This window comes from Psychroflexus salis, from assembly GCF_014640175.1.
Classification (GTDB): domain Bacteria; phylum Bacteroidota; class Bacteroidia; order Flavobacteriales; family Flavobacteriaceae; genus Psychroflexus; species Psychroflexus salis.
Genome location: NZ_BMGL01000004.1, coordinates 115,343 through 173,013, shown reverse-complemented (window position 1 = coordinate 173,013; position 57,671 = coordinate 115,343). Strand labels below are relative to the sequence as shown.

The window sequence follows — 57,671 nt, the reverse complement described above, 5'->3', positions numbered from 1 at the left end:
ATTGATATAGAAGAATTACAAAAGAGTTTAAGCCTATCTGAGTTTACCAAAAGTGCAAATTTCGTTTCTAAGGAAGAAGCAGCCGAAATGACCAAAAAAGATTTAGGCGAAGACTTTATGGATTTCCTTGGTTATAATCCCTTAAAAAACAGCATCGACGTGTATTTTAATGCAGATTATGTTACCGAAGTCCAATTGGCTGAAATTAAAAGAGATTTAATGGAGTACGATTACGTAGATAAAGTAGTTTACGACAAACCTTTAATTGCCCTATTAAATGATAATATTAAAAAATTAAGCTTCTGGATTTTAGTAATTTGTGGTGTATTTACCTTTATAGCGGTGTTGCTTATTAATAGTTCCATACGTTTATCGGTATATTCAAAACGCTTCATCATCAAAACCATGCAAATGGTTGGTGCTACAAAAGGTTTTATTCGAAGACCTTTTATTTGGAAAAGCATAAAACTTGGTATAGTAGGTTCTATTTTATCGTTAGCTGGAATGGCTGTGTTAATGTACTACTTAAATGAAGCTTTTCCTAATTTAAACCTTTTAAAAGATCCTATAATTGTAGGTTCGGTTTTTGCGGGCATCTTTATACTCGGAATTATAATAACTTGGATAAGTACCTTTTTTGCTACCCAACGTTTCTTAAATTTAAAAACAGATGAGCTCTACTACTAAGAATAAAAAAAACAAAACTTTGAAAAATCAAAATAATAACAAGGTTCAAAATGAATTTATTTTTGAGAAAAAAAACTATATTTTTATGCTCATAGGAGCTGCTATTATTAGCTTGGGTTTTATTTTAATGACTGGCGGCGGTAGCGAAGACCCCAATGTTTTTAATCCTGAGATTTTTAGTTGGCGAAGAATTCGTCTAGCACCTACTTTAGTCATCATCGGTTTTGCTGTTGAAGTTTACGCCATTTTATTAAATCCCCATAAAAACTAATTCATGAAGCTCGCTTCAACTTTAGAAGATTTTCAAAAAGGACAGGTTTTGCTTTTTGATAAACCACTGCATTGGACATCTTTTCAATTAGTAAATAAAGTACGATGGCTTATTAAAAAAAAATTTCAAATAAAAAAACTAAAAGTAGGGCATGCTGGAACTTTAGACCCGTTAGCAACTGGTTTAGTAATTATTTGCACAGGAAAAATGACCAAGCAAATTGAAAGTTTCATGGGTCAAACAAAAGTATATACCGGAGAGTTTACACTTGGTGCTACTACTCCATCCTACGATTTAGAAACGGAAATTGACCAATCTTTCGATATCGAACATATTAATGAAGCCTTAATCCAACAAACTACACAGCAATTTATTGGAAAAATAAATCAAAAGCCCCCTATATTCTCAGCCCTTAAAAAAGAAGGAAAACGATTATATGAATATGCTAGAAGTGGTGAAGAAGTAGAAATACCAAGCCGTAAAGTTTTTATTAAAAACTTTCAAATTACTAAGATTGATTTTCCGAAAGTTGAATTTGAAGTAACTTGTAGTAAAGGTACTTACATTAGAAGCTTGGCACACGATTTTGGAAAGGCTTTACATGCAGGTGCTCATCTTTCTGCCTTAAAAAGAACTAAAATTGGAGAATTTAAAGTTGAAAATGCTTTACATTTAGAAGATTTTGAAAATAAATTGACAAATTAATTTTAGTCTTTTTTTATACTTGGTATTAGGATTGCATAGAATGGTGTAAGCACTAAAAAAAATATTCGACTAGTTTAAAAATATGCATTTTGAATCAAGAACACATTGTTATTATTGGTAATGGAATTGCTGGTGTAACTCTAGCTCGCCACATCCGAAAAAATTCAAATAAACGCATTACGCTAATTTCTGCTGAAAGTGAACACTTTTTTTCGAGAACAGCTTTAATGTATGTATACATGGGCCATATGAAGTGGAATCACTTAAAGCCATATGAAGATCATTTTTGGAAGAAAAACCGAATCGAATTAAAAAAAGCATATGTTGAAGAAGTTCAGACTCAAAATAATCAACTTTTACTAAACTCTGGCGAAACCTTCCAGTACGACAAATTGGTAATTGCTACTGGTTCAAAACCCAATAAATTTGGTTGGCCAGGGCAGGATTTACCACAAGTGCAAGGTTTATATTCCAAACAAGATTTAGAAAAATTAGAAAAAAATGCACCCAACAACCAAATCTGTAAACGCGCAGTTATTGTAGGTGGCGGATTAATTGGAATTGAATTAGCCGAAATGCTGCGTACTCGAAATATTCCTGTAACATTTTTAGTTCGTGAAAAAAGCTTCTGGAGCAATGTGTTACCTTTAGAAGAATCCGAAATGCTTAACAAACATATTCTCGAACATGGCATCGACTTACGATTAAACACCAATTTAAAATCCATTGAAGCCGATAAACATGGAAATGTAAAATCAATTATTATTGAAGAGACAGGAGAACAAATAGACTGTAACGTAGTTGGTTTAACTGCAGGAGTTTCACCAAATATCGATTTCTTAAAAAATTCATCGATAGAAACTAATCATGGTGTTTTAGTAAATCAAAACCTACAAACCAACATCCAACATATTTATGCTATTGGCGATTGTGCAGAACAACGAAATCCGACAGGAAACCGACCACCTATTGAAGCAGTTTGGTACACGGGGCGTATGATGGGCGAAACTCTGGCCCAAAGCTTAACTGGAAATCCAAGCAATTACAAACCCGGAAATTGGTTTAACTCTGCCAAATTTTTTGATGTAGAATACCAAACTTATGGCTGGGTTTTTCCAAAACCCAAAAAAGGGCATTCTGATTTTTATTGGAAAGCTACTATCGAAAATAAATGCATTCATATGCATTTTGAAACTGAAAGCAGAAAATTTACAGGGATTAATACCTTTGGTATTCGAATGCGGCATGAGAAATTTGATGCATGGTTAAATCAAGAAAAAAGTATTGATTATGTAATTGAACATTTAAAAGAAGCTAATTTTGATCCTGAATTTTTCAAAAAATATGAAAATGAGATATTTGATGTTTATAAAAAGAAATTGTTGAATTAAAAAACTAGACCAAACCTCATAGGTTTTGTAAACCTGTGAGGCCTAAAATAAAAATTAGATCAATATGAGTACAGCCCACAATATTTCGGTAACCGGACAAGCAGCTGAGAACTTAGGCCCGCAGCAAAAACTTTCAATTGCTTTAGGCATGCTTGGTCTACTCATTTTAGTCTTAGCTTTTTTAAATGTGTCTTTTCAACCTAAAATAGTATGGCTAAGTGTTTCATTAACACTTATTTTTACAGGAATAGTTTGGTACACCAAAGCAAGCTATGCTAACAAATTTGCAGGCATAAAAAACAATCATATTTTTTTTAATTCACTTACCAATCGTGGTATTTGGGCATATGCACTTGGAATACTTATTACTGGATTTTATGTTGTTTTGTATTTTTATCCATCCTATTTAGGCTTAGTAAATAATGGTGAAAACACTGGAATTGTTGCTTTATTCGATCCATTTAGTAAATTATTGAGTGGAAACCCAGCAAGCCAATGGTTTGTGTACGGAACCTTATATACAATTGCCATCTTGGGCTTTGGCATTAAGTTTTTATGGAAATACAGAAACAATAATTATCAACGTTTACGTACTTTTTCAGTGATGTTTTTTCAATTGGGTTTTGCGTTTTTAATTCCTGAATTCATGGCGAGATTAAACGGTGAAAAATTCAGTCTTCCGTATTATAATTTAGTAAACATCTGGCCATTAAATTACTACAATTTTGAACAATACCGAGTTGACGATTTTATAAGTGCTGGAACAATAGGAGTTAGCTTACTTATTTTTGGAATTGCTTCTATTTTTATCATCACGCCGATTCTAACCTACAAATATGGAAAACGCTGGTACTGCTCTTGGGTTTGTGGCTGTGGCGGTTTAGCTGAAACCGCTGGAGACTCCTTTCGGCATTTAAGCAACAAATCTACCTCTGCATGGAAACTAGAACGATGGATGATTCATTTAGTAACAGTTTTTGTGGTAATCATGACAACAGCGGTAATTTCTACTTACTTGGGCTACGATGCTGAAAAATATTGGCTTACAAAAGATGTATTTTTAATTGGCGTTGGGCTTGTTTTAACCATAGTTGTTGGGTTGACGTTTATTTTTAAACGACATGAGTTTAAAAAAGATGCGAAATATGCAGGCATTGGATTTTTTCTTATCATTTTAGCTTTAATCGGCTTACATTTTTCAGGAAATACGCAGCAGTTTGCTTTTGTTGAAGCAGAAACCCTACGTTCAAGCTACGGATTTTTAATCGGGAGTATTTTTTCTGGTGTTGTTGGAACAGGCTTTTATCCTATTTTTGGAAATCGGGTTTGGTGTAGATTTGGTTGCCCAATGGCAGCTATTCTTGGTTTTCAACAGCGGCTTTTTTCTAAATTTAGAATAACAACCAATGGCGGCCAATGCATCTCATGCGGAAATTGCTCCACATATTGCGAAATGGGAATTGATGTCCGCGCCTATGCACAAAAAGGCGAAAATATTGTTCGTTCATCTTGTGTTGGTTGTGGAATTTGCGCTTCGGTTTGTCCGCGTGGAGTTTTAAAATTAGAAAACGATTCCCCACAAGGAAGAATTAACAGCAAAGAAATTTTACTTGGCAATGATGTTGATTTAATGAATTATGTAAACAAAAACTAATATTAAATCGAACTAAAACTAAGCCTTTCATTGAATAAGTCTAAAAACAAAAAACCGTTTCAGGAGCATTTGAAACGGTTTTTTTGGTTTATTGAAATAATCTAAGTCTATTTTAATCTCTTCCTAAGTATATCATAATAAAATACATTAATGTAGCTAGTGAGCCTACTGCAGCCACTACATAAGTTCGAGCTGCCCATTTTAAGGCGTCTTCAGAATCTTTGTATTCGTTAGGTGTAACCATATTATGGTTTTTTAACCAAGCCAGAGCACGATTACTCGCATCGTATTCAACCGGAAGCGTTACAAAACTAAATAAAGTTCCTAAGCCAAACATAATAATTCCAGCTAGCAAGACCATTTGTCCAACACCTGCGCTAACCATTCCGTATAAAATTAAACCACCAAAAATAACCCATTGGCTATAATTGGCTGCAACTTGAACAATTGGCACTAATTGACTACGCATTTCTAGCCAAGAATACGCTTTGGCATGTTGTACGGCATGACCTACCTCGTGAGCTGCAACTGCAGCTGCAGCTGCATTTCGTTGATTGTAAACGGCTTCACTTAAGTTAACAGTTTTCTTTCGTGGGTCGTAATGGTCGGTTAGTTGGCCTGGCGTTGAAATTACTTTCACATCGTAAATTCCATTATCTGCCAACATTTGTTTGGCAATTTCTGCGCCCGACATTCCGTTTTGCAAATTTTGTTTCGAATATTTTTTAAATTTCTTTTTTAAGGTACTGCTTACGTACCAACTTATAAGCATTATTGCGCCAATAAGTATATAATATCCCATCATAGTTCTTCGTATTTTATAATTTATGATAGCAAAAAATCAGCCAAATTGTTTGCTGCTGACATTTTAGCAAAACTTTAATTTATCCAACAATATTTACAATCTTTCCAGGTACTACAATTACTTTTTTAGGTGTTCTCCCTTCCAATTGCTTTTGTGTACGTTCGTCTTGCATTACTGCGTTTTCAATTTCATCTTTACTTAAATCTAAAGATAAATCTAAGGTAAAGCGCATTTTTCCGTTAAACGAAATCGGATACGTCTTGTTGTCTTCCTTTAAGTATTTCTCTTCGTAAACAGGGTAATTTGCTTCAGAAATTCCGTTTTCATTCCCCAACTTCTCCCATAATTCTTCTGCAATATGTGGTGCATAAGGCGAAATTAAAACTGCCAATGGTCCTAGTATTTCTTTTGAATTGCATTTTTGTTGGGTCAATTCATTTACACAAATCATGAACGTAGAAACCGAAGTATTAAAGCTGAAATTTTCGATATCTTCCGTTACTTTTTTGATGGTTTTATGCAAAGTTTTAAGCGATTCTTTAGAAGCTGACTGCCCTGAAACTTCAAATTTATCTCCATTGTGATACAACTTCCAAAGTTTCTTTAAGAAGTTATGCACTCCTGTAATTCCTGCTGTATTCCATGGCTTTGCTTGCTCCAACGGACCAAGAAACATTTCGTACATGCGTAAAGTATCTGCTCCAAAATCTTCACAAATATCGTCTGGATTTACTACATTGTATTTGGATTTCGACATTTTTTCGACTTCACGACTTACAATGTATTTCCCATTTTCATCGGTGATAAATTTTGCGTCTTGAAATTCGGGTCGCCAGTTTTTAAAGCCTTCAATATCAAGTTCGTTTGAAAAATTGACAAGCGAAACATCTGTGTGAATTGGCTGAGTTTCTTTTCCTTCAATAAGATCAGCAGTTATAAATGTATTTGAATCTTTTAATCGATGTACAAATGCACTTTCGCCTAAAATCATTCCTTGGTTGATGAGTTTTTTGAAAGGTTCTTCAACTGGAAGAACATCTAAGTCATTTAAAAACTTGGTCCAAAAGCGAGAATATAACAAATGACCAGTGGCATGCTCGCTTCCGCCAATGTATAAATCGACATTTTTCCAATACTGCAAAGCTTCACTTAAAGCAATGCCGCTGTTATTATGCGCGTCCATATATCGAAACATATACCACGAACTCCCTGCCCAACCTGGCATGGTATTTAATTCTAATGGAAATATAGTTTTGTGGTCGATTAATTTGTTGTCAACCACTTTATTATTTTTGGTATCCCAAGCCCAAAAATCTGCTCTTCCTAAAGGTGGTGCTCCATCTTCGGTTGGAAGATATTCATTGATTTCTGGTAATTGTAAAGGTAAATGCTTTTCATTGATCATTTTAGGCAATCCATCTACATAATATACGGGAAATGGTTCGCCCCAATAGCGTTGACGTGAAAAAACTGCATCGCGCAATCGGTAATTAGTTTTTCCAGTTCCAGCACTAATTTTCTCAAGTTTTTCAATGGCCTTAGCAATAGCTTCCTTAGCATTTAAACCATTTAAAAAATCTGAATTCGCAATAATTGTATGGTCTTTATCAGCATGCGCTTTTTCAGAAATATCAACATCTTTAAACACATTAGGAATCGGAATATTAAAGTATTTTGCAAAATCGTAATCCCGTTGGTCGCCACATGGTACGGCCATAACCGCTCCAGTTCCATAACCTGCTAATACGTAATCGCCAATCCAAATCGGAATGGGTTCTTTGGTAAACGGATGTTCTGCATACGCACCTGTAAAAACACCAGTGATGCTCTTTACATCAGCCATGCGATCGCGTTCGCTTTTTAGTGAAGCTGCTTTTATGTAAGCTTCCACTTGTTCTTTTTGTTCTGGAGTAGTTATTTTAGCAACCAATTCGTGTTCAGGAGCTAAAGTCATAAACGAAACTCCAAAAATAGTATCTGGGCGAGTTGTAAACACTTCGATAAAAGATTCAAAATTTTCAATTTTGAATCTTAATTGAGCACCAACTGATTTTCCAATCCAATTGCGCTGACTTTCTTTAAGGCTTTCAGTCCAGTCTAAATTTTCTAAACCTTGTAATAAACGCTCTGCGTAAGCGGAAATACGCATACTCCATTGCTTCATTTTTTTCCGAACAACAGGATGTCCTCCACGTTCGGAAATTCCGTTTACAATTTCGTCATTCGCTAAAACTGTCCCTAAGGCAGGACACCAATTCACTTCGGTTTCTGCTAAGTAAGTGAGCCTATATTGTAAGAGAATTGCTTCTTTTTTATGGTCTGAAAACGCACTCCAAACTTCAGCAGAGAAAGTTTCAACATCTTCATCGGAAGCTGCATTTACTTGTATATTCCCATGTTTTTCAAAAAGTTGAATTAGGTTTGAAATCGGTTCTGCTTTATCTGTTTCTTGATTATACCAACTTTCAAACAATTGAATAAAAATCCACTGTGTCCAACGGTAATAATCGGGATTGCTAGTGCGAACTTCACGACTCCAATCGAACGAAAAACCAATTTTATCTAATTGTTCACGATAGCGTTTAATATTTACTTCGGTGGTTTTAGCTGGATGTTGACCTGTTTGAATGGCGTATTGTTCTGCTGGCAAGCCAAACGAATCGTAACCTTGTGGATGCAACACATTAAAGCCTTTATGGCGTTTGTAACGCGCATAAATATCGCTAGCAATATAACCGAGTGGATGCCCAACATGCAAACCCGCTCCCGATGGATAAGGAAACATGTCTAGCACATAAAAAGGCGGTTTTTGCTCAGTTAATTCGGCTGGTTGTTTAGCTTGAAATGGTTTTTGTTTTGCCCATTTTTTTTGCCATTTGGCTTCAATTGCATTGAAGTTGTATTGCATAATTATACGTATGAATCGTTTGTACTTAAGAAGTTGCAAAAGTAGCATTATTCAATTTAGGATAAAAAGAAATTTTAATAATGTGGCACTTCACTTTTATTGAAGATTTGTAAAAATCAAAAACTTCAACAAAACTAAAAACAAGGCCTGTTTATTTGTTGTTTCTGAAGAAATACTCCAGCGTAATTGAAATAAAAATCACCAAAGCACTACCAAAAATATTCAGCCATAAATACGGCATTAAGTCGATATACCAAACATATAAAACAATAACTTGCGTAATTAAAGCACCGATAAAAACCGATTTAGCTTTTACATATTTAATAAAAAAAGCTAATAAAAAAATACCCAACACATTGCCATAGAAAATCGAACCAATGATGTTTACCAATTGAATTAAGTTATCTGACAAATAAGCAATACAAGCAAAAGCAATGGCAAAAATACCCCAACCTAAAGTGAATAATTTTGATGCATTTAAAAAATATTTATCCGATTTTTTTGTTTTTACATTGCGCTTAAACAAATCCATGGTAGTTGTACTTGCCAATGCATTCAATTCTGAAGCTGTAGATGACATGGCTGCACTTAAAATAACAGCCAAAAGCAAACCTACTAAACCTTTGGGTAGAAAATCTAAAATAAAACTGATAAAAATATAATCTTTATCGTTGGTTTCTATGGTTGAATCGGCTTGTTTAATAAGCAATTTTGCTTCATCGCGAATAGCAAACTCTTTTGTATTTAAGGCAGCTACTTGAGTTTGTAATATTTGTTGGGATGCTTCATCTTCAGCAGCAATCGATCCAAATTGAGTGGCAATTTCCTTTTTTTGTAATTGAATTTCGTGTAACCGAGCTTCTAAATTTTCGTAATCTGCTTTATATTCTGATTCGTATACTGCATTTTGTGCTGCTGGATTAAAGTTTAGTGGAGCAGTTTCAAATTGGTAAAAAACAAAAACCATAACACCAACCAATAAAATGAAAAATTGCATAGGCACTTTTAAAAACCCATTGAATAATAAACCCATTTGGCTTTCGCGTAAGGACTTAGCTGATAGGTAACGCTGCACCTGACTTTGATCGGTTCCAAAATAGGATAAAGCTAAAAAAGTTCCGCCTAAAATACCACTCCAAAAGGTGTATCGATTTTCGAAATCGAATGAAAAATCCAAGACCTCTAACTTTCCGCTAGAACCAGCAATTTTTAAGGCTTGATTGAAGCTAATATCGTCTGGCAAATGATTCAAAATAAAGAAGAAAGCGATAAACATGCCTGCAAAAATAACTGCCATTTGTTGTTTTTGGGTTACGTTTACGGCTTTCGTTCCACCTGAAACGGTGTAGATAATTACTAAAACACCAATAATAATATTCAGCGTAAATAAGTCCCAGCCAACAACGGCAGATAATACAATGGCTGGAGCAAAAATGGTAATTCCTGCTGCTAGACCACGTTGAATTAAAAACAACAAAGCAGTTAAAGTCCGCGTTTTTTGATCGAATCTAGACTCTAAATATTCATAAGCGGTGTATACTTTTAACTTATGGTAGATGGGTAAAAAAACCATACAGATTACTACCATAGCAATGGGAACACCAAAGTAAAATTGCACAAAACCCATTCCATCGTTAAAAGCTTGCCCAGGAGTTGATAAAAAAGTAATTGCACTGGCTTGAGTTGCCATTACAGACAATCCAACCGTCCACCATTTGGCTTCGTTTCCTCCTTTTATAAAATCGCTTACGTTTTTGCTTCCCCGCGATTTATAGCTTCCATAAATAACAATAAAAGCGAGTGTAGAAATTAAAACAATTGCATCGACTAACTCCATTCGCTAATAATTTTTCATAAACCAGTAGAAAAAAACAATATATACTGCATTAAGAATTAACAATAAAGTATAGGTTTTATGCCAAGTAAATTTTTTATTTTTCATTTCCTAAGGATAATAGGTTAGCTAATAATCGGTAAGCACCTTTTACCCCTGCGGGAAGTTGCCTAAAAAAGCTTAAGCCTGTGTAAGTAAAATGTCCATCGCCATATGTTGTGGTTAATAAACTTCCTTTTAAAATTGGCTCGTTTGGATCTTGCATACCTAAGATGGCTATAAACTTATCGCTCCATTGATCTGAAAAATATAAACCACGTTCTTGCACCCAATTTTCAAAATCTGTTGGAGTAATTTTGTTTGGGAAATTTAAAATGGGATGATTTGGAGCTAAAAATTGAACTTCTGCATATTCGTCTGTTACTCTATTTCTTGAAAGTTGAAGCGGTAGCGGGCTAATTTCTGTTTTTAAACCACGGCTTGTGTTGTATTGCACAATTAGATTTCCGCCATTTTTTACATAGTTGAATAAAGTTTGTTTTTTAAACGCAAAAGCATCATAAATGTTGAAGGCACGAATTCCGACCACGACTGCATCAAAAGATTGTAATTTTTCTGAAGAAATATCTTCAACTGAAAAAACTTCTACTTGATAACCTAATTCCAAAATCGCTTCGGCTACATCATCTCCAGCACCTTGAATGTAGGCAACTTTTTCTCCTTTAGTTTGTACATCTAATTTAATTAATTGAAGCTGGCTGGGCTGGATAAAACTTTGTTTTGGAATATGGGTGTAGTCTAATACTTCTACTTTTGAGTTGTAAACTATTCCGTTTAAATTTGTTGCCTTTGGCATTAAGTTTAATTCTGAAGCATCTTTTGGTGGAGTAACTTTCAATTTAACTTTTTGAGTTTCATTCAAATTATTGAATTTTACTTTTAACTGTTCAGGTTCAACTTTCCAAGCAGAAGTTGGATTAAAATTAATTTGAAGCGCTTCAGTACTTCCATAATTGGTTAGGTTTAACTGCACTTCTTTTGCTTCTTCACCAGAAAAAACCATAATATTTTTCTGAAATGAGAGTGAAACTGGCGGGAGTATTAAAAAGTTCTCGTACACTTCACCATCAACTGGATCGTTATATTTGTACACTAAATTTCTTGTAATGTTGAAGCTTTGACCATTGATTTCTAATTGAAAAGCGATAGGTAAAGTATTTGAAATTTCAGGAAGATTACGTTTCCAAATTTCATCGACCTTGTACAAAGCTTTTCCCGGTTGTTGGTTGAGCCAAAACGGATTGCTCGAAACTTGGTTTAAAGGGATTTCAATTTGTGTTTCCCATTCATTTTTTTGATTGGGCAATAAATTAATGTTGTTAATTTCGTTAGATTTACTCCCTAAAACTCGAACTGATTTGAGCTTAATTTCAGTATTAGATTGATTTGTTACTTCTACAAAAACTTGAACTTTTTTACCGGGATTGGTATAAGTCTCTGTTGTTCTAGCTTCTAAAAATAAACCAGAGCATGCTACAATAAGTTCTTTTAATTCCTTTATTTTTCTGTCTTTCCAAAACGAATTTTTAGCTTGCTGAAGCAAAGTATAGGCTTCAACTAATGCAGGAATACTCTGATGTGGGTTTTGATAATCGAAGTTTGCTTCAACCTGTAATAAATGCTGTTGAATTTTTTTGTATTGTTTATCTTGAAGGCGTTTCCATGAAGTTTCAATGTTTTCAAATAGATTTTCAGCTGAAGGAAGTTCGCCCTTCAACAACTCCAAATATTCAATTTGATCACCTCGGGTTCCCGTGTTTCCGAAACCTTGCGATTTGTGCATGCTTCGGCTCAAAGCTGCGATTTCGTTATTATGAAGACCAATATCTGGATAAAACTCCCCCATATTTATGGCTAAATGCTGCTCGTGATTTGCATTTTGAAAAGCTTCTCTATTTATGTAAAAAAACCATGAATCGTTAAAGTAAATGGCTTGGGGCTGCCAAGGTTCAACAAGTTTTAGTTGTTCTGGAAAAGCGTTTTTATTAGCAGACAAATCGAAAGCTTGCATTGCCAGAATTGCCGAAGCCGTATGATGACCATGGGTAGTTCCTGGGGTTCGGTGATCGAACCGATTTACGATAATATCAGGTTTGTTTTTTCGAATAGCAAAAACTAAGTCGGCTAAAACTTCATTTTTATTCCACGTTGAAAGTGCTTCATCTGGGTTTTTTGAATAGCCAAAATCGATAGCTCGTGTAAAAAGTTGATGTCCGCCGTCAATTTTTCTAGCTGCTAATAATTCTTGTGTTCTAATTATGCCCAATTTTTCATTTAAATCTGCACCCAATAAATTTTGGCCACCATCGCCTCTTGTTAAGGAAATATAGGTAGTGTGTGCATGATAATGTTTTGAAAAGTATGCTATTAATCTAGTATTTTCATCGTCAGGATGAGCTGCTACATACATTACATTTCCAAAGAAATTTAGTTTTTTTATAGTTTCAAAAATTTCAACAGCGCTGGGTTTTGGTGGTTGTTGAGCAAAACTCAACTGAACTAAACAAATAAAAAAGACTAAGCAAATTCGCTTCATAGATTTTTGTTTCAAATGTAGTAGTATTGGCAAATTTCTACTTTTAAAGTGAATCGATTTAATATTTTGACTTAAAATTTAACCAAGCGTTGTATGGATTATTATATTTATTAAAGATATAAGGTTTTTTTCATGCTTTAGTGTACTTTTAATGGCTCAATTAATGTGAATATGCATTGGATCGCCAAATTTATTTTTAAAAGTCTTTTAGGTTGGAAAATTATTGGAGAAATGGATCCAAATATTAAAAAATCTATATTAATAGTTGCTCCGCATACCAGCTGGCATGATTTTTATATCGGTGTTTTAGTTAGGAAAATTATTAACTTGGATATGCATTTTGTAGGCAAAAAAGAATTGTTTGATTCGTTTTTAGGCGGGTATTTTAAATGGATGGGTGGTGCTCCAGTAGATCGATCTAAATCTTTAAAGATGGTAGATCAAATAGTAGCGATTTTCAATTCGAGAACTGAATTTAGGTTAGCGATTGCCCCGGAAGGAACACGAAAAAAAGTGAAGCAATGGAAAACAGGGTTTTATTATATTGCCGAAAAAGCAAAAGTTCCAATTATTCCTATTGTATTCAATTACAAGTTAAAACAAGTTGAAATAAAAAAACCGTTTAGAGTTAATGGGAATATTTTGCAAGAATTGCCAATTTTAAAATCAAATTTTGATGGAATTATAGGTAAAATTCCTGAGAATTCGTAATTATTTATCGGCTGCCAATTGATATGCTGGATTAGATTTGGTTTTCTTTTGTTTGGGAAATCTAATTTTGATTCGATACGACTTTATTGCTTCGTCGTCTGGTGTATTGCAACTAAAAATCAATAAAAATACATTTACAAAAACCAGTGTTCCTAAAATAAATAAAATGGATAACAGCATATTTTTTGAATTGTTTCTACTTTATAGATTGTAAGTTTTTAAAAAGGTTGCGTATTATTTTTAATTTTTCAGAAAAAATTTTCACCCCCATTAATTTCTACTAAATCAAGGCTTTCAAGTTCGTGTAAGGTGGTTTTTATTTCAGTACTAGAAATTTGTGCTTGGCTCCAACGTGTCTGGCTTAGCCATTTTTGCACATCTATTAGTTTTAAACGGTAAGCTTCTGAAATTTCTTGTGCTAAATTTTTATTATTGGCATTAGCTTGAGTTTGTTTATTAATTGTGTTAAGAATATTTTTAATTGCAGAAGTATTTTTTTTAATAAATTTATTTTCTGCAACAATTACAAAACAAGGCCAAGGTGTAGGACAATCGTTTATATGTTTAAATATTTTATTGTCAACCAAAGGTTTTGTAGTAAAATGTTCCCACATAAAATAATCAGCTTCATTTTGTTGAATTGCTTCAACTGCACCATCAAGATGATGAGCAATTTGAAAATTTAAATTTTGAGTATCCCAATTTTCATTTTTAGCATTTACATAAGCCATTAAATGTGAACCAGAACCTTCGCGGCTAATAGCAGCTGTTTTATTTTCAAGTTCTTCAATTGTTTCAATTTCAGAATTGTATTTAACATAAATACCCCATAATAACGGAGAATCTACATATTTTTGAACAATACGCAAATCTAGGCCATCACATATTTTTTTAACGCTTCCTTCGGTTAGCATAATGGCTAAATCGATTTCTTGCTTGGCTAGCGCATCGCTCATTTCTCCTGTTCCGCCAGGAAAATCTTGCCACTGCAAATCGATTCCTACGGCTTTAAAAGCCCCTTTTTTTATAGCTTGATGCCATGGGTAATTAAAATGTTCTGGAACACCACCTATTTTTATGGTCTGCATACGTTTAGTCTTCTGTAAGTATTTGTAATACAAACTGAATTAAATTATCTACTAAGTCTTTTGGTTGTTTACTAAAAGTCCCCATTGCTCTATTAGCAATAATTGCATTTACAGAAAGAGCTTGGTGGCCTAACATTTTAGCTAAAGCATAAATGGCGCTTGTTTCCATCTCTAAATTTGTAATTTTCTGCTTTTCAAATTCAAAACTTGCTAAACTATCTATAAAGTTGGGCTTGGAAAGGGGCAAACGCAAAACACGACCTTGTGGACCATAAAACCCTACGTTAGTACCAGTTAAGCCAAAATTTAATAATTTTTCGTTAGAAAGTTTAAATTTTTGGAGTAGACTAGAATTGGCATCTACCACATAGGGTTCTGCTTTTTTGGGTGAATCTTGCAAATGCTGAATTAAAGCTTGGGTTGTTGCTTGATTAACTACATCTGCCTTATGAGCATAATAATGTAGTAACCCATCAAAACCAACTCCACTTGTTGAAGCCACATAATTATCTACCGGTACATCTTTTTGCAAACTACCTGATGTACCAATTCGGACAATTTGAAGCTGCTTAATTTTCTTTTTTATAGTTCGGGTTTTAAAATCGATATTGGCTAGAGCATCAAGTTCATTTAATACAATATCAATATTATCAGTTCCTATTCCTGATGAGATAACCGTTAATTTTTTCCCCTTATAAAAACCTGTTTTGGTTTTAAATTCGCGTTTTTGGGTTTCAAAAATAACATCATCGAAAAAATGAGCTACTCGGTCTACCCTATTTTGGTCGCCAACTGTAATAATGGTGTCAGCAATATGTTCTGGCTTTAAATTTAAGTGGTAAACGCTTCCATCTGGATTAATAATTAATTCTGATTCTTTTATAGCCATGTTTATGCTTTTTTTACAAATTGAGTTTTTAAAACCAATCCTTTAATTTTTTTGTTTCTACACTCAATTTCTCCTTCGGTATTGGTTAGTTGAATGTTTTTAAAACTCATGCCTCTTTTTAATGTGGTAGAAGTTCCCTTCACTTTTAAATCTTTAATTAAAACAACTGTGTCGCCATCTGCAAGCAAATTGCCATTTGCATCTTTTGTATTCATAGAACTATTTGAAATGAAGATTTAGCCGCCTACACGTTTGGTTTTAAAACCCAATTCTTCTAAAATCTGAATAATTTGTTTGCGGTAATCTCCTTGAATAATAATTTCGTTATTTTTACTACTACCACCGACTCCAAGTTCTTTTTTAAGGGTTTTTGCTAATTTCTTGAAATCTTCATCGGCTCCGTTATAGCCTTTAATAATAGTATTTGCTTTGCCTTTTCTTTTTACAAAATGGCATTCTAAGGCTTCATCTTGAAGCCAAATTCCATTATTCACAGATGAATTTTCTTCGTTTGCATTTTCATCGGGTGTATGGTCTGGAAATAAATTTTTCAACTGGTCTTGTAAATCCATTGAAGCTGGTCTTACTTTTTATCTTTAATCAAGCCAATTTCAACCAAACGCTGATGTAAAAACTCGCCAGCAGTAATGTCTTCATATTGCTTCGGATTTTCTTCCGAAATGCATTCTTCTAAACAATCCAATTTCATTTCGCTTCTTGGATGCATAAAAAATGGTATGGAATAACGCGGTTTGTCCCATTCTTCCTTTGGTGGATTTACCACACGATGTATAGTTGAACGCAATTTGTTATTGGTGTGTCGCTCTAACATATCGCCTACGTTAATGACCAATTCATCTTCATTAGGAATGGCATCAATCCATTCTCCGTCTTTGCGCTGAACTTGCAAACCACCAGTTGATGCACCCATTAACAAGGTAATTAAATTGATGTCTCCGTGCGCGCCGGCACGAACAGCACCCTTAGGCTCTTCTGTTATGGGCGGATAATGGATGGGACGCAAAATTGAATTTCCATTGCTTGCCCAATGGTCAAAATAATGCTCGTTTATACCGATGTGTAGCGCCAAAGCACGCAAAACATAAATACCTGTTTTCTCTAACATTTTGTAGGCTTCCATTCCTACAGCATTGAACTGCGGTAATTCTTTTACTACCACATTTTCTGGATATTCTTCGGTTAAGTTTGCATTTTTATCGGGTTCTTGACCAAAGTGCCAAAATTCTTTTAAATCGCCTTCTTTTTTTCCTTTTGCATGTTCTTTACCGAAGGAAACATAGCCGCGTTGACCACCAATATCTTCTCTTTCGTATTTTCTTTTCGTATCTTCAGGTAAAGCAAAAAAGGATTTTACTTCTTTGTATAACTTCTCTACAAGCTCATCATCTAAAAAATGATTCTTAAGTGCCACAAAACCAATTTCTTCGTAAGCACTTCCTATTTCGTTTACAAATTTTTGTTTTCGTTTGGGGTCGTCCGATAAAAAATCAGCTAAGTCTACACTTGGTATATTGGTCATTGACATGAATAAATACTTTAAAAAGTTAGGAAAGCAAAAATAAGGAATTATTTAGACATCGGATATGATTTCCAAAGCAGCTTATCCAGTTTGAATTTTGAAATATTCAAATTGATTCTATAAAGCCTTAAAATACACCTTACAGATACACAAGATATTTTGGATATAAAATATTAGGTATATTGTGAATCATCAATATACGTCTTTATAATTGTTAATTTCAATCATTAAGATTGTATTTCTCAAATTTTAAATTACTGAAAATGAATGAATAGGTTTCAGTGTACAATTCGTCTAATTTACCATTTTCGAAATTATGACCTACATTTTGAAATACTTTTAAATATGCTTGATTTCCAAATTCTTGCAACCCGTTAACAAATTTATAAGAATTGAAAGGTGAAACCCTAAGATCTTTATCACCTGTAATGAAAAGAATTTTAAGATTTTCATTTTCTATTTTTTTTAAATTATGAAGTGGAGAATAACTTTTGAGATACTCTTTAACTTTTTCATTTTGAGGATTACCAAACTCATTATACCATTTAGGCTGATTGTATTTTGTATAATTTAACATATCTGCCAAACCAAACATACTTATAGCAACCGAGAATTTTTCGCTAAATTTTAATATTGCATTATTTACAATTAAGCCACCATTTGATGCACCAAAAATTGCAATTTGATCAGAAGTTGAAATCTTGTTTTCTATTATGTAATCTAAACATTTTTCAAAATCATAGAAACTGTTTTTTTTATTTAGCAAAGTAGCTGAAGTATGCCAATTTATTCCATTCTCACCACCACCACGAACTCCCGCAATTACAAAAACACCACCTTTCTCTACAAATGAATTAATATATTTAGAATAACTTGGCTGTATTGATTTATTAAAGCCACCATACACATTAACAATTGTTGGCGAAAAACTATTTACCAATGAATTTTTATAATAAAAAATAAGAGGTATACTATCATTATCATTTTTCACCCACTTTTGTACAGTTTTGAAATCTACTAAATCTTGATTAATATTTTTATATTTTAAAGTCAAATCATTTTCAGGTGAAAACTCATATTTTTTTACAGGAATCTTAAAAGATTTGTAAGTAACTAAAATTGAATTATCTCTATGTTTTTCAAATTCGATTTTTGCCAACTCATCTGATAATATAGGGTTACAACTTTGTTTTTTATAATTAAGGGAATATAAATTATTTCTACCCCTTTCTATAAATGAATAATAAATAATATCCTTATGATATATACATTTCTCAATATTAACTTTCCGATTTAACTGGTATATTTCATGGAATTCTTTTTTTTTGATATTATAACTATAAAAACTAGTAATATTTACAAGATTATTATAGAAATACATTGAAGTATTATTCTTACCAATATATTTTAAGTTACCAGGAAGTTTAATAACTTCAGGTTTATTTTGCTTAAAATGTTCAGAATAAATATATACTTCATTTTTTAATTTTGTCAAAACAGAAGTAGAGTCGATGACTTTAAATGAATATTTACTTTTTAAATTGGCTTTTTTAATGTATCGATCTTCAAAATTAAATTTCTTAAGTTCTTTTTTAGTTTTCTTATCATTTTTTAAAAAATAAAGATGTGTTGAAGTTGCTTGCGCTTGTGGTCGGTCATAAATTTGTAATTCAGTAATTAAAACTTTCTTGTCCAAATCCCAAACTTGAAGAGTGACATTATCATTTAAAAAGCGAGAGCCTTTAATTATTAAATAATTACTGTAGTTGGTTTCAACTATTTTAGGATAGAATTTAAGTTCATCTATACTTAGAAATAATTTTTGTTGATCTATTTGATCAGTTTTTTGATAATAAATACCATCTTTAGTCTGATAAACATAATAAGCTCCAACACGCTTTTTATTTAAAAAAATTAATGAATCAGATTTGTCATGACTAATTTTCTGCTTAAACAACAACTTTTCTTGAATGTAGTTATCACTTAAACACTTGTAAATTGAATCTTGATGGTGAAGCCATACATCTAGTTTCTCACTGTCTTTTTCCATCCACATATAAACATCATCGCTTGATGTTAAAAACGAGCAGGATTTTACAAAAAAAAGAAACATAAATATTAACTTATACATAACTTTAAATTTAAAAAAGGCTAATATATTAGCCTTTTTTAAATTTTACTTATCTTAATATTTCAGATTTTGTTTTTCCAACAATATGATTTAAGTCATTTTGAAATTCATCGAAAATAGATTCATTTTGGCTATATTCTCTTAGAATATCAGATAGTTCTAATATGTCACTTTTTAATTCATGATTGAGAAGAACACCATTATAATTGGGATTAAGTGCATTCAGTATTGGTTCATCTAATTTTAATGCTACATCCCAAATTTTAACTTTTGCGTTAATATTTAAAGAATCATAATCAATTTCATCAGATACTATATAGTAATAATCTACATACTTTCTGTAACCATTATTTTGGATTAAAATAGTATCCCTAAAAAATCGATGAAGATCAGGTCGAGTATTTACTGAATAACTATAAGGTGGGTAATCTGGCTCAGGAGGATGATTAGGGTTATAAGGGTCATCATTTGAATCATCATCTAAGCATCTATCTTCAGATGTTATCGGAACATTTTTATTTATATCTTTGAGACCATCATCCTTTGTACAGGCAATTATAAATAACAAAACAATTGCAATAAATATATTTTCATCTTAGTAATTTTTACTCATACAGGTGAGTGTTTTAATATTTTTTTTAAAATCTTATGAATTGTATTTATTAATAAGAATCTAAGTAAAGTTATAACATCGTAAAAATTGACGAATCCAGCATGGCTTTATGTATGTATTATAAATCATTGTTAAATTTAAACTAAACAAATCAAATAAAAAAATATTTTTTGAGTAAATTTAAAATTCATAATTATATTTCATATTTCTAACGACACTCAATTTTCATAGCAGAATTACATAATTTATGAAGAAGGATATTTTGAAGAGATGAATGAGCTGGACGGTCTTATCTGCTGGTTAAAATGAGATAATCTAAAAACACTTTTACTTTTAACTTTAAAATAAAAATGAGTCGTAATAAAACTATGCTTTATTCTATTTTTCTAATCTCATCAAAATTAATTCAATTTATTATAGTCTCATTTTAAAGTTCAATTGGTATATTTTTTTCAAAAGGAGCTTCCGTTGGTCGCTATTTTCAAAAAACATGTATTTAATGGGTTGCACTTTGCGGGTTTTCCAATCTGTCAGGGCTACTTAAAATTCACCATCTCCAAAAACTCATTTTCAGAAAGTAAACTCACTTCTAAATCTTCAGCTTTTTTCAGCTTCGCTGGACCCATATTTTCTCCTGTAACCAAATAATCTGTTTTCTTTGAAATAGAGCTAGTGTTTTTACCGCCGTTTTTCTCGATGAGTTTTTTCAATTCACTGCGAGAAACTTTTTCAAAAACTCCAGAAATAACAAAGGTTTTCCCTTCTAATACATTTGTTTGACCAGCTAATTCTTCTTCAGAAATTTGCAATTGCAATCCATAATCTTGTAAACGTTGAATAATTGTTCTATTTTTTTCATCTTCAAAAAAGGCAACTACACTTTCGGCAATTCGGTCACCGATTTCATCTACTTGTATTAAATCTTCAAAACTCGCTTCTGCTAAAGCATTGATTTTTTTGTAATGTTTGGCTAATTTTTTGGCTACCGTTTCGCCGACATACCGAATACCTAAACCAAATAAAACCCGCTCAAAAGGTACTTTTTTGGAAGCTTCAATTCCATTAATCAAATTTTCTGCAGACTTTTCTGCCATGCGTTCTAAAGGTAAAATAGCTTCTTTTTTTAATTCATATAAATCTGCATAGCTATTAATAAGTTGTTCATTAACCAATAAAGCAACCGTTTCGCTGCCTAAACCTTCAATATCCAAAGCTTTTCGAGAAATGTAATGCTGAATTCTACCTATTATTTGTGGTTTGCAGGCATTAGTATTTGGACAATAATGCAGCGCTTCACCTTCATTTCTAATCAATTCTGAACCACATTCAGGACAATTTTTTATATATGTCGTTGGTTTAGAATCTGGTGTGCGTTTTGTAAAATCTACTCCTGTGATTTTTGGAATAATCTCGCCACCTTTTTCAACATAAACGGTATCGCCTTCGCGAATATCTAATTTTTCTATTTGATCAGCATTGTGTAAGGAAGCTCGTTTAACACTTGTGCCTGCTAATTGAACCGCTTCTAAATTAGCTACTGGCGTGATGGCTCCGGTTCTGCCAACTTGATAGGTAATTTGTTTCAATACTGTAGATGCTTCTTCAGCTTTAAACTTATATGCCATTGCCCAACGTGGAGATTTGGCTGTAAAACCTAATTCTTCTTGCAATTGTAAATTGTTTACTTTTACCACTACTCCATCTGTTTCGTAAGGTAAGTCGTGTCTGTGTTTATTCCAATATTCAATAAAAGCTAAAACTTCGTTCATGTTATGCACAAGCTTAGATTCGGGCGGCACTTTAAAACCCCATTTTCTTGCTTTTTCTAAACTTTCAAATTGCGTAGCTAATCCTACTTTTTCACCTACAATGGAGTACAACAAACAATCTAGTGGTCGCTTTGCTGTGGTGGAGCTGTCTTGTAATTTTAAACTCCCAGACGCGGTATTTCTTGGGTTGGCGTAAGGTTCTTCTCCATTTTCAATGCGTTCTGCATTTAATTTAGCGAAGCCTTCGTAAGGCAGAACAATTTCGCCACGAATGTGAAATGTTTCAGGATGATTTTCACCTTTTAACTGCAAAGGAACGGATTTAATGGTTTTTACATTAGCGGTAACTTCATCGCCTTGAATGCCATCTCCACGTGTAACCGCTTGTGAGAATTTTCCATTCTGGTAAGTTAAGCTGATGGAAGCACCATCGTATTTTAGTTCGCAAACATATTCTACTTCTTGCTCGGCTACTTTTAAAATGCGCTTTTCCCAATCTAATAAGTCTTCTTCAGAATAGGAATTGGAAAGCGAATACATTCTATGCTCGTGCTTTACCGTTGGAAAATTTTTGGTAATTGCACCACCCACACGTTTTGTGGGCGAATTTTCATCTTGGAGTTTGGGATATTTTTCTTCTAATTTTTGAAGCTCTTTAAGCTTCATATCAAATTCATAATCTGATATTTTGGGATTGTCCAACACATAATAGTTGTAGTTATGTTTCCTTAATTCTTCGGTAAGTTGTTGAATTTTTTCTTGGGGATTCATATTGCCATATTTCTCGCTGAAAAGTACTATTTTTTAAGAAAACTAATTTGTAATCTACGTAAATATTAAGGAGTTTTTAGTTGTGTAATAATGTACAATATTTTAAATGTATCCTACACTTATCTAATGCTTAAAATACCAACCAATATAAAGCTTGTAAGTCGGTATTAAACATTTGGGGATTAAATAGCGTATTTCATAAAATGGTATAAAAAGGCTTTACACAGGGATGTATTTAAATAATAATATAAAATAGGTAAAAATTAATTATTTGGATTAACTCTGGTTTGAAATAAAAAAATGCTTTTACAAACCAGTTTTACTCCCTTCGACTCCGTTACTCTTCGCTCAGGACAAGCTTCTCCTCCAGTAAATATTTTTCAAAATTTGAGTATAAAAAAAGAGTTAACTTTTCAATTAACTCTTCATAGTAGCCCTAATTGACCAAAGTTGCAGCTTTAAAATGTTTGAAATTTAATTAAAATAGTTTTATTTAATTGACATACAAATAGTTAATATTATTTTAAACTAAATCATAATTCTTAATATGTTTATTAATTAAAGTTTAAAACCTATTTCTTTCAAGCCGCTGGGCTGGGACAAACTAGGATTTAAGTCTGTGACACTCTAAAAGAATGCCCTGGTTGCTCAACTGATTTCTCAGCCCCACGAGTATTTAAAGGCAACTTGCCTACCCTTCCTATCCAACGGCGTTCGGAGAGGGATTTTTTATTTATAAACATTGATAACACCTTCGCCAACTTCATATCCACTTGTTCTCATGGTTGGCTTTGCCGGTCATAAATATGACCCATAAATATCTGTTCATTATACTCTAATAAATATAGTAAGATTAAGAAAAGGAAAGCTTTATATTAAAAAAAGTGAAATTATTTCAACAATCCTTTCAGTTCTTCCAAATAACTTTCACTGTTGAATCTGTTTTAGCCCCCATAAAATAAAAAAAACTTACTCAATGGATATCAGCGTAACATATCCAATGAATGAAAAAATTAGTTATTTATATAATAAGGACTTAAGACTATTTAATTATCAATTTAAACTCACCTGAGAAATCAGAAATGAAATAGCAGCAATTGTTACAAGGGAAACCACTTCGACGTCCTATCTTTCCATCAAATGACCCTTTAATTATACCTCCAACTTTCTCATCATTTCTAGTAATATTTACTTGATAATCCAAAACTGTATTTAAACCACTATCACAATCTTCCTTTGAAGTTAAAGAGTAATAGCTATTACTTGTATAATAAATCAGTGTCCCAAAATCAGGATGAGTATTGTTAGGTTCTAAATATATTTGAAATGGAAGTGAGCTAGTAACTCCTGTAATTTTATTTGATTCCAAATCATAATAATTTAATTCATCAAATTCTAAATCCGAAGAAATTTCCGAATTTGAATATCCTTCATAAAAATCATCATCAATATAAAAATTAATGTAATTACCTGTATTAGTATTTTCATCATCATCTATACTACAAGAATAAAATGACAAGACAACTAATAAAGTTGTGAAAAAAGAAATTCTAATATTATTCATTATCAAAACTGATATCCTATTTTAATTTGTAAATCTAAAGGTAAACCTGTTGTGACAGCCCAACCCAAGTCTTCTCCAACTTCATCTAAATCATATTCGTCTTCGCTAAAATTAGGACCAGAATAAACTCTAAGTCCGCCTAAAATCTCTAACGTTAATACATCTGAAATAAAAAATTTATTACCAACTGCGACACCTCCCCCAAACGTTGACCATCGCTTTTGACTATAATTTGGGTCAAGACTGAAATATTCCTCCAAACTTTTTAAGTTTCCGTATCCTAATTTCCCTTGAAGAAACCAGCCTTCAGCATTACTATCTTTTTTTCTGTAAAACCTAAAAAAAGGCTCAATCAACGGACCTGTCCAGTTTACGAAATAATAATTAAGATTTGCTCCTGTCGACATATTACTTTCTATTGGTAGTTCATATTGAACTCTGGCCTTAAAATTTAAGATACCAACTGTTCCAGATATGTTTCCATTCCAGTTTTGAGCAAACGAAACTGAAACAAAAAACATAAATAATAAAATAAATACTTTTCGCATAATTATAATTTTTGTTATTAATTTTCCAAAACAAACCAAAAATTAATATTGTTTTAGTGTCATTTACTAAACGACTTTTTGGACTGAGTAATCGCAAGCGAACTAAAATCACGTTTAATAAACATATATTTGCGTTTAATAAACGCCTTTATTCACCTAATTAATAATGTATTATGTTTGAAATATGGTAAAAACTATAATCATAGACGATGAAGAGCCAGCGAGAGAGTATTTAAAAAAGCTTATAGATAGATATTTCCCAAATAAGTTTACCGTAGTCAAAAAATGCAAGGATATTGAGCAAGGTTTTCACTCGATAAAACACTATAAACCCGATTTAGTGTTTCTTGATATTAAGATGCAAAATGGTTCAGGATTTGATTTATTAAAGCAATTTGATGTTGTTGATTTCGAAGTTATCTTTACTACAGCACACTCAGAGTATGCTATTGAAGCTATCAAGCAGAGTGCCTTAGACTACCTATTGAAACCAATTGACCAGATGGACTTATACTCTGCTGTAAAGAAATATCAAAAAAAGACGGAATACAAAAACGAGCTTGATAGAATTAGACTTCTTCTAGAGAATATAGACCCAGGAAACCATTTACACCCCAAAATAGCTTTTCCCACTGAAGACGGCTATAAGTTAATTAAAAGTAATAGCATCCAATACTGCAAAGCAGAAGGTAATTACTCACGTATATTCCTTGTAGATGGTAATTCATTTATTTTAGCGAGAACATTAAAAAAAATAGATGAACAATTACCTTCCCATTTCTTCTTAAGGATTCATAAATCCTATCTTGTTAATCTAAACTACGTTAAAGAATACACTAATACTGGCGGCAACTATCTAACACTAATCAATAATGAACGTTTACCTATAGCTAGTAGAAAAAAAACCGAGGTCCTTGAGAGAATTCTGGAGAGATAGTATTATATATTTTGGCTTTTTATTAATCTGTTTTCATGGGTTTGCTCAGATATACCCTAAAAAAACTATTTCTATTAAAAACGGACTCCCTAGCAATACTGTTTATGATATAGCACAAGATAAGTCAGGAGACCTATGGGTTGCCACGGAACATGGACTATCACACCTCAATGAAGCCAAAATAATTAATTATACTGAAAACGATGGGCTTCCGCACAACAGTTGTTGGCAAGTTGAAGTTGACGACAATAACACTGTATGGACAGGAACTTTTGGCGGTGGTCTAGCCTACTTTGATGGGGAGAAATTTGTATCAATTAATGAAGACGATGGACTTACAGATAACAGCATCAGGAAGCTTTATTACAAAAGTCCGAACCTTTATGTTGGTACACAGAATGGACTTTCAATCATCAACACCAACACTAAACAGCTAAAAACATTTAAAGAGGAGGATGCGAGATTACAGGTAATGGACTTTTTTGAATTTGACAATAAGGTCTATTTCATCACCTATAACACAGGTAGCTTCCGAATTGAACCTAATAAAATTAAACAAGTTAACGACGACAAAAGTTTTTTTAGTGTAATGGCTAAAAATGATAGTCTCTATCTATCTAAAGATGGGAATCATAGATGGTTGAATAGCATTCATAAAACAAGTGTAATGGATTTTATAAACAATAAAAGAAATTACATTGATTTTGGAGGGTCTGTGTTCTGGGATTTTCAGTCTATTAAAAACAAAGTCTATGGAGCAGCTTGGGGAGTAAATTATGCATCTGGTGGTTTTTACCAAATAGCAGACAACAGATTAGTTCCTTTGAACGAAAGGTATAATATCGAATCTATTGAGATACATTCAATGTTGCATCTGCAAAAAACTAAACAGTTACTTCTAGCCACTAAGGACAAAGGAGTACAAGTTTTGGATTTAGAGCATTTGGTTTCACATTACCCAAAAACTAATCTTAAATCATCACTTACAAGTAAAGATGGTGACGTATTCTATAGTTTTGACGACTACTTAGAGATACAACTAAAAAATAAAACACAAATACTCAGTAAAAAAGATTTCATCCGTTATATGAATAATGAAATTTTAAATAATAATCTTGAATCAAGATTCCCACAAAAGAAGCGCTTTAGATATTTTTCGTTGACACAGGAAAGATTAGAAAACTTTTTTAACCTTGATAAGATTTGGGAATTTGATGGAAGCATTTACATAAATTCTAAGATTGGTATCTTTAAAATTGATAAGCAAAATCAAGGATATAAAATTAGTAATTATTATCCCATCTCTTCATCCAATGGGTTCTATTTAGGACCTAAATTAGGTTTGATATTTCAGTACCCTTACAGTAAAGTTTTCATATTTAAAAACCCGCAAAAACCAAAAAAGATACAACAGTTTGAACTTAGTGACCCCAACAGCCCAAGAGACATAATTAAATTCATTAAACTTAAAGATAGGCTTTTTGCAGTTAGCCGGTTTGCGGGCATCTACTATTATGAAAAGGGAAAGTTTACTTCGTTATACCAAAATGGGAGTGTTCAAGAAAAAGAATTTGTCACAGCAAGAAAAATATCGGATAGCACGCTTTTAACAACGGATTACAGAGGTAATATCTTTCAATTAACATATAATGACACACTAACGTTTAAAAAGGTTTTAAACAGAAGTGAGTTAAGCGGATACGGTATATCAGCCATAGATAGTTATGGAGACTATATCATAGCCGTTAGTAATACAGGACTTAACTTTGTCAATTTAAATACGGGTGAAAAAAGATTTCTTGACCAAGAACAAGGCTTTGATGCTTTAAATATTCAAGACATTCAAGTCACGGGGCATACACTTATTTTAACCACTCCAAAAGGTCTATACCACATCAACCTTTTTAAATTATTAGAAAACCCTACCAAGCTCATCTCTATTGAGACAAATTCACTGCGAGTAAATGGAAATAAAACTGAACTATCAAAAGTTGAGGGTATTAAGTTAAGACATAACCAAAACCGATTCGACATTTCTCTTAAAGGTGATAACATCAAATACCCTAAAAAAGTTGATTACAGATACCGCATCCTTGGATTAGAACATACGAAATGGTCAGATTGGCAAAGTTGGTTTGATAATAAAGAGATTATTATACCTTATCTGCCACCGGGTGATTATGACATTGAGCTAGAGTATATAAACAACTATAGCGGGCAATTAGGCTGTTCGAAAATAGTACAGTTTTCTATTAAACAAGCATTTTGGGATACTATCCCGTTTTATATATTGTACGTTTTTCTTATCACTGGACTAGTCTATATTTTTATTAGAAGAAGATACCAGATTTTAAACAAACGTCAAAAACAAAAATCAATTCTTGAAAAACGCATTGCAGAAGCCAAGATGGAAGCCCTTAGGAGTCAGATGAACCCTCATTTTATATTTAATGCGATAGGGGCAATACAGAACTTTGTGATTGATAATGATACTGACAGCTCTCTGAACTACATGAATAGTTTCTCTAAGTTAATCCGAAAAACATTAGACTATTCATCTCGCAGAACCATTACTATTAAAGAAGAGATAGGTTTTCTGAAGCTATTTGTGAAGATACAGAACCTGAGGTTTGGAAATAAAGTAATCTATACCACGCGAGTTCAAAAGAATCTTGACAAAAACCTTGTGAAAATTCCACCAATGCTCTTGCAACCCATTGTCGAAAATTGTTTTGAGCATGCATTTAATGATAAGATTGAATCTCCTAAAATAAGCATCTATTTCACCCTTAAAAACAATCTTATTGAAATTAAAATCTCTGATAACGGTATTGGGTTTGACAACTCTTTAAAGTCAAAATCCAAAGGACTAAAACTAATCGAAGAACGGTTGACACTTATCCATCCCGAGAATAGACTAATAATTACTTCCAACAATGAAGGAACGTCCGTTAAGATTATTTTGAAGGCATACTAATAGCGTTTAATAAATTAATGTATACGTTGAGTAAATGGTTAGTTTAAAATGAAAGTTTTGATGCTAATTTACATTTTACTCTAATTCATTATTTATGTTAAGTATTTTACGCATTAAAAAGTTCTATTTCATGACAGTCTTATTTGTTGCTCTCTCATGTAATAACAAACCCCAACAACTATCTTGTAGTGAAGTTAAAGCAGATTGTTTAAGTCTTATTAAAGACAATTTACCTCAAGTGATGGAACTACTTTCTAAACAAGAATATCAAGATTCAGATGTTAAAAAAGCTTTTAAACAATTTAAGTTTTTTGATGAGTTGGAAAAAATGGAACATCACCTTGAAAATAATTGCCCAAGTACTAACGAAGAATACAATAAAGAACTACAGGAATACTTAGCTATTGAAGGATTAAAGTATTTATTAAATAACTGATATAAATTAATAACATGAGTAGAGATAATAACATCCCACCACTTATTAAAATAGGTGCATGGTTGTTAAGTTTAATAGTATTTGCTGTGGGGTTTTGGCATGCTCACCTTGGCATGAAAGAAATGAAGCCTTTTCAGTCTGAATATGGTAGTTTGTTAATTGCTGCTATAATTTTATTGTTAACCTTAATCACTTATTGGTTTGCTGTTAATGGTAAAAAAACAGCTTTAATATTTTATAGCATTTGTGCTTTTAGTTTTTTAGTATTAAACCTTAATTATTTTTATCCAGCCTACATGGCAAAAACACTAATTCAAAATGAGGCCAGCACATTAAACGATATACTCCAAAAATACGTAAACGGAACATCTTCAATACAAGATTCTGAAAATTCAGCAGCTGTTTCAGACTATTTAAACTTAATAAGTCTTAAAGACCAAATAATAACTGAAATCAACAATAAAGGGTACGGTCCAAAAGCCAGAGCACGAACCAATGATTTTAATGAAATATCTTCAAAATATTCGGTGACAGCAATTGAACAACCATCATTTGGAAAAGTAACTAACAACGTGGATGATGCTAAGCGCCAAAGGGAACAAATAGAGCCTTTGTTCGAGCAGGCACTCTCTACTCTAATGCTTAAAGGTATTCTGAATGTAAACGACCCAGGTTTATTCAGAGAGGGAACTAAAGAACTCGGTGAAATACAGAAAAAGTATACCGTAATTCTAAATAGTATTAGTTCAGATAATTCAACTAATTATAAACTTGATTCTATAACGGAATATAAGAACGTTAATAATATAGTGAAGTTTGTTGGAGAATTTAATACTGCAATTGATAAGGTAAATAAAGGAAATAATAAACAAAAGAATATTTTACAAAGACTAGATGAAGATACTCATCCAAGAGCGAATAAGCTAGGAAAAATTAAACATACAATTACATCTATTGTTGAAAGAATTAATGAAATCGATACTTGGGCAATTATTTTCTTATGCCTTTTAATTGATTTCATCGTCCCGCTTTCAATATATCTACTAATTAAGAAGAAAGAAAATGAAAATGAAGGTGTAAAGAAGAAAAAATTAAAGCCATCATCATTTTAAATTCAATCAAATAAAAGTATGGAAGATTTTAATTTAAATATAGAAGGAGATGATGACAACATCGAATCTATTTCAGTAAATAATCCAAAGCAAGAAAAGTTTTTAGCTGATTTTACAAAACATGAAATTTCAAAAGCTTTTACAGAAATAAGTAGTGAAAAGAGGGTATGTGTAATCCCTATAGGATTTCCTCAAGCAGGAAAATCCTTGTTGTTATCTTCCCTTATGTACTATGGCAGACAAGGAGTTGATAGTTATTTTAGAGTAAATGTACTACAAGAAAATTTCTATAAAAAAGGTCGACTGGCATTTAATCAGATGGTGGAGTATTTTGATAAAGGGAAACTGTATGAAGCAACATCAAAAGGTACACTCGATTTAATTGGTTTAGACCTAAAGCCTACAAACAAGAAAATGCCTAATTTAAAAATGGCGTTTTTAGATTTAGCTGGTGAAGACATTAAAAGCATAAAAGTATCTGAAAAAGGAGAGTTTACAGATAAAATAGATGCTGCTTTTAACGGACTGCAAATTGACAATTCACCGATAATTTTTAGTCTTATTACACCATTTTCTCCACCTTTAAATGACAATGAAACACTTGCAGATGCACACGGCAGGGAAGATAGCTTACATTATGATTTTCTCAATTATTTAGAGACAACTCAACCAAAAATAATGAAGAACGCCAGCTTTGTTATTATAGTTTCGCAATGGGATTTAAATAATGATGAAAGTATAACAGCTGAAGAATACATAAAAAAATATAGACCCTCTATTTTTAATTATGTGAAAAATGCTAATGTAACTTGGGGAAGTTATTCAGTTGGTAAACTTTTGGTAACTAATGATAATGGTATTAAAATGGTTGAAATTGTTAGAAAAAATATTGATTACCCTGCTAGGTTATGGCGAAAATTATACCAACTTTCAACTGGTTTAGATTTAGAAAAAAAAGGATTTTGGGAAAAACTTTTTGGTTAAAATGAAAACTCATTTAATATTTTTTGGTAAATCTCAAGACTTTAAAGCAGTCTATTTTAGTTCCGAATCAAAAACTGAAAATTTTGACTTAGAAATCAAAGATTTTGACCTTCTTGAATCGAATATTTTTACAGTAGATGATATTAATAATGGAGAGATATTTTCAAAATACTTTTTTGAATATCGAAACAAAAAATATTCTTTACTAAAACTTTATTCATTTGCCCAGGCTGCCAATGGCTCAAGAATTTCAGGAAGTATTTTTGGGGTTGGGTTACTTTCTGAAGAAAACATCAACTTGTCTAAATCTAATTTAAAACTGCTAAAAGTTGCTAAAGATAATTTTGAAAAACTATCCGTTTCTAACAAAAAGTTCAATAAAAGTAATTTTGATGTTGATGTTGAAAAAATATGGAAAGCCATCATCAATAATAATGGACAAAATTTATTGAATCACATAGAATATGATAATCATCCTAAAGAAATAAACCCAAAATCAATTGGAGTTAAATTAGATTTTTTTACATACTTAGAAAGTGTTAGTAAACAGCAAATTTTATTTAATAAGGTTTATTTTTCTAATGATTTAGAACATTTAAAACGAACACAGTTGAAATGGGATAAAAGTGAATTCCCAATTTTCATTATTCATAATGGCACTCTTAAAGAATATAAAGAAAAGGTTTTAAAACCTACTGCAGTTAAAACAGCAGAAAATGATAATAGAGACATAATTGATTTAAAAATAGATTACGACGACTTAAAACAAAAACACGCAGAATTAAAACAAGATTATGTTAGTTTGAGACATACCTTTAAAAAAAGAGAGTTCTTTTATAAAGTTTTAATTGGTATCTTTCTTATAGCCCTATCGTTATCAGTAGTTTATTTTTATCTTTTTAAATCCGAAAAACAAATTATATCTCCTCAAAAAGTGAAGGAAAAACAAACAAGTTTAGAAAAGTCAAAAAAACCTATGGAAAACACAGATACTACTTCTGTGAAACTCAACTCTAACATGGGTGAAACCAATGAGAAGTTAGAATCAAAGTAAAATATAACTAGCAAAAAAGATAAAAGCTAAAAGGAAAATTAAGACATGATTAAAAAGATTTTTTCATTCAAAGGTAGAATTAGTAGAACAGAATATATAGTAAGTTTTTTTTTCTATTTAGCTTGTTATTTTTTGTATTTAGCCTTCTACAATTTATTATTAGAATTTGTTCATTCTATAATTTCTTTTTCTTTATTAAATATTCTTTTATTCTGGTTTATAGCATCTCAAAGTGCTAAACGTTGCCATGATATTGGCAAAAGTGGATGGTGGCAATTAATACCTTTCTATTTTTTTTGGTTGCTATTCAAAAAAGGTCAGTCAGGCGAAAATAAATACGGTAAAGCCCCTTGGGTTGACCCTTCAAAATTAATTATCAATAATTTTAATTATAACGTTGTTCCAGAAGCTACCACTAAACAAGTAATTATGGATACCTATGAAGAAGAAGAAGACAATGAATATAAAGTGAAAAAAAGTGATGATTCCAATTCAAACACTTTTCATAGGTTAATAGATAATGAAACAAATCTTTTTGTTAAAGAAAAACAATTAATTAAAAAAAGGTTAAGTCTCAGTAATTATCTAAAAAAACTAAGCCTAATTGTTGCTGTTTTTTTTATCTCTGTATTATTTCAACACTTTATAATTGGTTATTTTGAAGCAAATCATTTAATGCACACCACAGATTTTGATTCTATCAAGTGGTTTGATTATTACAGTCTCTTCCATTACAACATTTTACCCATTCTCTTAATAATATGGCTTATTGTATTGTCTATTTTTAGACTACAAGATAGTAATTTGGCTGGGGTTGCTTTAATAATACCTGGTTATAATTTAATTAAGCTTTTTTCATACGGTGATGCCAATGAAAATAAATATGGACCACCACAAAACTTTACATTACATAAAACATCGACCTACTTTGATGAAATAGGTAAAAACAAAACTCATAATATAGAGAACCCTTTAAAGCCAGCCTTAGTTTTTGCAATACTAGTTGTTTCAACAATTAGCTTCTTTTATTTTAATAACTCAAAGAGTATCACATACTCCCAACTAGTAACTGAATATGAGATTATTAACAAAAACAATCCTATTTTTAATTTAATTAAAATACCTGGAGTAAATTTAAGTCCTATTAAAAACAGTAAGCTAAATGGGATAATTAAGAGTTTAGCTTTTAATGATAATTTCGAGGGCAACATTTTTTATGTTTTTGATAAAGCTGGTAAAGTTATCAGAAAGGTCAGTAATACAGAAGAACGTAAATTTTACTATAATGGTGTCCGATTAGATTCTATAATAGAAAAAGGAGAAGGAGTCACAATTACTAAATTTCACTATAAAACAATTAGTGATACTAATTCAATCAGCTTGACTGAAAGTTATAATAATGAGATATTTGATACTACTGTTTTACAAATAACTAAAAAAGAAGCTAAAACTGTTAAAAGCGAATTTGTAGATTCAAAGGTTTATCACTTAAAAACTCAGATTATCCACTTTAATAACTTTAAAAACGTCACAAAAGAAATAATTAAAAGGGAATGGCCTGAAAACCCAGAATTGGATGAAGAATTAGTTTATAATTACGATTATGATTTAAATAACAATTTAATTAGAAAATACGGTGGGAGCATTAACGATATAGATGAATATAGTTATATAAATAATAATAGACTTTTAGAATACAAATATTTTTTAGATGCTGATGATGAACTCCCAATCAGAATTTTTAAATATTCGTATAGTTTGAAAACACCTTCAATTAATTATATTGATTATGATAATGATAAAGTTTATGATTTTTTAACTACTCATGATAGCACAGTATACAACCTTAAAGTTCGAGATACTAACAAGAGTTACAGTTTGACACTAGATAAAAAAAACAATATCATAGAAGTCCCCGAAAATGAGTTGCCAAATTTTCTTGATATGGAACAAGAAACCAGAAAATACACTTATTACAATACTTACTTTGATTTTTTTAAAGATTTATTTTCAACAAATAAAAAATCTAATATTGATATATAAAAATTTATTAAGGGCACGATATTTTAGTGAAATATAAATAGGAGTTATTTATGGAAGAAAAATACACAGACCCGTTTAACGATAGTAAAAAAAGAAGTTTTAAGCCTACAAATTCAAGAAAAATTGGGCTAAAATTAAATAGATTTTATAAAGTTTTATTAGGTATTTTCATTACAGGTATTGGCTTTTGGTTTCTATTCAATAATCTCAACCAAACTGTTAACGATGATTTGATTTTTTTTAACCACATTAACAACAGTAGTGATAAAGCTGAAATCCGAAAACTTTCAGACGATTCATTTGATTATTTATTTGATGAAGCAACTAACGATGATATGAGTTTTAGACTATCAGAAACCTGTATGAAGTGTAATAAAGAACTATACGACCCAATTAATAGAAAATGTTTTTATTGTAATAACAGCTTTGATGGCTGGGGTTTTATATGTGGTAATGATGATATAAAAGATGAACAGGGAAACTATAGCATTAGCTGCTCGTCCTATAAACCCGATTTCAATAACCCAGAAGAAGCCTTGGCTATTTTAAATAGTCCAATGGATTTATTTTCTTCTAGTCTGCAAAATGCTAGGGATAGTATTATGGAAACTAAAGACTCAACCACTGTGAAGTTTCTAGGGTTTGATGATTATGATATGAATATACACAACCATAAAGGTTGGGATGTTTCAGAAGTAGTTTTTTGCAGTCGGTCTTGTGCTAATGACTATTGTTGGGGATATCATTAATGTAAGTATTGAGAAGGGCTCCCAACTATGATGTAACGAAAGTGTTGAATCATTAAACAGGAAATCCAACTTTTTTCCTTACTTAAAGATTTCCCAAACAAAGCTATATTTTAACCAAAAAACTATGAAGACTTTTAAAACTTGTATTGTTTAAGAAAAAAGATAACTATGAAGAAATCAGTTTTATTAATACCAGTCATAGCCTTCACACTAACTTCCTGTGTTGTTGAGGAAAAATACTTATTCCATAAAAATGGGGAAAATTATTGGGTTTCGATTGAAGAATATTATGAACTTAAGTATCAAAGAGGTTTAATTCTGCACGAAGAAAATCCAAATATCTGTCCATCACCTAAAGATTATGCGGAAAGTTGGACTAAATTTAAAAAAGAGGAATGTAAACCAAAAAAGGTCTATCGGTTACCAATTGTTAGAAAAAAATAAATACTCACATGAAATTACTGCCGCTACTTTTTATAATGCTCTGCCAATTTATGTTTGCAGATTCGCCTCTAACATCTATTAACATACACAAAGCTTATTTAGAATATCCCATCGTAAAAAGTGCTGTTGATTCAAATGGGAGATTATCAAAACAACTAATGAGTTACTTGTTAGATGATACTAAACCACAACCTATCAAGTTGGCTATAATAAACGCTATTGGATGGAATCACAAAAATAAAAACAGCAGGTCTTATAGAAATCAAATCATCAAAACAAAAAACTATACCAGTGAATTTGGAGACAAATACACAGCCTTTTTGTGGAATGCCACAGCAGAAGAGTTGCTTTTTTATTCTTATATGAAAGCCTTAGAAAACTATTGGCAACCGCTAATGGTGTTTGAGTATTTAAACAGAGCTATTGAAAAAGACCCAAAAAACTTAAACATCAGATTAATATATGAACTTAGTAAGTCACAAGTTCTTTATGAAATAAATGAAAAGGGCCTTGCTCAAAAAAACATTAATAAGGTATTAGAGCAGTTTAAAAATAATAAAAGTAGAAGTAATCTAAATCAGAACTCACTTTTATATTGTTATGATTTTTTTAAACTAGGAAAACAATAGAAGTTTCTATTTAATTAAAAGGAAAATAAACAGATTTAAAAATTCAATTAAAAGAACTTTTAAATCTTGAAAAATAGAATAAACCTTAAAACTATCACAGCTATTTTTATCTCTTGAACAACAAATTAATTAGATGAAGTTTAGTCATTAATGATAATTTTTTCCAGATTTTTTTTAACGAATTTCACAAAAACCATTATCCCTCAGTTTTGTAGCCTAATTACTATAAAGGGGAGGGAGGATACCAGGGAGGGAGGAGCTCTCCCCCTACCTTACCACCAATACTACTCTTTTTACTACCACATTTAGTCTAATTGATATCATCATATACAACCTATTCAGGTTTCTAATTAAATTTATCTCGATTAGATTTAAGGTTTGATGACTAAGTAAGTCATCAGATGTTAAATAAACCTTTTCGGTTAATCGTTTACGACCATCTCTATTGGACAGGTGTAGGAGACTCGAAAGTCTAACAGTAATGCCTTCCCCAAACTCTTTTCGAATTGATTTATTCAATAGCTTGTTGATTGTGTTGTATTCCAATTGGTAATCTTCCTCCATCACTTTTCAATATCTAATTGCATTTTATGCTTTACTTTAGTTACAGTATTAGGGTGAATACCAACAATTCTTGACACTTCAATGTTCTTATATCCCTTCTTTAGAAGTTCTACCGCCTTTTTATTCTTTGGCTTGGATAAGAAAGTTAGTATATCCTCTTTCGTACCATTTGCTCGTCCCTTATAAATTTTCCTAGCCTTCGCCAGTTCAATCCCTTGCATTTGTCTCTCGCGTATCTGTGTCCTCTCCATCTCCGCAACACTAGCTAGTATGCTTATAATGAGTTTTCCGATACTATTCTCTGTTCCATCTTGGTTAAGTGTAAGTATAGCTTGATTTATGAATCTTACCGGAACCTGTTTTGAATTGAAATATTCAATTGTTAAAAGAATATCCTTAAGGTTTCGCCCCATCCTATCAATACTCCATACATTGAGTTCTTTGATAACACCATCATTAATAAGCTTCATTATTTTTATTCCACCAGGGCGCTCAAAAAATGGGACACTACCGGATATGCTGTCTTCTATTAAATAATCAAAATCCTTGACGTTTACTTTTTGTCTGTCAGTATTCTGTTCAATAGTCGATTTGCGAACATAAAGTACTTTCATAATTTATCACAATTTTAGCGTAGTATGTGGTTAAGGCTAAAATGCATGCTTTTTTTGGATTATGCCGCATTATTATTGGATTTTTAAAGAATTTGATTACCACAATTTAGAGTATAGCCTAAATTTCAGTAAACGATTAATCAATTAAAATTGACGTTAAGTAAATTGCTGATTTTCATCAATATTTATATTTGATATTTACTCAAAATCAAAAAAATGAAGAAGATTATTTTAATTTTTGTATTATTAATAACAGTTGTGTCATGTTCTAATGATGATGATAGCAGTCAACAACCAAATGCTATCGTTAATTTAAAAATTAATGATGTAATCATTCCACTTGAGAATATTGAAGTAGTACAAATGGGTACTTATGTATCTATTAATGCATGGAATGGAGATACAGGTTTTGAAGAAGAAGACTTATGGATTACCTTTCATAAGGACGATTTTAGCAATAACGCTGTTGGTTACATTTATAGTGATACTGAAGCGATGTATACTGATTTTGAATATACTAAGTTAACAACAAGTACTTCAAATCAATCCACTGGAGAATTTTCAGGTAATGTAGAAGGTCTTATTGATTATGATTTAGATTCATACGAGATAATTACTACTGAAAATTATTTTGAAATATCATTTGAAGTTAATTATTAATTTTTTTTTAAACTATCATTTCTATTTTTAAATATTAAAAGTCGTCAGTTGATTGATAATAATATGACATTAATGATTGTTGTTTTTGTTTTCCGTTAATTCTTGATTTATTGGAAAGCAGTTTGTGTGTTTTTTTTGCTATTTTTAAGAACTATCTTAAAACAACAAAATGAAGTCCTTTTTTACAATTTCAGTCATCTTAATATTCGGAATCCATTCTCATGCACAAAAGGTGTTTTCGGTAGAATACCCCAATCAAGCTGATGTCAAGGTATTTGTGGTTGACTATGAAAACCAAGCCGACCTAAAAGTGTATAAAGTTAATTACAACAACCAAGCTGGTAAAAACGATGGCAAATGGTTCTTTACTGACTATTCCAACCAAGCGGATAAGAAGTTATTCTTCGTAGAGTATCAGAACCAAGCTGATTTAAAAATCTATTTTGTGGATTATGAGAATCAAGCAGGTTGGAGAAATAAATCAAAACAGCATTTGATGTATTGATGTTAATTGTTGATTTTATAACAGCTAAATGAATAAAAGAGCCCAATACCTAAACCAGCCAGCCGTACCTGCTTATTTTCTAAACCGAAATTGAATATAAAGTAAAGGAATTCATCAAATACTTTTAATAGAGAAAGTTCTAAATACTTCCGATAAAAACTTACAGTATTCTTTTAAAACCCATCACAAGACTTGGAAGAAGGCAATTGCAACCGCTAAAGAACTAAAAATTAAAACCAGAACAGCAGACTTATATTTAGCTAAATTGTGTAAAGCCAATTTTCTAAAAAAAGTAAAAAATGGCTTTTATAACAAACTGCAATAAGTTTGCAAACCTTGCAAACTTTGCAAGTTAGGTCTACACCTCAACTAACACTAAAGTAGTGTTTTAAAAAAATCGACAAATAGAGTCAATGGTTTTTATATGCTAACTTTTATTAGCTACTTTGTATAAAACAATACAAAATTGGCCAACCAGAAATCGCTTTATCGTTTATTAAAATTAATAGCATTACTTAAGCAAGAGCCTCCTAAATCTATCAATTACATGGCAGATTTTTTGGAGTCATCATCTAGAACAGTCTACAGATACTTAGAACTTTTAGAAAGTGTAGGCTTCAATATTGAAGTAGATAAGTTTAAAAAATACAGTATTCAGGATAATCAATTAATCGCACCATCAAACTTCAATACAGAAGAATTAAGCTTTTTAAAAGAGCTTTTGCTATCAATAGGAAGAGAAAATAACCTATCGCAGTCTATTATTCATAAGCTAAGTTTAAATACAGATATAGAGCTAATCAACCATGAAATATACAATGCTAAATTAGCCAATCTCATAAGCTTAATTAATGAAGGTATTAACCACAATAAAAAAATTATAATTAAGCAGTACCAGTCTATTAATTCTCAAAAAGTTTCAGATAGATGGGTAGAACCTATAAAATTTACGGCCAATTACAGGTCGCTTTGCGCCTTTGAAATTGAAAAGCAACAAAACAAGTTTTTTAACATTGAACGCATGGGAGATGTTATATTAACTGAAGAAGAACAAGTTCATGAACACCTTCATCAGTTTTCTAAACCCGATGCTTTTGGATTTTCAAAAAATACGGATACATACAAAGTAAATTTAGAGCTCAACTTAAAAGCTATGCTACTTCTAACAGAAGAATATCCACTAACCAAAGCATTAATTCACAAAAAAGATAAAAACACTTTTTTGTTTTCAACGGAAATTTATAATCCCAAGCCTTTACAACGTTTTTACCAAGGCTTAAAAGATGATATAAAAATACTAGAGAACAATTCAATTACCCTAGACAAATAACCTTTAAACAATTAACCTTAAATTTAAAATTATGGATAACAACAAATTAATGCTGTACGAAACAAGAAAAGCGAAATCAGGAACCATCTGGCTTTTATTTATATTCTTAGGCTGGTCGTATGGCTCGTTAGACAATATAGGCTTACAAATTTTATATTACCTTACTTTAGGTGGTTTAGGTATTTGGGCACTAGTACGCTTATTTACATTAAGTGGAGCAATAAAGGAATACAACAGAAAAATAGCAGCTCAAGTAGGACTAGATAATCAAGAAATGAGTTCACTTGGTCTGTTTTAATTCAAAAAACAAGTACAATAAAAATTTGAAATAATTAAAAATGAAAAAAATACTTTTACTACTTTTTGTAGCTGCCATGACAATATCATGTGCAGTAACTATCCCAATGCAGTCTAACCTTAGCGACCAAACCATGCTGCTGGCAAAAAATAAAAACATAAAAGCAAATTACAACCTAAAATCCAATGTAGTTGATGGTCCAATCGCTTTAACTTCAGTTACAAGAAATGGCAATGAATCTAGTAATCAAGGCTCACTTGAATATGCTTCTGAAACGGCTTTTAAAAGAATGTGGAGCGCTTATTTTTCAAGTAAATTTAATGATTATGCAGATGATGAAATGGATGTGTTAGTCGAGCTTGTAGATTTACGTTTAAGAAAACAATCAGGGACTTCAATTGGCGAATCTATGTTAACAGGGAATACCAAATACAATGTCGAAGCCATAGCAGTAGTATATTTCTCTGTTAATTATGAAGGGAAAAATTATGAAAATGAATTTGAAGTTGTTGCATCAGATTACAACGAATCACAAAGCATGCAAAGTGGCAATAACTACTACACAGCCAATCAAACCAACCCAACGCAACAGAAATCAAAATTATTAGAAAGCTGCCTAAATAAGTCCATCATCCAATTTGAAAACTTTGTGTCTTCGGTGATTTTAAATAACTAAAAACACAAAAATTAAAAAAGTAAAACATGTCGTTTTACTAGCCAATCTGTAAGGCCTAGATAATATCTAGGTCTTTTTTATAACATAACCCCAAAAAATCCTAAATTTGAAGCAACAAGCCATTTACAATTTATGACATCAACCGAAATTCACGATAAAGTACAAGAACTCGTTAACAACTTCAATACAGATAGTTTTATATATGACTTATTACGTGCCTACGGCATTTCCAAAACTTCCATTACCCGGCTTCAAAAAGGCGATTTCAACTTAGCCAAAAATGAAGATGAAATCCTCTACAAAAAGAAACTCTTTTTTAAAGAAGTAGATAGCGATAACTTAATGGCATTGGTGGACGATTATAGCAAGGATGAAAACCTAAAGCATAACCCACGTTTTATCATCATTACCAACTACAAAGAGATTGCCGCTAAAGATACACGCACCAATAAAAACCTGCATATAAGCATAAAAGACTTACCTAAAAATCATACGTTTTTCTTACCCTGGGCAGGTCAGGAAGTCTATACCGCCAGTAACGAAAATGAAGCCGACAGAAAAGCTTCCTACCGTATGGCAAAGCTGTATGATATTTTAATTGAAGAAAATCCTGAAATACTAGAAAACGGAGTAAGAGAACTCAACCTATTTTTCTCTCGATTGCTATTTTGCTTTTTCGCAGAAGATACCGACATCTTTCCGGTGGAAGGCATGTTTACCAATACGCTAATGCAACACACCCAAAAAGATGGGAGCGATGTACACTTGTATTTAGACCAACTTTTTAAAGCATTAAACACCAAAGACAATAGCAAGCAGGCAAGTTACATCAGCCAATTTCCTTATGTAAATGGCGGTTTATTTCAGGATGTGATTAGGATTCCAAAATTCAATAAAGAAGCCAGAAATATACTCGAAGAAAGCGGTGAGTTAGATTGGAGCCACATCAACCCTGATATTTTTGGGTCCATGATTCAAGCGGTTGTCAATCCCGACCAACGGGGAAATTTAGGAATGCACTACACTTCTGTGCCCAATATCATGAAGGTGATAAAACCTTTATTTTTAGATGATTTATATGAAGAATTAGAAAAAGCCAAAGGCAACTCTAAGAAACTACGGAAACTATTAGACCGCATTAGCAAACTCAAAATATTTGACCCAGCCTGTGGGAGTGGTAATTTCTTAATTATTGCTTACAAAGAATTACGCAAACTAGAAATTGAAATCTGGCAAGCCTTATTAGATACCGAAAACCAACAAAGCTTTATTTATTCCAACATTCAGCTCACCCAATTTTACGGCATAGAGATAGACGACTTTGCCCATGAAATAGCTAAACTTTCACTTTGGTTAGCCGAACACCAAATGAACAAGTATTTTGAAAACCAATTGGAACTCGGTAAATCCAACCCTATTTTACCTTTAAAAGCTTCAGGAAACATAACACACGCCAACGCCACTCGTATAGATTGGGAAGAAGTTTGTCCTAAACACAAAGACGATGAAATTTATTTGTTGGGGAATCCGCCTTATTTGGGTTCGAGTAATCAAGATAAAGAGCAGAAAGAAGATATGAAACTTGTCTTTTCTGAATTTAAAAGTTATAAAAAGTTAGATTACATTTCTTGTTGGTTTTTAAAAGGAGTAAATTTCATTAAAGGTACAAACCATAAACTAGCTTTTGTAACTACAAATTCAATCACACAAGGTGAACAAGTTGCCATATTATGGCCTACAGTTTTCGATAAAAAAGTAGAAATAGCATTTGCTCATACTTCATTTAAATGGCAAAATAACGCTAAATCTAATGCAGGTGTTTCAGTTGTAATTATTGGTTTAAAAAATCAAGATATATCAACTGAAAAAATTATCTATACAGAAAATACAAGGCAGGTAGCTAAAAACATCAATCCTTATTTAGTTGAAGGAAGAAATATATTTATCAAAGGTTTAAGGTCATCAATTTCAAATTTACCAGAAATGGTAATAGGTAGTAAAATCAGTGACAATGGTAATTTACTTTTAACAACTGAAGAAAAAGATAATCTACTTTCAAAATCACCAGACGCATCAAAATTCATTAAAAAATATATTGGAGCAAGAGAATTTATGAATGGCATAGATAGGTATTGTATTTTAGTTGATGATTCAGATTTTGAAGAAGCTAACAAAATTCCCGAATTGAATAGTCGTTTTGAAAAAGTAAAAGAATTTAGGCTTAAAAGTAAAAAACTTGCAACTCAAAAAAAAGCTGAAACGCCCCATAGATTTGATGAAGATAAGTACGAAAAAAGTGATTCAATATTAATTCCACAGACAACATCTGAATTAAGAGAATATGTACCAATAGATTTTTTTGATGATAGTTATGTAATATCTAACGGTGCAAGAATAGTATATAATCATGAACCTTTTATTTTTGGCATACTTTCATCTAAAATGCATAATGTATGGCTAAATGCAGTTTCAGGTAAATTAGAGACACGTATTCAATATTCAAACACACTTTGCTACAACACTTTCCCTTTCCCAGACATCAGCAAAGTCAAAAAAGCCAATATAGAAGAAAATGTATATGCGGTTTTGGAAGAGCGAGAAAAGCATCCCGAGAAAACCATGGCAGAGCTGTACGACCCCGATAAAATGCCCAAAGGCTTACGCCAAGCCCACAAAGACCTAGACGAAGCCGTAGAGCGATGCTACCGCCTACAACCCTTCCAAAACGACACCGAGCGTTTGGAATATTTGTTTAAGGAGTACGAAAAGATGATAGCTAAAGACACCTTGTTTCAACCTGCCCGCCGTGGTGGGAAGCAGAAAAAGACCAGAAAAAAGAAAGTGAAATAGCACAGGGGGACACTAATGTTCCTCTGTGAAATAATTATAAAATGATGCAACACGAAGATGTAAATATTGAATATAAAAGCCTAAAAAAGGTTATTGGAAAAAGTGCAGACTTAAAATCTTTAGCTGAAACTTGTGTGTGTTTTGCAAATGCACAGGGTGGTCGTATATTTATAGGTGTTGAAGATAAAACTGCAAAACCAGAACCAAATCAAAAAATAAAGGTTGATGAAATGAACCAAGTCTTGAAAAGGCTAAGAGACTTAACAGATGGTGTTGGTATTGTAAACCAAGAAACAGTAGTTTCTGAAAATGGTGGGGAATATTTAATTTTGAAAATACTACCTACATTAAAAACAATTGCTACAACATCATCTGGTAAAGTTTTAATAAGAATTTCTGACAACTGTTTTCCCGTAAGTAGTGACGAATTAACTCATTTAGCATCAGAAAAAAACGCATTTCAATGGGAACTAGTTACTGCACAAAGATTAACGCTTAATGATGCAGATAGTAATCAAATAGAATCACTTCTAATAGACATCAAGAAGTCTGAAAAGGTATCCGATTTTATTAAAAATAAAGAAGATTTTGAAGTTTTAGAACATTATCAATTAATAAATCCAGAAGGATTTTTAACTAATCTTGGAGTATTGTGGTTAGGTAAATCAAGCCAAAGAGCTAGACTCAGCTATCCAATTTCAGTTCAATATATTGTTTATAACAAATTAGATGAAAAAATAAGAAAGGAAAGTTGGCACTTTCACCAATATAGTCCAAAAGAACTTGTTTTAGACATTGAAAAAAAAGCAGTTGAACTAACTTATAGTTCAGAATTACCTGATGGTTTATTTAGAAAAAATGTAAGACAATATCCTAGAGAAGTTATCAGGGAGCTTTTAATAAATGCAATTGCACATAAAAAATATACCATGTCTGGTGATATATTCATTGAAGTCTATCCTGATAAACTTATTATAACTAACCCAGGTGGTTTACCATTAGGCGTGACACCAAAAAATATTTTACACGAAAGACATAGAAGAAACCCTCACCTCATAACTATATTATCTGATTTAGGTTTGATGGAAGGTGAAGGTTCAGGTTACGATTTAGTTTATGAGAAGCTAGCAAGAGATGCTAAACCACTTCCTTCTATAAGTAGCTCTTATACAAATCTATCAGTTACAATATCATCAAACACTATCAATCCAGATGCTGTTTCTGTTTTAGATTTTATAGACAAGCATTACACGCTAACACAAAAAGAATATATAGCGCTTGGTGTAATTGCTACTGAAAAAAAGATTTTATCAACTCAATTAGCTAATAAATTACAATTAGCAGAAGAAGATAAAATGCGTTCATGGGTTAATGGCTTATTAGATAAAAAAATCATTATAACACAAGGGAAAAGAAAAGGTACTTCATACCTTCTTAACCCAGAACTATTTGCACAAGCTAAATTAGATATAACACCATCTTTAAAAACCTTAGAGCCATATAAGGTTGAAGCTTTAATAATTGAAGATTTAAAATACAATGGTTTAAGTAGAATGGTTGATATAAACTCACGCTTACCAGAAATTGACATGAAAGAAGTACAAAAAACTGTTTATAAGCTAGTTAAGGATAAAACTTTAGAAACTAAGGGTTCAAAGAAGAACAGAACTTATATTTTGTTCAAAAAAAAATAAATAAAAAATAAAACCGAAAATAAAAAAATATAAGTCGCACATTATCAGTAATATGTTTTTTTATTTTTATTTTTCAATCATTATATAAATTATTAAATTCAAAAATAAACTAATGCCAGACTTAGTAAACGTAACCTACAATCAAACAGGAAAAAGCAAAAAAACCAACGCAATGGGTATGCGAGAAATGCAAGAGCGAGCTTATGAAGCTAGGTCAGCGCAATATCTATTAATAAAAGCACCACCGGCATCAGGAAAGTCAAGAGCATTAATGTTTATTGGTTTAGACAAGCTAAGAGAACAAGGCTTAAAAAAAGTAATTGTAGCAGTTCCCGAACGTTCTATTGGTAGTTCCTTTGCGCCAACCGAATTAAAAAAGTTTGGCTTTTTTGAAGACTGGAATCCCAACCCTAAATACAACTTATGTACGCCTGGAAGTGAAAAATCAAAAGTAGATGCCTTCATTAATTTCATGAATAGCAAGGAAGAAATTCTAATTTGCACCCATGCTACGCTTCGTTTTGCATTTGATGCCATAGAAGAAAAAGAATTCAATAATACTGTAATTGCCATAGATGAATTTCATCATGTTTCTGCCGAAGGCACTAACCGATTAGGAAGCGTATTAAACACCATCATGGCAAAGTCAACTGCCCATATTGTCGCCATGACAGGGTCTTATTTTAGGGGAGACAGCGTACCGATTTTATTGCCTGAAACAGAAGCTAAATTCATTAAAGTAAAATACGATTACTACGAACAGTTAAATGGCTACGAATACCTTAAATCATTAGGAATAGGTTATCATTTTTACCAACGTAAATACACATCGGCCATTCATGAAATCTTAGATGAAAACAAAAAAACCATCATTCATATTCCAAGTGTCAATTCAGGTGAATCGACCAAAGATAAGTTTGAAGAAGTAGGTAAAATAATTGAAACCATAGGGGAATTAGAATACCAAGACCCTGTAACAGGAGTTTTGTATGTAAAGTCAAGCAAGACAGGAAAGCTCATTAAAATAGCAGACTTAGTAAATGATGACCAAAAAGCAAGAGATAAAATTCAAAACTATTTGCGTAATATCAAATCAGCAGAAGATATTGATATGATTATTGCTTTAGGTATGGCAAAAGAAGGCTTTGATTGGCCTTATTGCGAGCAAGCTTTAACGGTGGGTTACAGGGGTTCATTAACGGAGATTATTCAGATAATTGGTAGAGCAACAAGAGATAGTGAAAATAAAATACATGCACAATTCACCAACCTAATCGCTCAACCCGATGCACAAGATGATGAAGTAAAAATCTCTGTCAATAATATGTTGAAGGCCATTACAGCTTCGTTGTTAATGGAACAAGTATTAGCGCCTAATTTTAAGTTCAAAGCAAAATATAGTGAAGATGATGAAAACGAATATGAAGAAGGAAATGCAAGTGAGCATCAAGTAAATGAAGATGAAAGCACCATTAAAATAAGGGGCTTTAAAGAACCATCAACCGCTAAGGTAAGTCAGATAATTGAATCTGATTTAAACGATTTGAAAGCGAAGATTCTACAAGATAACGATATGCTTAAGGCAATGCCAAGTGAAAGCATCGAGCCAGAAGTCATCAATCAGGTTTTAATTCCAAAAATCATTAAAGAAACTTATCCTGATTTATCAGATGATGAAATAGAAGAAGTAAGGCAACACATCGTTACAGATTCAGTAATAAAGAATGGTACTATTGAAGAACAAGGCAATCGTAAATTCATCAAAATGGCAGATACCTTTGTCAATATAGATGATATCCATATTGATTTAATCGATAGCATCAATCCATTTCAAAAAGCTTTCGAAATTCTATCAAAATCAGTAACCACAAAAGTACTGAGAACCATACAGGAAACCATTGATGCATCTCGAATTCAGATGACCGAAGAAGAAGCCATAGTTTTATGGCCTAAAATTAAAGCTTGGGTGCAAAAAACAGGTAAAAATCCAGACATAAAATCATTAGACCCAAAAGAAAAAAGAATGGCAGAAGCTGTTATCTTTATAAAAGAATTAAAACGCAAACGAAACAAAAATGCCTAAAAAGAAATTAAGCATAGACGATATATTTGAAGATGATGATTTAGGAATTTTAGATGAAAACAACAACACTTCATCACAAGTAAAAACATCAGATACACGTTTGTTAGAATCCTTTGAAGAAGTCAATGCATTTATAGATGAACACAACCGTGAACCGGAACAAGGTAATGGCATAACAGAAATGCGTTTATACATGCGTTTAAAAGGGTTTAGAGAAAATGATAAAAAGAAGTTTCAATTAAAAGATGCAGACCGACATAACCTACTATTTGAACCTAAAAAACCTGAATCCATAGACGATATCCTAAATGATGATTTAGGAATACTTGATGAAGACGATGTAGATGAAAGCATCTTTGATTTTAAACATACACCAAAAGAAAAAAAGGAAGCAGATTTTGTAGCGCAACGAAAACCGATGTCAGATAGTGAATTTGAGAAATACGATAAGCTATTCAAAAAAGTGCATAAAGAATTAAAGCTAGGTTTAAGAAGTTTAAAACCTTTTAAAAATGTAGAAAAGAATTTAATTGAAGGTAAATTCTACATATTAGACGGGGTAATGCTTTATTTGGAAGTAGGAGATATTTCAGAAGCCGTTAGAGAATTTGGCGAAAGAACCAGAAAAGACGTACGTACAAGAACAGTTTTCGACAATGGTACATATAGCAATATGTTTTATCGCTCATTAGGCAAGCAATTATACAAAGGTGGTCGTATCGTAACCGATTTAGAAAAAGACAGTGAAAAAGAATTATTTACAAACGCAGAACAGTTAGATGCCGAAGACCAAGAAACAGGTTGGATTTATGTATTAAAATCAAAGTCAAACCACCCAGAAATAAGTAAAATCAAGAACCTTTATAAAATAGGTTTTTCAACCGTTCCAGTTCAAAAAAGACTAATAAACGCTAGTAAAGAAGCAACCTATTTAAACGCAGATGTAGAGCTTATATCAAGCTTTAAATGTGTAAATGTAAATACCCAAAAATTTGAAAACTTAATACATCGATTCTTTAAACCAGCTCAATTACAAATTGACATTTATGATAAAAATAATAACAGAATAACCCCAAGAGAATGGTTTGTTGTTCCTTATGATATAATTGAAAGAGCAATAGGACTATTTATATCAGGAGAAATTGTAAACTATTATTACGATTTAGAAAATGAGATGATTGTTAATTTAAGTGCAAAATGAAAAGATAAGCTATCTATGAAAGCTTTTATTAAATGCTATACTTATGCCACATAAAGATAAAACAACTTCTAAACGGATAGAATATCGTGGAAAAAACATTAGAGTCTCAAGGACTAGCGGTGTGTCTGCAACTAAAACAATTTCAAAAGATGGTTATGGTGCTACAATAAATACCAATCATGGTATTAGGCTTCATAAACGACTTTTTAAAGGTGCCAGGGTAGGTTTACAAAATGGGAATTTCCAATTTATCGGCAGATATAAAAGTGGTCCCTTTAACTTCAACGTATCTAAATCAGGAGTAAGTACCTCCATAAAAAACAAGAGAGGTTCTTACAACTTGCTAAAGCCAAACTATTCTAGTTTCAAAATGGGAGGTATTCAAGTTCGAGGTAAAAATGCCGCTACTTTGCAACTCATTTTTATGTTTTTTCAATTAGCCTTTGGTCTTATTAAATTGGTTTGGCATATTACAGTAAACTTGTTATGGTTGGCATTTTTGACTATAAAATGGTTTGTAGATTTTGGTATTGGGTTTTACAAAGGATTTAAAATAAGGGTTATTCATTAAAGAAATAATAAAGAGTAAACCAAGCAGATTTGTAATTTAACCCATTACAAACTACAAAAGCATGTGATAACATCACTATTTCTATATTTAAAAGGCGTTTCAAAACGAACTGTAAAAAAATTACCAATAATAACAGAGTGGGTAGATAAATCGTTCTTGTCAGCAGACATAAAAAGGAACTACCGTAAAATCATAATATCAAGGTTCAACATCTTCTCTAAATAAGTAATTAGATACTACTTTTTTATCAAAACATCATATGAAAACCCATTGGATTATTGGTGCATTAATCAAGTTGCTTAATAGCCAAGTCAAGTGTCATTTTCTCAGTACCTTGCAGCATTTGGAAATCAGTTGACTTGATAGATAACCTTTTTAATGTCTCTTTACCTTTTCTAATGATTTGCCTTTTCGCTCTTTCATTGACTTTCTTTTTCTCTTCTTCATAATCACCAAACCAATTAGACCTGTAATACCTCCCATTTGGTCCCCAACAACGATTCCAGTATTCTATATGATTATGCCGGTAATGAGTTACCATATGAGCTAAATAATTTACTTTTGGGGATTCCTTAAAAATCTCCTCTAAATACTCCGATTTTGTAACTTCTTCACCACATATCGGACAAATCTTTTCTTTTAATATTTCATCCATAAATAATAATTTTTAAAATCTTAATAGAAAAAAAATTAAAAGTCAAACTGCTTTATTAAATTATAAAAAACTCAAATCTTTACTATTAATAAAAAAGTCTTCAAATATTACCCCAACTCGTACACCAACTTGAAATAGTCGTTTCGCTTAATATTTCCAAATACTTCTATGCCAGTTCTATTGTTAAATAATTCGCCAAAGTTCTTCTCGAGCATATCCCAGTCTTGAATCCCAACCTCATAAGAAATCGGAAGTGGTTTGATTTTTCGTATTCTTGTAACCAAGTCTGTTTTACTAATTTTTTCTTTACTTTCAAGCGCTATCCATAATCTTAGAAGCTGTTCTTCAATCTCAAACTTATAGAATCCGTTATCAATCCTTTTAAACCACTCACGATTCATAATACCTCCAGTCTTCGCCATGGAGTTGCTAAGCTTCTGAAACCACTTACTAATGGATTGATTATGTTCTTTGAAGTCAGTCCATTTATATTCAATGGTAACAAGTGTAAAGTAGTTTTTATATAATTCTTTGTTTTTAATTTGGTCCAATATTACTTGAACCTTTTCAGTTGTTCTATTCATATAATTCGCTATCGTACTTTATGAAAGGGATAATCCCTATTCGTGGTGTATTTGTTTCAGGAGTAGATAAAACAAAAACTACTAGCCCTATTTCCCAGACAATTGAGTTCATTATCGTTCCCAATGATTTCTATTCTTTTCATATTCTTCTAATGGAAGTAACTGTCCATTGTCGTTGAAATGTATAGGACATAGATTAGTATTTGGGAGATACTTGATAAATTCAGAGTTAATACCATGTAACTCCATGACCTTGATTCTCTCATCATTGATGAAACCTTTCCGATAATCAAGAAAAGTAAAAGGATATAAGATAGATTCGTGTGAAACAATAGAAGTTCCCGTTACTTTATTAAAAGAAAAAAAATGTAATACTAAAGTAGGTAGTGTTTCATCATCACGGAACATCACCTGAGTTTTCAGGAACGACTTATCATACATGAGCTTGTAATTGAAGTAGTTGATTTGTTCCATTATACCTTCAAGACTGAAAGCATTTCTTTCTATATTTTCCTTATTAGGTTCTACATGAACCTCAAAGCGGTCCATATGTGTCGGAAAGCTTAAACCCTCTTCGCAGAGTATATGAGATTGAATACCCATAAGAATATAGAGAAATGCTAAATCCTCTGTCGGCGTTTCTGGTACATCTGTGATAGTACACATCCCTCCCACTTCATCGAACTTAATATCATCTAGAATTTTTCTAAAAATTTCCATAATAAAACGAGATTAAAACGGGAGCTCTTCTTCTATCTCCTTATATATATTTATGGTTATATTTTTCCTTTCGACGTATATTGGTTTAGTAAACTCACCCTGCAACTTTGATAGAAACCCTCCATCCTCTGTCAATGCTATTACATTTTTAATTGCGGAGATAAGTTGTTCTAAATCATCGAAATCCTTTATATCGAAACTAAATACGAATTTTTCTTTTTCCATAATTATTCACTGTTTTACTATAAATATTGTAGTTTTCAAAAAAAAACATAAAAACATATGATAAACAATATGCTTATATTTGAAGAAATATTTCCGTATGAAAAAAAAGAACATCAACCTTGAAAAATTTGATTTTAGAGCACTTAGTGAAATTACCGATACACCCAGCGCTGTTAAAGGATATGTTAAAGAAATAATAGAGACTGCTTACGAATCCTTCAGAAACAAAGAAGAAAATAAAAGAATAATCGAGTTCTCAGAATTCTACAAAGAGAAGCTGATAGAGATTGAATATAGGTCCAACATACAGTATACCCTATCCATTGCCAAGAACAGAAAGACTAACGATACCATCATCGCTAAAGTTAAGTGGCCGTATAAAATTAAAGGGGAATACCGAAAGTACGGCTACATCAGCGTATTCATTGCTAGCACTACTAAGTTTCCTAAAGGGCTTAAAGACCCCAACTTAAAATCCTTTGCCGAGGAAAAGATTTATAAGTATATACAATCAAATGCACCTATAGAACTCTTGGACACCTCTGGAAACACCTATGAAATATAGGTTTATATTTTTTATTAAAAAAATATGATTTTATTTGCATATGTTTTCATGTCGTGCTATATTTGTCCCATCAAGTTAAGAATAGGAAGTTTAATATAAACTTAATTAAACCCTTCGAAGGTAGTTACTAGAAAACTTGAGAACTCATAAGGAGGTCTCTTGAATCCTCTTTTACGAGAGCAAATAACTCGTCAAAAAGCCGCAAGGACTGCGTTAATGTTCTTTTATAAATCTTTTAAATATAATGGATGATTTTAATGAAAACACACAAGTGGTTATGGTCGCCACTGCAGAACTGAAGGTAAACCAAACGACCGCATCAATGTATAAGGTCCCTTCTAACTATGACGAAATAAAACAAAATATCGCTGAAATTGGATTACTCAATCCACTATTAGTAACACCGAGCCTAAGTATAATATCTGGTAACCTCAGATACAACATTGCTCTGGAACTAAATATCGAAAAAGTACCTGTTGTATTTCTTAACGTGGAGGAACAAGAAATGGACTTAGTATCAATCTCCACCAACCAATTCCGGGAAAAATCAAACCTTGAAATCCTACGTGAAATAGAGTTCTACGAACAATACTATTCAGTGGGCAAAGGAAGAAGGACAGACCTTTGTCCTCAGGCTGCACAGGCCAAGGAGGAAAAGGAGCAAGCACTTGGACAAATAGGACGATACAGAGTGAACACTCTCAAGTCCATCAAGAAAAAATGTATTGAACTCTATGGTGAAGGCAACACCAAAATCGATAAACTTTTATCGTCTGTGGAAAGTGGTAAATCATCTCTTAACAAGGTGAACGAACTCTTGGAAAGGGAATCTAACAAAAAGAAAAACCAAGATAACGTCCCTGACTCCTATGAGTTCCATACCGAGAGCGTGGACATCTACAACAAGTCCTCGATTGACCTTTCGGAACTTGAAGATGGTTCGGTTCAGACAGTGGTCACCTCTCCCCCTTATTTCGATATGAGGGACTACGGTATCGGTAAAGACCAACTAGGACACCAAGAAACAGCCAAAGCATTTATAGATGAACTGGTACCGTATTTCAACGAAGTCAATAGAGTAATGAAGGATGAAGGTTCGCTGTTCGTCAACATCAACGACAGGATAAAGGACGGACAGTACCAGATGGTACCAGAGATGTTCCTTATCGAAATGGGAAAAAGGGGTTGGCGTTATGTGGACAAATATCTATGGTTAAAACCCAACCCACAGTACACACCAAATAAAGGGAGTGTTAGAAACTTTGAACCCATCTTCCATTTCGTGAAGTCCAAGGACTTCTACTTTGACAAGGAATGGCTTAAAAAGGTAGAAGACATAGAAAGTGGAATATCAATTGGAACATTAGAAGCCAAAGAACCTAAGTTAGTGTCAGGATTAGACTTTAGAGAGAATATTCTAAAACATAATGTAGGAAACACCTATGAACTAAGAAAAAAATGCAGAGAAGAGGGCTTCCACATGGAACACTCTGCCACCTTCCCGTTGAGCCTGCCGTCTATATTTATCCTATCTACTTCAAGACCGGGAGATACTGTCCTTGATATATTCTCAGGAACATCAACAACAGGTGAAGTCGCTCTACTGAACAATAGAAGATATGTAGGCTATGAACTCAACCCTCAGTTCGTAATGGCCTCTGAGGTAAGGTTAAGGGAACACCACAACCTTCAAAAGGCGGCTTAACGTCGTTTTTATACTTGGGAGGTTTATAGATGTGTAAACCTCCTTCTTTATGCCTAAAAACAACAGATTATGATAACTAACACAAACCTTAAAAAGAGATTAAAAGATGAAGTGAAAGGACTATCCGACCAGGACCTAAACACTTTAAGGAACTTTTTTGTCAAAATGGCAAATATTGAGTATCAATATCACATGAAAAAAAGTTTGAAAAATAATTGCAAGCAGAATAAGATTATGGACATTAGCAATAGTGATAATAGAATCATTAAACAAATTCAAAAAGTAGCTTAAACTATGAAAAATGTAATTGTATATTCACGCGTATCCACGGATGAACAAGCGCAACAGGGCTATTCGTTAGGATATCAAGAAGAGACTATTATACGGTATTGTCAGACAAAAGGATATAACATCTTGGCATGTTACCGTGAGGACTTTTCAGCTAAGAATTTTAACAGACCTAAGTGGAAAAGTATTGTATCATTAGTGAAAGCGAATAATAAAACAGATAATGCTATTGATGCCATCGTTATTCTTAGAGTGGACAGATTTTCTCGAAAAATAGAACTGTCATTCAATGAAAAGGCTAAACTTTTAGCATTGGGTTGTAAAGTCGAATTTGTAGAAGGTCAGGTCGATGAAACCAACCCAGAATCCTTACTCCTAGAAGCTATAAGTTATGCACTTCCAGAAATCGAAAATACAAAAATATCAATACGAACACAGGAAGGAACTCGCAAGGCAAGAGAAAACGGTTGCTACACTGGTAGAGCTCCTATTGGATATAACAACATTAGGATTAATGGTGATTCTACTCTTGAATTTAACCAAGACGCAACATTAATAAAAGAGGCTTTTGAAAAAATGGCAGCTGGAATAAATACTGCTGACGAAATAAGACGTTGGATGAATTCTAAAGGAATTCAAATATCAAAAAGTAATTTTCCTAACCTTATCAGAAATATTACTTACTCAGGAAAAATAGTAGTTAAAGAATTAGGTGAGCAACCTCAAATGATTGTTTCAGGAATGCATCCTGCGATAGTCTCTGAAGAACTATTTGCTGCTGCCAATGAAGCCTTGAATGGTAGGGTAAGAAAAATGAACTTTAAATCAGATAAAACAAACCTCTATCCACTGAAGGGACACCTTTTCTGTCAGAAACACCAAAGGTCCTTATCTGCTTACGCATCTACTGGAAGAAAAGGTGTAAAATATCACTATTACATCTGCACCAAGCCCCATGTAAAATGTGATAGGTATCCTATAGATATTCTCCATAAAAAAGTTGAGGACATACTTTCTAAAATAGAGTTCTCTGCTAAGGTGGTCGGCACCTATAGAAATATTCTCAAACGAACCTTTGAAAGCAGTTCAACCAACAGGAAAAGTTCTATTAAGAACTTAGAGTTCGAGGTGGAGAAGCTAAACAAAAGAAGAGAGTTTATTAACAATGAGTATATGGATGCTAAACTATCTTCAGAAGATTATCAAGAATTGAAAAACTCAATCAATTCTAAACTATTCAAAATCAATAACCAAATTGACGAACTCAATAAACAAACATCACCTTTTAAAGATTATGTTGACAAACAGATACCAATGCTAGAAAATCTTGTAGAATACTACAAATCAGTTGATGGTAAGACTAAAAATAAAATTCTTGGCTGCATCTTTTCAGAAAAACTGGTTTTTGAAGATGGTAGAGTTGCAACCATTAAATTTACAAAATCGATACAACTGCTTCTCAATGCCAGTAAGAGATTGAAGAAATTAAAAAATAAAAAAGAGGTCGAAAATGACCTCTTTTTGAACTTAGTAGCGGGAACTGGACTCGAACCAGTGACCTTCGGGTTATGAGCCCGACGAGCTACCTACTGCTCTATCCCGCGATTTGGATTGCAAATATACAACTAAATGTGGATCTGCAAAAATATTTCTATAAAATTATTGCTCTATTGAATCGGCTTGAAATCCTTTAATTTCAGCAGCTTCAACTGTAACTGAAAATTGAATTGGATTGCAACAGACTTCACAATCTTCAATAAAGGTTTGATGAGTTATTGAAACATCGACTAAAATGCTAATTTCTTCCCAGCAATGTGGACATTGAAAAAAATGTTCTTTCATTTAAAATTCAGTATTTAATAATTGTCCTGTTAGTTGAAGCAATTGTACTTCGGCTAATTTAGCATCGTATTTTGCTAAATTATAACTGGTTTGTGCATTCAATAAGTTTAATTGAGCTTGCCTAAACTCAACAGAATTTACTTGCCCGATGTTAAACTGTTCTTGAGTTCGGTCGAAGTTATTTTTATTCGTGGTTACATTTTTCTTTTGTAATTTGTATATATACAAGCGATTCTTGTAATTTTCAAAAGCATTTTTAATATCACGATTTACATTTTGTTTGATTAATTCTTTTTGAATTTGCTGACTTTCGTAAGCTACCTTAGCATTTTGAATACGCACCGAAGTTTGTCCACCATCGAACAGGTTCCAACTTAAGCTAACCCCTGCAGAATATCCTTTTGTGGTTTGTGTAGAGCCAGGAAAGAATGGTGACTCTGGACTTATATTTCTGTTCCAGCCATAGGAACCAAATAAGTCTAATCGGGGTAAATATCCTGTGAAACTAAGTTTTTTATCGTAATCTGAAATCAATAAATTTTCTTCAATGATTTGAACAGAAACATTGTTTTGTTCTGCTTCTTCAATAAATTGCTCTATTTGAAGAAGAGGTGTAAAAGTAACTGTGGTATCTACCACGAATTTTTCAGTCAGTTCTTCATTAATAACGACTAATAAATCTCTTTTAGTGTTGACTAAATTCTGTTGTTCATCAATTAAATTGATGCTATCGTTAGCTACATCTACTTCTGCATTAAGGACGGCTAATTTATTTATTTGTCCATAGTCAAACTGATATTCTACACGCTGCAAACGTTCTTTAGACAGAGTTAGTGTGTTTTCTAACACTTCAACATTTTTGAGTCTTCTTGCTAGTTCATAATAAACACTAAACATTTGTATAAGTGTATTTTCTATAGTTTCACGAGCTTCTAACTGAGATAAATTGTATTGTAATTTTAGTTGCTCATAATTATATATCCTACCCATACCGTCAAATAAGGTATAGTTTAAATCCAAATTAGCATTGTAACGTTGTGTTTCTAAATCATTTTGATCTAAAGGATCACGACCATCAATTTCAGCTAGTCGGTCTTGTAAACTAAAATCCCATCCCATATTTGTGGTTAATGTGGGTAAGTAACCTGAGTTTAATATTCCTTTATTATTCTCTGCAATTTCAACATTATTTTCAGCTATTTTAATTCCGTAATTATTGTCTAAAACCGACTTAACTGCTTCTTTTTTTGTGAGTATTTCTTGGCTAAGTGCTTTTGATTGTATGAATACAAAAAACAATAGAAAGACTAAAAAGACTAATTTTTTATTCATAATTTGCTTCTTCATTCTTTTCTTTTATAGCACGTTCTACTTCTTCTTTTTCAATTTTATTTCCTGTAATTAACCATTTTAGAGTCACTTTTATCGAATTGCTTAAGGATAAGAAAATAGGCAACAGAAGCAAAGTGAGTATGGTGGCTATTCCTATTCCATAAGCAATGGAAATAGCCATAGGAATTAAAAATTGAGCTTGCCTACTTTGTTCGAAAATTAGAGGTGCTAAACCAGAAATCGTAGTTAAGGATGTTAAAAATATAGCTCTAAACCTAGATTTTCCAGCTTCATAAAGTGCATCGTTAAATTTTAAACCTTCGCGCAAATTGTTATTAAACCTGCCAATTAACACCAAACCATCGTTTACCATAATTCCGATTAAAGCAATGATTCCTAATAAGGATAAAACGTTGATTGGGAAACCGTGAATATAATGACCCCAAGCTACACCGACTAAGCTAAACGGAATTAATAAAATAAGCATTATGGGCTGGCTGAAGCTTCTAAAAGTAAAGGCAATTACTACAAAAATTAAAAATATAATGACAGGAAAAGTAGCTTTAGCTGAATTTATTGTTTTTCCTGCTTCGCGATTTTGACCTTCGTAGACTACCGACAAACTTGGGTTTTCATTTAAAATTGCTGGAATTACTTCGTTCTGTATTTCAGCAAGAATTTCAGTAGAGCTATCATTTGGATTTTCTAAATCGGCATCTACTCTAATTTCGCGTTTTCCATTTAAGTAGCTAATCGATTCTGTACCACGAATAATCTGGTAAGAAGCAATTTCGTTAAACGGCACTTTACTTCCTGAGGGTGTATTGATGCGTAATTCGTCTAAGTTTGTAATCGATGAACGATCTTCA

General features: G+C 32.2%; 53 protein-coding genes and 1 tRNA gene (2 of these 54 running past the window's edge). 29 read left to right on the top strand and 25 right to left on the bottom strand.

Features of this window, described 5'->3' with window-relative positions:
* From IEV63_RS04440 to IEV63_RS04420, 5 genes are all read left to right on the top strand, one after another.
* Window positions 1-687: the 3' portion of a cell division protein FtsX gene (locus IEV63_RS04440; RefSeq protein ID WP_188405584.1), read on the top strand. 192 nt of this gene lie to the left of the window's left edge; only the last 687 of its 879 coding nucleotides appear in the window; the start codon falls outside the window, past its left edge; its stop codon occupies window positions 685-687.
* Window positions 671-958, top strand: coding sequence for a DUF3098 domain-containing protein (locus tag IEV63_RS04435; protein ID WP_188405583.1), 288 nt, complete (start codon window positions 671-673; stop codon window positions 956-958). Before IEV63_RS04440 ends, IEV63_RS04435 begins: the two co-directional genes overlap by 17 nt.
* 3 nt (window positions 959-961) lie before the next feature.
* The gene (gene truB, locus IEV63_RS04430; protein ID WP_188405582.1) at window positions 962-1,663 is read left to right on the top strand and encodes a tRNA pseudouridine(55) synthase TruB; all 702 of its coding nucleotides are present in this window, start codon (window positions 962-964) and stop codon (window positions 1,661-1,663) included.
* Window positions 1,664-1,752: 89 nt separating this feature from the next.
* Window positions 1,753-3,054, top strand: a complete 1,302-nt coding sequence (locus IEV63_RS04425; RefSeq protein WP_188405581.1) for an NAD(P)/FAD-dependent oxidoreductase — start codon at window positions 1,753-1,755, stop codon at window positions 3,052-3,054.
* A 64-nt stretch (window positions 3,055-3,118) separates the two neighbouring features.
* Window positions 3,119-4,708 carry a 4Fe-4S binding protein gene (locus tag IEV63_RS04420; protein WP_188405580.1) on the top strand — a complete coding sequence of 530 codons (1,590 nt, stop codon included), beginning with the start codon at window positions 3,119-3,121 and terminating at the stop codon, window positions 4,706-4,708.
* A 112-nt stretch (window positions 4,709-4,820) separates the two neighbouring features.
* Here the strand turns inward: IEV63_RS04420 and IEV63_RS04415 are convergent, their stop codons facing one another.
* From IEV63_RS04415 to IEV63_RS04400, 4 genes are all read right to left on the bottom strand, one after another.
* A complete protein-coding gene (locus tag IEV63_RS04415) occupies window positions 4,821-5,513 on the bottom strand; it encodes a zinc metallopeptidase (RefSeq protein WP_188405579.1) in 693 nt (230 codons plus the stop codon).
* 79 nt (window positions 5,514-5,592) lie between these two features.
* Window positions 5,593-8,421 carry a leucine--tRNA ligase gene (gene leuS / locus IEV63_RS04410; protein WP_188405578.1) on the bottom strand — a complete coding sequence of 943 codons (2,829 nt, stop codon included), beginning with the start codon at window positions 8,419-8,421 and terminating at the stop codon, window positions 5,593-5,595.
* A 151-nt stretch (window positions 8,422-8,572) separates the two neighbouring features.
* Window positions 8,573-10,258 carry a sodium:solute symporter family protein gene (locus IEV63_RS04405; RefSeq protein ID WP_188405577.1) on the bottom strand — a complete coding sequence of 562 codons (1,686 nt, stop codon included), beginning with the start codon at window positions 10,256-10,258 and terminating at the stop codon, window positions 8,573-8,575.
* Window positions 10,259-10,352: 94 nt separating this feature from the next.
* Window positions 10,353-12,851, bottom strand: a complete 2,499-nt coding sequence (locus tag IEV63_RS04400; protein WP_188405576.1) for a PIG-L family deacetylase — start codon at window positions 12,849-12,851, stop codon at window positions 10,353-10,355.
* A gap of 171 nt (window positions 12,852-13,022) precedes the next feature.
* Here IEV63_RS04400 and IEV63_RS04395 point away from each other — a divergent pair, with 171 nt between their 5' ends.
* On the top strand, window positions 13,023-13,562 hold the full coding sequence (locus tag IEV63_RS04395) for a 1-acyl-sn-glycerol-3-phosphate acyltransferase (protein WP_188405575.1): 540 nt from the start codon (window positions 13,023-13,025) through the stop codon (window positions 13,560-13,562).
* Here the strand turns inward: IEV63_RS04395 and IEV63_RS04390 are convergent, their stop codons facing one another.
* From IEV63_RS04390 to IEV63_RS04340, 11 genes are all read right to left on the bottom strand, one after another.
* Window positions 13,563-13,742, bottom strand: a complete 180-nt coding sequence (locus IEV63_RS04390; RefSeq protein WP_188405574.1) for a hypothetical protein — start codon at window positions 13,740-13,742, stop codon at window positions 13,563-13,565.
* Between the two features lie 68 nt (window positions 13,743-13,810).
* Entirely contained in the window at window positions 13,811-14,650 is an 840-nt protein-coding gene (locus IEV63_RS04385) for a substrate-binding domain-containing protein (protein ID WP_188405573.1), read from the bottom strand.
* A gap of 4 nt (window positions 14,651-14,654) precedes the next feature.
* Entirely contained in the window at window positions 14,655-15,539 is an 885-nt protein-coding gene (locus IEV63_RS04380; protein ID WP_188405572.1) for a nucleoside phosphorylase, read from the bottom strand.
* A gap of 2 nt (window positions 15,540-15,541) precedes the next feature.
* Window positions 15,542-15,754, bottom strand: a complete 213-nt coding sequence (locus tag IEV63_RS04375) for an alkylphosphonate utilization protein (RefSeq protein ID WP_188405571.1) — start codon at window positions 15,752-15,754, stop codon at window positions 15,542-15,544.
* A gap of 21 nt (window positions 15,755-15,775) precedes the next feature.
* Window positions 15,776-16,111, bottom strand: a complete 336-nt coding sequence (locus IEV63_RS04370) for a translation initiation factor (protein ID WP_188405570.1) — start codon at window positions 16,109-16,111, stop codon at window positions 15,776-15,778.
* 11 nt (window positions 16,112-16,122) lie between these two features.
* On the bottom strand, window positions 16,123-17,079 hold the full coding sequence (locus IEV63_RS04365) for an isopenicillin N synthase family dioxygenase (protein ID WP_188405636.1): 957 nt from the start codon (window positions 17,077-17,079) through the stop codon (window positions 16,123-16,125).
* 220 nt (window positions 17,080-17,299) lie between these two features.
* Entirely contained in the window at window positions 17,300-19,210 is a 1,911-nt protein-coding gene (locus IEV63_RS04360; protein ID WP_188405569.1) for a prolyl oligopeptidase family serine peptidase, read from the bottom strand.
* Between the two features lie 49 nt (window positions 19,211-19,259).
* Window positions 19,260-19,778 (bottom strand): hypothetical protein, encoded by a 519-nt coding sequence (locus tag IEV63_RS04355; protein ID WP_188405568.1) that lies wholly within the window; start codon window positions 19,776-19,778, stop codon window positions 19,260-19,262.
* A 581-nt stretch (window positions 19,779-20,359) separates the two neighbouring features.
* Complete coding sequence (ligA, locus tag IEV63_RS04350; protein ID WP_188405567.1) at window positions 20,360-22,363, bottom strand: NAD-dependent DNA ligase LigA; 2,004 nt, start codon at window positions 22,361-22,363, stop codon at window positions 20,360-20,362.
* Window positions 22,364-23,405: 1,042 nt separating this feature from the next.
* On the bottom strand, window positions 23,406-23,927 hold the full coding sequence (locus IEV63_RS04345; RefSeq protein ID WP_188405566.1) for a hypothetical protein: 522 nt from the start codon (window positions 23,925-23,927) through the stop codon (window positions 23,406-23,408).
* A 2-nt stretch (window positions 23,928-23,929) separates the two neighbouring features.
* A complete protein-coding gene (locus IEV63_RS04340; protein ID WP_188405565.1) occupies window positions 23,930-24,475 on the bottom strand; it encodes a hypothetical protein in 546 nt (181 codons plus the stop codon).
* A gap of 184 nt (window positions 24,476-24,659) precedes the next feature.
* Here IEV63_RS04340 and IEV63_RS04335 point away from each other — a divergent pair, with 184 nt between their 5' ends.
* The 10 genes from IEV63_RS04335 (at window position 24,660) to IEV63_RS04290 (ending at window position 35,840) form a co-directional block, all read left to right on the top strand.
* Window positions 24,660-25,412 (top strand): LytR/AlgR family response regulator transcription factor, encoded by a 753-nt coding sequence (locus IEV63_RS04335; protein WP_188405564.1) that lies wholly within the window; start codon window positions 24,660-24,662, stop codon window positions 25,410-25,412.
* Window positions 25,390-28,389 (top strand): histidine kinase, encoded by a 3,000-nt coding sequence (locus IEV63_RS04330; RefSeq protein WP_188405563.1) that lies wholly within the window; start codon window positions 25,390-25,392, stop codon window positions 28,387-28,389. Before IEV63_RS04335 ends, IEV63_RS04330 begins: the two co-directional genes overlap by 23 nt.
* Before the next feature lie 130 nt (window positions 28,390-28,519).
* The gene (locus IEV63_RS04325) at window positions 28,520-28,825 is read left to right on the top strand and encodes a hypothetical protein (RefSeq protein WP_188405562.1); all 306 of its coding nucleotides are present in this window, start codon (window positions 28,520-28,522) and stop codon (window positions 28,823-28,825) included.
* Between the two features lie 14 nt (window positions 28,826-28,839).
* Window positions 28,840-29,937 (top strand): hypothetical protein, encoded by a 1,098-nt coding sequence (locus IEV63_RS04320; protein WP_188405561.1) that lies wholly within the window; start codon window positions 28,840-28,842, stop codon window positions 29,935-29,937.
* Window positions 29,938-29,955: 18 nt separating this feature from the next.
* Complete coding sequence (locus tag IEV63_RS04315; RefSeq protein ID WP_188405560.1) at window positions 29,956-30,921, top strand: hypothetical protein; 966 nt, start codon at window positions 29,956-29,958, stop codon at window positions 30,919-30,921.
* A gap of 1 nt (window position 30,922) precedes the next feature.
* Window positions 30,923-31,975 (top strand): hypothetical protein, encoded by a 1,053-nt coding sequence (locus IEV63_RS04310; RefSeq protein WP_188405559.1) that lies wholly within the window; start codon window positions 30,923-30,925, stop codon window positions 31,973-31,975.
* A 45-nt stretch (window positions 31,976-32,020) separates the two neighbouring features.
* Entirely contained in the window at window positions 32,021-34,018 is a 1,998-nt protein-coding gene (locus IEV63_RS04305; protein WP_188405558.1) for a DUF805 domain-containing protein, read from the top strand.
* Window positions 34,019-34,068: 50 nt separating this feature from the next.
* Window positions 34,069-34,767 carry a hypothetical protein gene (locus IEV63_RS04300; RefSeq protein ID WP_188405557.1) on the top strand — a complete coding sequence of 233 codons (699 nt, stop codon included), beginning with the start codon at window positions 34,069-34,071 and terminating at the stop codon, window positions 34,765-34,767.
* A gap of 168 nt (window positions 34,768-34,935) precedes the next feature.
* Entirely contained in the window at window positions 34,936-35,211 is a 276-nt protein-coding gene (locus IEV63_RS04295; protein ID WP_188405556.1) for a hypothetical protein, read from the top strand.
* A 50-nt stretch (window positions 35,212-35,261) separates the two neighbouring features.
* Window positions 35,262-35,840 carry a hypothetical protein gene (locus IEV63_RS04290; RefSeq protein WP_188405555.1) on the top strand — a complete coding sequence of 193 codons (579 nt, stop codon included), beginning with the start codon at window positions 35,262-35,264 and terminating at the stop codon, window positions 35,838-35,840.
* A gap of 267 nt (window positions 35,841-36,107) precedes the next feature.
* Here IEV63_RS04290 and IEV63_RS04285 read toward each other — a convergent pair whose 3' ends face one another.
* Together IEV63_RS04285 and IEV63_RS04280 are read right to left on the bottom strand one after the other, a co-directional pair.
* Window positions 36,108-36,404 (bottom strand): hypothetical protein, encoded by a 297-nt coding sequence (locus IEV63_RS04285; protein WP_188405554.1) that lies wholly within the window; start codon window positions 36,402-36,404, stop codon window positions 36,108-36,110.
* Complete coding sequence (locus tag IEV63_RS04280; RefSeq protein WP_188405553.1) at window positions 36,404-37,018, bottom strand: recombinase family protein; 615 nt, start codon at window positions 37,016-37,018, stop codon at window positions 36,404-36,406. Before IEV63_RS04280 ends, IEV63_RS04285 begins: the two co-directional genes overlap by 1 nt.
* Before the next feature lie 258 nt (window positions 37,019-37,276).
* On the opposite strand from IEV63_RS04280, the gene IEV63_RS04275 reads away from it, so the two are divergent.
* From IEV63_RS04275 to IEV63_RS04230, 10 genes are all read left to right on the top strand, one after another.
* Window positions 37,277-37,678 carry a hypothetical protein gene (locus IEV63_RS04275; protein ID WP_188405552.1) on the top strand — a complete coding sequence of 134 codons (402 nt, stop codon included), beginning with the start codon at window positions 37,277-37,279 and terminating at the stop codon, window positions 37,676-37,678.
* Between the two features lie 169 nt (window positions 37,679-37,847).
* Window positions 37,848-38,183: a 7(1) septoil knot domain-containing protein gene (locus IEV63_RS04270; protein WP_188405551.1), complete on the top strand. Its 336-nt coding sequence runs from the start codon at window positions 37,848-37,850 to the stop codon at window positions 38,181-38,183.
* A 466-nt stretch (window positions 38,184-38,649) separates the two neighbouring features.
* Window positions 38,650-39,513 carry a helix-turn-helix transcriptional regulator gene (locus tag IEV63_RS04265; RefSeq protein WP_188405550.1) on the top strand — a complete coding sequence of 288 codons (864 nt, stop codon included), beginning with the start codon at window positions 38,650-38,652 and terminating at the stop codon, window positions 39,511-39,513.
* 31 nt (window positions 39,514-39,544) lie between these two features.
* The gene (locus tag IEV63_RS04260; RefSeq protein WP_188405549.1) at window positions 39,545-39,811 is read left to right on the top strand and encodes a TM2 domain-containing protein; all 267 of its coding nucleotides are present in this window, start codon (window positions 39,545-39,547) and stop codon (window positions 39,809-39,811) included.
* Window positions 39,812-39,851: 40 nt separating this feature from the next.
* Window positions 39,852-40,487: a hypothetical protein gene (locus IEV63_RS04255; RefSeq protein ID WP_188405548.1), complete on the top strand. Its 636-nt coding sequence runs from the start codon at window positions 39,852-39,854 to the stop codon at window positions 40,485-40,487.
* A 132-nt stretch (window positions 40,488-40,619) separates the two neighbouring features.
* Window positions 40,620-43,337, top strand: a complete 2,718-nt coding sequence (locus IEV63_RS04250; protein ID WP_188405547.1) for a class I SAM-dependent DNA methyltransferase — start codon at window positions 40,620-40,622, stop codon at window positions 43,335-43,337.
* Window positions 43,338-43,378: 41 nt separating this feature from the next.
* Complete coding sequence (locus IEV63_RS04245) at window positions 43,379-45,031, top strand: ATP-binding protein (RefSeq protein ID WP_188405546.1); 1,653 nt, start codon at window positions 43,379-43,381, stop codon at window positions 45,029-45,031.
* 112 nt (window positions 45,032-45,143) lie between these two features.
* Window positions 45,144-47,114: a DEAD/DEAH box helicase gene (locus IEV63_RS04240; RefSeq protein ID WP_188405545.1), complete on the top strand. Its 1,971-nt coding sequence runs from the start codon at window positions 45,144-45,146 to the stop codon at window positions 47,112-47,114.
* Window positions 47,107-48,315, top strand: a complete 1,209-nt coding sequence (locus IEV63_RS04235) for a GIY-YIG nuclease family protein (RefSeq protein WP_188405544.1) — start codon at window positions 47,107-47,109, stop codon at window positions 48,313-48,315. Before IEV63_RS04240 ends, IEV63_RS04235 begins: the two co-directional genes overlap by 8 nt.
* Window positions 48,316-48,358: 43 nt before the next feature.
* The gene (locus IEV63_RS04230) at window positions 48,359-48,886 is read left to right on the top strand and encodes a hypothetical protein (RefSeq protein WP_188405543.1); all 528 of its coding nucleotides are present in this window, start codon (window positions 48,359-48,361) and stop codon (window positions 48,884-48,886) included.
* A 286-nt stretch (window positions 48,887-49,172) separates the two neighbouring features.
* On the opposite strand, the gene IEV63_RS04225 is transcribed toward IEV63_RS04230, so the two are convergent.
* From IEV63_RS04225 to IEV63_RS04210, 4 genes are all read right to left on the bottom strand, one after another.
* Entirely contained in the window at window positions 49,173-49,541 is a 369-nt protein-coding gene (locus IEV63_RS04225; protein WP_188405542.1) for a hypothetical protein, read from the bottom strand.
* Window positions 49,542-49,648: 107 nt separating this feature from the next.
* Window positions 49,649-50,125 carry a hypothetical protein gene (locus IEV63_RS04220; RefSeq protein ID WP_188405541.1) on the bottom strand — a complete coding sequence of 159 codons (477 nt, stop codon included), beginning with the start codon at window positions 50,123-50,125 and terminating at the stop codon, window positions 49,649-49,651.
* Between the two features lie 111 nt (window positions 50,126-50,236).
* A complete protein-coding gene (locus IEV63_RS04215; RefSeq protein WP_188405540.1) occupies window positions 50,237-50,845 on the bottom strand; it encodes a hypothetical protein in 609 nt (202 codons plus the stop codon).
* Between the two features lie 12 nt (window positions 50,846-50,857).
* Window positions 50,858-51,070, bottom strand: a complete 213-nt coding sequence (locus IEV63_RS04210) for a hypothetical protein (RefSeq protein WP_188405539.1) — start codon at window positions 51,068-51,070, stop codon at window positions 50,858-50,860.
* Between the two features lie 97 nt (window positions 51,071-51,167).
* Here IEV63_RS04210 and IEV63_RS04205 point away from each other — a divergent pair, with 97 nt between their 5' ends.
* The 3 genes from IEV63_RS04205 (at window position 51,168) to IEV63_RS13110 (ending at window position 55,200) form a co-directional block, all read left to right on the top strand.
* On the top strand, window positions 51,168-51,635 hold the full coding sequence (locus tag IEV63_RS04205) for a hypothetical protein (protein ID WP_188405538.1): 468 nt from the start codon (window positions 51,168-51,170) through the stop codon (window positions 51,633-51,635).
* A 244-nt stretch (window positions 51,636-51,879) separates the two neighbouring features.
* Entirely contained in the window at window positions 51,880-53,340 is a 1,461-nt protein-coding gene (locus tag IEV63_RS04200; protein WP_188405537.1) for a DNA methyltransferase, read from the top strand.
* 294 nt (window positions 53,341-53,634) lie between these two features.
* Entirely contained in the window at window positions 53,635-55,200 is a 1,566-nt protein-coding gene (locus IEV63_RS13110) for a recombinase family protein (protein WP_373283715.1), read from the top strand.
* Here IEV63_RS13110 and IEV63_RS04185 read toward each other — a convergent pair.
* The 4 genes from IEV63_RS04185 to IEV63_RS04170 form a co-directional block, all read right to left on the bottom strand.
* Window positions 55,160-55,232 (bottom strand) — tRNA-Met (locus IEV63_RS04185). The genes IEV63_RS13110 and IEV63_RS04185 overlap by 41 nt on opposite strands.
* A 55-nt stretch (window positions 55,233-55,287) precedes the next feature.
* Window positions 55,288-55,470 (bottom strand): CPXCG motif-containing cysteine-rich protein, encoded by a 183-nt coding sequence (locus IEV63_RS04180; RefSeq protein ID WP_188405535.1) that lies wholly within the window; start codon window positions 55,468-55,470, stop codon window positions 55,288-55,290.
* Window positions 55,471-56,817, bottom strand: a complete 1,347-nt coding sequence (locus tag IEV63_RS04175) for a TolC family protein (protein WP_229737172.1) — start codon at window positions 56,815-56,817, stop codon at window positions 55,471-55,473.
* A protein-coding gene (locus IEV63_RS04170; RefSeq protein WP_188405532.1) for an efflux RND transporter permease subunit crosses the window boundary here: on the bottom strand, window positions 56,795-57,671 show its 3' portion. The gene runs 2,318 nt beyond the window's last position; 877 of the gene's 3,195 nt are visible here — the last part of the coding sequence; its start codon lies beyond the right edge, outside the window; it ends in the stop codon at window positions 56,795-56,797. The genes IEV63_RS04175 and IEV63_RS04170 overlap by 23 nt, the downstream gene beginning before the upstream one ends.

Excerpts from the sequence above, each read along its gene's own strand:
- IEV63_RS04435 (WP_188405583.1), top strand. The coding sequence starts at position 671 with ATGAGCTCTACTACTAAGAATAAAAAAAACAAAACTTTGAAAAATCAA.
- truB (WP_188405582.1), top strand. The coding sequence starts at position 962 with ATGAAGCTCGCTTCAACTTTAGAAGATTTTCAAAAAGGACAGGTTTTG.
- IEV63_RS04420 (WP_188405580.1), top strand. The coding sequence starts at position 3,119 with ATGAGTACAGCCCACAATATTTCGGTAACCGGACAAGCAGCTGAGAAC.
- IEV63_RS04415 (WP_188405579.1), bottom strand. The coding sequence starts at position 5,513 with ATGATGGGATATTATATACTTATTGGCGCAATAATGCTTATAAGTTGG.
- leuS (WP_188405578.1), bottom strand. The coding sequence starts at position 8,421 with ATGCAATACAACTTCAATGCAATTGAAGCCAAATGGCAAAAAAAATGG.
- IEV63_RS04405 (WP_188405577.1), bottom strand. The coding sequence starts at position 10,258 with ATGGAGTTAGTCGATGCAATTGTTTTAATTTCTACACTCGCTTTTATT.
- IEV63_RS04400 (WP_188405576.1), bottom strand. The coding sequence starts at position 12,851 with ATGAAGCGAATTTGCTTAGTCTTTTTTATTTGTTTAGTTCAGTTGAGT.
- IEV63_RS04395 (WP_188405575.1), top strand. The coding sequence starts at position 13,023 with ATGCATTGGATCGCCAAATTTATTTTTAAAAGTCTTTTAGGTTGGAAA.
- IEV63_RS04390 (WP_188405574.1), bottom strand. The coding sequence starts at position 13,742 with ATGCTGTTATCCATTTTATTTATTTTAGGAACACTGGTTTTTGTAAAT.
- IEV63_RS04385 (WP_188405573.1), bottom strand. The coding sequence starts at position 14,650 with ATGCAGACCATAAAAATAGGTGGTGTTCCAGAACATTTTAATTACCCA.
- IEV63_RS04380 (WP_188405572.1), bottom strand. The coding sequence starts at position 15,539 with ATGGCTATAAAAGAATCAGAATTAATTATTAATCCAGATGGAAGCGTT.
- IEV63_RS04375 (WP_188405571.1), bottom strand. The coding sequence starts at position 15,754 with ATGAATACAAAAGATGCAAATGGCAATTTGCTTGCAGATGGCGACACA.
- IEV63_RS04370 (WP_188405570.1), bottom strand. The coding sequence starts at position 16,111 with ATGGATTTACAAGACCAGTTGAAAAATTTATTTCCAGACCATACACCC.
- IEV63_RS04365 (WP_188405636.1), bottom strand. The coding sequence starts at position 17,079 with ATGACCAATATACCAAGTGTAGACTTAGCTGATTTTTTATCGGACGAC.
- IEV63_RS04360 (WP_188405569.1), bottom strand. The coding sequence starts at position 19,210 with ATGTATAAGTTAATATTTATGTTTCTTTTTTTTGTAAAATCCTGCTCG.
- ligA (WP_188405567.1), bottom strand. The coding sequence starts at position 22,363 with ATGAATCCCCAAGAAAAAATTCAACAACTTACCGAAGAATTAAGGAAA.
- IEV63_RS04345 (WP_188405566.1), bottom strand. The coding sequence starts at position 23,927 with ATGAATAATATTAGAATTTCTTTTTTCACAACTTTATTAGTTGTCTTG.
- IEV63_RS04340 (WP_188405565.1), bottom strand. The coding sequence starts at position 24,475 with ATGCGAAAAGTATTTATTTTATTATTTATGTTTTTTGTTTCAGTTTCG.
- IEV63_RS04335 (WP_188405564.1), top strand. The coding sequence starts at position 24,660 with ATGGTAAAAACTATAATCATAGACGATGAAGAGCCAGCGAGAGAGTAT.
- IEV63_RS04325 (WP_188405562.1), top strand. The coding sequence starts at position 28,520 with ATGACAGTCTTATTTGTTGCTCTCTCATGTAATAACAAACCCCAACAA.
- IEV63_RS04320 (WP_188405561.1), top strand. The coding sequence starts at position 28,840 with ATGAGTAGAGATAATAACATCCCACCACTTATTAAAATAGGTGCATGG.
- IEV63_RS04315 (WP_188405560.1), top strand. The coding sequence starts at position 29,956 with ATGGAAGATTTTAATTTAAATATAGAAGGAGATGATGACAACATCGAA.
- IEV63_RS04310 (WP_188405559.1), top strand. The coding sequence starts at position 30,923 with ATGAAAACTCATTTAATATTTTTTGGTAAATCTCAAGACTTTAAAGCA.
- IEV63_RS04305 (WP_188405558.1), top strand. The coding sequence starts at position 32,021 with ATGATTAAAAAGATTTTTTCATTCAAAGGTAGAATTAGTAGAACAGAA.
- IEV63_RS04300 (WP_188405557.1), top strand. The coding sequence starts at position 34,069 with ATGGAAGAAAAATACACAGACCCGTTTAACGATAGTAAAAAAAGAAGT.
- IEV63_RS04295 (WP_188405556.1), top strand. The coding sequence starts at position 34,936 with ATGAAGAAATCAGTTTTATTAATACCAGTCATAGCCTTCACACTAACT.
- IEV63_RS04290 (WP_188405555.1), top strand. The coding sequence starts at position 35,262 with ATGTTTGCAGATTCGCCTCTAACATCTATTAACATACACAAAGCTTAT.
- IEV63_RS04285 (WP_188405554.1), bottom strand. The coding sequence starts at position 36,404 with ATGGAGGAAGATTACCAATTGGAATACAACACAATCAACAAGCTATTG.
- IEV63_RS04280 (WP_188405553.1), bottom strand. The coding sequence starts at position 37,018 with ATGAAAGTACTTTATGTTCGCAAATCGACTATTGAACAGAATACTGAC.
- IEV63_RS04270 (WP_188405551.1), top strand. The coding sequence starts at position 37,848 with ATGAAGTCCTTTTTTACAATTTCAGTCATCTTAATATTCGGAATCCAT.
- IEV63_RS04260 (WP_188405549.1), top strand. The coding sequence starts at position 39,545 with ATGGATAACAACAAATTAATGCTGTACGAAACAAGAAAAGCGAAATCA.
- IEV63_RS04255 (WP_188405548.1), top strand. The coding sequence starts at position 39,852 with ATGAAAAAAATACTTTTACTACTTTTTGTAGCTGCCATGACAATATCA.
- IEV63_RS04250 (WP_188405547.1), top strand. The coding sequence starts at position 40,620 with ATGACATCAACCGAAATTCACGATAAAGTACAAGAACTCGTTAACAAC.
- IEV63_RS04245 (WP_188405546.1), top strand. The coding sequence starts at position 43,379 with ATGATGCAACACGAAGATGTAAATATTGAATATAAAAGCCTAAAAAAG.
- IEV63_RS04240 (WP_188405545.1), top strand. The coding sequence starts at position 45,144 with ATGCCAGACTTAGTAAACGTAACCTACAATCAAACAGGAAAAAGCAAA.
- IEV63_RS04235 (WP_188405544.1), top strand. The coding sequence starts at position 47,107 with ATGCCTAAAAAGAAATTAAGCATAGACGATATATTTGAAGATGATGAT.
- IEV63_RS04230 (WP_188405543.1), top strand. The coding sequence starts at position 48,359 with ATGCCACATAAAGATAAAACAACTTCTAAACGGATAGAATATCGTGGA.
- IEV63_RS04225 (WP_188405542.1), bottom strand. The coding sequence starts at position 49,541 with ATGGATGAAATATTAAAAGAAAAGATTTGTCCGATATGTGGTGAAGAA.
- IEV63_RS04220 (WP_188405541.1), bottom strand. The coding sequence starts at position 50,125 with ATGAATAGAACAACTGAAAAGGTTCAAGTAATATTGGACCAAATTAAA.
- IEV63_RS04215 (WP_188405540.1), bottom strand. The coding sequence starts at position 50,845 with ATGGAAATTTTTAGAAAAATTCTAGATGATATTAAGTTCGATGAAGTG.
- IEV63_RS04210 (WP_188405539.1), bottom strand. The coding sequence starts at position 51,070 with ATGGAAAAAGAAAAATTCGTATTTAGTTTCGATATAAAGGATTTCGAT.
- IEV63_RS04205 (WP_188405538.1), top strand. The coding sequence starts at position 51,168 with ATGAAAAAAAAGAACATCAACCTTGAAAAATTTGATTTTAGAGCACTT.
- IEV63_RS04200 (WP_188405537.1), top strand. The coding sequence starts at position 51,880 with ATGGATGATTTTAATGAAAACACACAAGTGGTTATGGTCGCCACTGCA.
- IEV63_RS13110 (WP_373283715.1), top strand. The coding sequence starts at position 53,635 with ATGAAAAATGTAATTGTATATTCACGCGTATCCACGGATGAACAAGCG.
- IEV63_RS04180 (WP_188405535.1), bottom strand. The coding sequence starts at position 55,470 with ATGAAAGAACATTTTTTTCAATGTCCACATTGCTGGGAAGAAATTAGC.
- IEV63_RS04175 (WP_229737172.1), bottom strand. The coding sequence starts at position 56,817 with ATGAAGAAGCAAATTATGAATAAAAAATTAGTCTTTTTAGTCTTTCTA.